The sequence below is a fragment of the Pseudomonas proteolytica genome, assembly GCF_007858275.1.
Taxonomy (GTDB): Bacteria; Pseudomonadota; Gammaproteobacteria; order Pseudomonadales; family Pseudomonadaceae; genus Aquipseudomonas; species Aquipseudomonas proteolytica.
The window spans coordinates 115,343-173,013 of record NZ_VFEV01000006.1 but is presented as its reverse complement, the minus strand read 5'-3'; the positions used below and the strand labels follow the sequence as shown (position 1 = coordinate 173,013).

The 57,671-nt window shown below is 61.3% G+C and carries 50 protein-coding genes (1 of these 50 cut by a window edge); 28 read left to right on the top strand and 22 right to left on the bottom strand.

Annotated features, from left to right (window positions below; genetic code table 11):
* Positions 1–117 precede the first annotated feature (117 nt).
* The 4 genes from FIV38_RS06685 to FIV38_RS06670 all read left to right on the top strand — a co-directional run bounded on the left by FIV38_RS06685 (position 118) and on the right by FIV38_RS06670 (position 4,989).
* Positions 118–987 carry a LysR family transcriptional regulator gene (locus FIV38_RS06685; RefSeq protein WP_092232738.1) on the top strand — a complete coding sequence of 290 codons (870 nt, stop codon included), beginning with the start codon at positions 118–120 and terminating at the stop codon, positions 985–987.
* 115 nt (positions 988–1,102) lie between these two features.
* On the top strand, positions 1,103–1,942 hold the full coding sequence (gene fdhD, locus FIV38_RS06680) for a formate dehydrogenase accessory sulfurtransferase FdhD (RefSeq protein ID WP_029299803.1): 840 nt from the start codon (positions 1,103–1,105) through the stop codon (positions 1,940–1,942).
* Positions 1,939–4,287, top strand: a complete 2,349-nt coding sequence (locus FIV38_RS06675) for an FdhF/YdeP family oxidoreductase (protein WP_070995020.1) — start codon at positions 1,939–1,941, stop codon at positions 4,285–4,287. The genes fdhD and FIV38_RS06675 overlap by 4 nt, the downstream gene beginning before the upstream one ends.
* Positions 4,288–4,509: 222 nt before the next feature.
* A complete protein-coding gene (locus FIV38_RS06670; protein ID WP_057437072.1) occupies positions 4,510–4,989 on the top strand; it encodes a glycine zipper domain-containing protein in 480 nt (159 codons plus the stop codon).
* Positions 4,990–5,130: 141 nt separating this feature from the next.
* Here FIV38_RS06670 and FIV38_RS06665 read toward each other — a convergent pair whose 3' ends face one another.
* From FIV38_RS06665 to FIV38_RS06655, 3 genes are all read right to left on the bottom strand, one after another.
* Complete coding sequence (locus tag FIV38_RS06665) at positions 5,131–5,562, bottom strand: acyl-CoA thioesterase (RefSeq protein ID WP_070995019.1); 432 nt, start codon at positions 5,560–5,562, stop codon at positions 5,131–5,133.
* Between the two features lie 23 nt (positions 5,563–5,585).
* Positions 5,586–7,523, bottom strand: coding sequence for a RecQ family ATP-dependent DNA helicase (locus FIV38_RS06660; RefSeq protein ID WP_092232735.1), 1,938 nt, complete (start codon positions 7,521–7,523; stop codon positions 5,586–5,588).
* A gap of 262 nt (positions 7,524–7,785) precedes the next feature.
* Complete coding sequence (locus FIV38_RS06655; protein ID WP_029299795.1) at positions 7,786–8,961, bottom strand: tetratricopeptide repeat protein; 1,176 nt, start codon at positions 8,959–8,961, stop codon at positions 7,786–7,788.
* A gap of 343 nt (positions 8,962–9,304) precedes the next feature.
* Between FIV38_RS06655 and FIV38_RS06650 the strand changes: the two genes are divergently transcribed.
* Positions 9,305–9,736, top strand: coding sequence for a hypothetical protein (locus FIV38_RS06650; RefSeq protein WP_186351788.1), 432 nt, complete (start codon positions 9,305–9,307; stop codon positions 9,734–9,736).
* Between the two features lie 274 nt (positions 9,737–10,010).
* A complete protein-coding gene (locus FIV38_RS30775) occupies positions 10,011–10,367 on the top strand; it encodes a DUF1493 family protein (protein ID WP_092237261.1) in 357 nt (118 codons plus the stop codon).
* Positions 10,368–10,572: 205 nt separating this feature from the next.
* Here FIV38_RS30775 and FIV38_RS06640 read toward each other — a convergent pair whose 3' ends face one another.
* Positions 10,573–12,114, bottom strand: a complete 1,542-nt coding sequence (locus FIV38_RS06640; protein WP_029299789.1) for a phosphoenolpyruvate carboxykinase — start codon at positions 12,112–12,114, stop codon at positions 10,573–10,575.
* Positions 12,115–12,293: 179 nt separating this feature from the next.
* On the bottom strand, positions 12,294–13,196 hold the full coding sequence (hslO, locus tag FIV38_RS06635) for an Hsp33 family molecular chaperone HslO (RefSeq protein ID WP_029299788.1): 903 nt from the start codon (positions 13,194–13,196) through the stop codon (positions 12,294–12,296).
* A 125-nt stretch (positions 13,197–13,321) separates the two neighbouring features.
* On the opposite strand from hslO, the gene FIV38_RS06630 reads away from it, so the two are divergent.
* A complete protein-coding gene (locus FIV38_RS06630) occupies positions 13,322–14,122 on the top strand; it encodes a phosphatase PAP2 family protein (protein WP_029299786.1) in 801 nt (266 codons plus the stop codon).
* A gap of 41 nt (positions 14,123–14,163) precedes the next feature.
* On the opposite strand, the gene FIV38_RS06625 is transcribed toward FIV38_RS06630, so the two are convergent.
* A complete protein-coding gene (locus FIV38_RS06625; protein WP_029299784.1) occupies positions 14,164–14,571 on the bottom strand; it encodes an RNA-binding S4 domain-containing protein in 408 nt (135 codons plus the stop codon).
* A 282-nt stretch (positions 14,572–14,853) separates the two neighbouring features.
* Between FIV38_RS06625 and rimB the strand changes: the two genes are divergently transcribed.
* Complete coding sequence (rimB, locus tag FIV38_RS06620) at positions 14,854–15,336, top strand: retropepsin-like aspartic endopeptidase RimB (RefSeq protein ID WP_029299782.1); 483 nt, start codon at positions 14,854–14,856, stop codon at positions 15,334–15,336.
* Positions 15,333–16,238, top strand: a complete 906-nt coding sequence (rimK, locus tag FIV38_RS06615; RefSeq protein WP_029299780.1) for a 30S ribosomal protein S6--L-glutamate ligase — start codon at positions 15,333–15,335, stop codon at positions 16,236–16,238. Before rimB ends, rimK begins: the two co-directional genes overlap by 4 nt.
* Before the next feature lie 114 nt (positions 16,239–16,352).
* Here rimK and FIV38_RS06610 read toward each other — a convergent pair whose 3' ends face one another.
* Complete coding sequence (locus FIV38_RS06610) at positions 16,353–17,666, bottom strand: ATP-binding protein (protein ID WP_029299778.1); 1,314 nt, start codon at positions 17,664–17,666, stop codon at positions 16,353–16,355.
* Positions 17,667–17,782: 116 nt separating this feature from the next.
* The gene (gene ompR / locus FIV38_RS06605; RefSeq protein WP_029299776.1) at positions 17,783–18,523 is read right to left on the bottom strand and encodes an osmolarity response regulator transcription factor OmpR; all 741 of its coding nucleotides are present in this window, start codon (positions 18,521–18,523) and stop codon (positions 17,783–17,785) included.
* Between the two features lie 334 nt (positions 18,524–18,857).
* Here ompR and FIV38_RS06600 point away from each other — a divergent pair, with 334 nt between their 5' ends.
* From FIV38_RS06600 to tauD, 7 genes are all read left to right on the top strand, one after another.
* On the top strand, positions 18,858–21,194 hold the full coding sequence (locus tag FIV38_RS06600; protein WP_092232732.1) for a Tex family protein: 2,337 nt from the start codon (positions 18,858–18,860) through the stop codon (positions 21,192–21,194).
* Positions 21,194–21,577, top strand: coding sequence for a PaaI family thioesterase (locus FIV38_RS06595; protein ID WP_092232729.1), 384 nt, complete (start codon positions 21,194–21,196; stop codon positions 21,575–21,577). The genes FIV38_RS06600 and FIV38_RS06595 overlap by 1 nt, the downstream gene beginning before the upstream one ends.
* A 215-nt stretch (positions 21,578–21,792) precedes the next feature.
* Positions 21,793–23,376 carry a glutamate--cysteine ligase gene (gene gshA / locus FIV38_RS06590; protein ID WP_070995015.1) on the top strand — a complete coding sequence of 528 codons (1,584 nt, stop codon included), beginning with the start codon at positions 21,793–21,795 and terminating at the stop codon, positions 23,374–23,376.
* Positions 23,377–23,609: 233 nt separating this feature from the next.
* Positions 23,610–24,587 (top strand): taurine ABC transporter substrate-binding protein, encoded by a 978-nt coding sequence (gene tauA / locus FIV38_RS06585; RefSeq protein WP_092232726.1) that lies wholly within the window; start codon positions 23,610–23,612, stop codon positions 24,585–24,587.
* A 16-nt stretch (positions 24,588–24,603) separates the two neighbouring features.
* A complete protein-coding gene (gene tauB / locus FIV38_RS06580) occupies positions 24,604–25,383 on the top strand; it encodes a taurine ABC transporter ATP-binding subunit (RefSeq protein ID WP_029299767.1) in 780 nt (259 codons plus the stop codon).
* Positions 25,380–26,207 carry a taurine ABC transporter permease TauC gene (tauC, locus tag FIV38_RS06575; protein WP_029299766.1) on the top strand — a complete coding sequence of 276 codons (828 nt, stop codon included), beginning with the start codon at positions 25,380–25,382 and terminating at the stop codon, positions 26,205–26,207. The genes tauB and tauC overlap by 4 nt, the downstream gene beginning before the upstream one ends.
* A gap of 56 nt (positions 26,208–26,263) precedes the next feature.
* Positions 26,264–27,100 (top strand): taurine dioxygenase, encoded by an 837-nt coding sequence (tauD, locus tag FIV38_RS06570; RefSeq protein WP_029299765.1) that lies wholly within the window; start codon positions 26,264–26,266, stop codon positions 27,098–27,100.
* A gap of 114 nt (positions 27,101–27,214) precedes the next feature.
* Here tauD and betT read toward each other — a convergent pair whose 3' ends face one another.
* Both betT and epsC read right to left on the bottom strand, forming a co-directional pair.
* Complete coding sequence (gene betT / locus FIV38_RS06565) at positions 27,215–29,176, bottom strand: choline transporter BetT (protein WP_166647830.1); 1,962 nt, start codon at positions 29,174–29,176, stop codon at positions 27,215–27,217.
* A 406-nt stretch (positions 29,177–29,582) separates the two neighbouring features.
* Entirely contained in the window at positions 29,583–30,509 is a 927-nt protein-coding gene (gene epsC, locus FIV38_RS06560) for a serine O-acetyltransferase EpsC (protein WP_092232723.1), read from the bottom strand.
* Between the two features lie 167 nt (positions 30,510–30,676).
* Between epsC and FIV38_RS06555 the strand changes: the two genes are divergently transcribed.
* From FIV38_RS06555 to FIV38_RS06500, 12 genes are all read left to right on the top strand, one after another.
* A complete protein-coding gene (locus FIV38_RS06555) occupies positions 30,677–31,669 on the top strand; it encodes a D-cysteine desulfhydrase (protein WP_092232720.1) in 993 nt (330 codons plus the stop codon).
* A gap of 282 nt (positions 31,670–31,951) precedes the next feature.
* A complete protein-coding gene (gene tcyJ, locus FIV38_RS06550) occupies positions 31,952–32,746 on the top strand; it encodes a cystine ABC transporter substrate-binding protein (protein WP_029299562.1) in 795 nt (264 codons plus the stop codon).
* The gene (tcyL, locus tag FIV38_RS06545; RefSeq protein WP_029299561.1) at positions 32,746–33,411 is read left to right on the top strand and encodes a cystine ABC transporter permease; all 666 of its coding nucleotides are present in this window, start codon (positions 32,746–32,748) and stop codon (positions 33,409–33,411) included. The genes tcyJ and tcyL overlap by 1 nt, the downstream gene beginning before the upstream one ends.
* A 3-nt stretch (positions 33,412–33,414) precedes the next feature.
* Positions 33,415–34,161 carry an L-cystine ABC transporter ATP-binding protein TcyN gene (gene tcyN / locus FIV38_RS06540; protein WP_029299559.1) on the top strand — a complete coding sequence of 249 codons (747 nt, stop codon included), beginning with the start codon at positions 33,415–33,417 and terminating at the stop codon, positions 34,159–34,161.
* Between the two features lie 362 nt (positions 34,162–34,523).
* Entirely contained in the window at positions 34,524–35,300 is a 777-nt protein-coding gene (locus tag FIV38_RS06535) for a hypothetical protein (protein WP_029299557.1), read from the top strand.
* Positions 35,301–35,484: 184 nt separating this feature from the next.
* Positions 35,485–36,726, top strand: a complete 1,242-nt coding sequence (locus FIV38_RS06530; protein ID WP_092232718.1) for an SfnB family sulfur acquisition oxidoreductase — start codon at positions 35,485–35,487, stop codon at positions 36,724–36,726.
* Between the two features lie 23 nt (positions 36,727–36,749).
* On the top strand, positions 36,750–37,943 hold the full coding sequence (locus tag FIV38_RS06525; protein WP_092232716.1) for an SfnB family sulfur acquisition oxidoreductase: 1,194 nt from the start codon (positions 36,750–36,752) through the stop codon (positions 37,941–37,943).
* Complete coding sequence (locus FIV38_RS06520) at positions 37,943–39,295, top strand: LLM class flavin-dependent oxidoreductase (protein ID WP_092232714.1); 1,353 nt, start codon at positions 37,943–37,945, stop codon at positions 39,293–39,295. Before FIV38_RS06525 ends, FIV38_RS06520 begins: the two co-directional genes overlap by 1 nt.
* A 146-nt stretch (positions 39,296–39,441) precedes the next feature.
* On the top strand, positions 39,442–40,251 hold the full coding sequence (locus FIV38_RS06515) for a MetQ/NlpA family ABC transporter substrate-binding protein (RefSeq protein ID WP_029299550.1): 810 nt from the start codon (positions 39,442–39,444) through the stop codon (positions 40,249–40,251).
* Between the two features lie 2 nt (positions 40,252–40,253).
* Positions 40,254–41,369, top strand: coding sequence for a methionine ABC transporter ATP-binding protein (locus FIV38_RS06510; protein WP_070995010.1), 1,116 nt, complete (start codon positions 40,254–40,256; stop codon positions 41,367–41,369).
* A complete protein-coding gene (locus FIV38_RS06505) occupies positions 41,359–42,003 on the top strand; it encodes a methionine ABC transporter permease (protein ID WP_029299545.1) in 645 nt (214 codons plus the stop codon). The genes FIV38_RS06510 and FIV38_RS06505 overlap by 11 nt, the downstream gene beginning before the upstream one ends.
* 40 nt (positions 42,004–42,043) lie before the next feature.
* Positions 42,044–42,679, top strand: a complete 636-nt coding sequence (locus FIV38_RS06500) for a class I SAM-dependent methyltransferase (protein ID WP_092232711.1) — start codon at positions 42,044–42,046, stop codon at positions 42,677–42,679.
* An 84-nt stretch (positions 42,680–42,763) separates the two neighbouring features.
* Here the strand turns inward: FIV38_RS06500 and FIV38_RS06495 are convergent, their stop codons facing one another.
* The 12 genes from FIV38_RS06495 to FIV38_RS06435 form a co-directional block, all read right to left on the bottom strand.
* The gene (locus FIV38_RS06495) at positions 42,764–44,989 is read right to left on the bottom strand and encodes a glycoside hydrolase (RefSeq protein WP_092232708.1); all 2,226 of its coding nucleotides are present in this window, start codon (positions 44,987–44,989) and stop codon (positions 42,764–42,766) included.
* 239 nt (positions 44,990–45,228) lie between these two features.
* Positions 45,229–48,279 (bottom strand): efflux RND transporter permease subunit, encoded by a 3,051-nt coding sequence (locus tag FIV38_RS06490; RefSeq protein ID WP_029299540.1) that lies wholly within the window; start codon positions 48,277–48,279, stop codon positions 45,229–45,231.
* Entirely contained in the window at positions 48,276–49,346 is a 1,071-nt protein-coding gene (locus tag FIV38_RS06485; protein WP_092232705.1) for an efflux RND transporter periplasmic adaptor subunit, read from the bottom strand. The genes FIV38_RS06490 and FIV38_RS06485 overlap by 4 nt, the downstream gene beginning before the upstream one ends.
* The gene (locus FIV38_RS06480; RefSeq protein WP_092232702.1) at positions 49,343–50,440 is read right to left on the bottom strand and encodes an efflux RND transporter periplasmic adaptor subunit; all 1,098 of its coding nucleotides are present in this window, start codon (positions 50,438–50,440) and stop codon (positions 49,343–49,345) included. The genes FIV38_RS06485 and FIV38_RS06480 overlap by 4 nt, the downstream gene beginning before the upstream one ends.
* Before the next feature lie 895 nt (positions 50,441–51,335).
* A complete protein-coding gene (locus FIV38_RS06475) occupies positions 51,336–52,202 on the bottom strand; it encodes a transporter substrate-binding domain-containing protein (RefSeq protein ID WP_029299533.1) in 867 nt (288 codons plus the stop codon).
* Entirely contained in the window at positions 52,199–52,975 is a 777-nt protein-coding gene (locus FIV38_RS06470) for an amino acid ABC transporter ATP-binding protein (protein WP_092232696.1), read from the bottom strand. Before FIV38_RS06470 ends, FIV38_RS06475 begins: the two co-directional genes overlap by 4 nt.
* Complete coding sequence (locus FIV38_RS06465) at positions 52,972–53,631, bottom strand: amino acid ABC transporter permease (RefSeq protein ID WP_029299529.1); 660 nt, start codon at positions 53,629–53,631, stop codon at positions 52,972–52,974. Before FIV38_RS06465 ends, FIV38_RS06470 begins: the two co-directional genes overlap by 4 nt.
* Positions 53,612–54,277: an amino acid ABC transporter permease gene (locus FIV38_RS06460; protein ID WP_029299527.1), complete on the bottom strand. Its 666-nt coding sequence runs from the start codon at positions 54,275–54,277 to the stop codon at positions 53,612–53,614. The genes FIV38_RS06465 and FIV38_RS06460 overlap by 20 nt, the downstream gene beginning before the upstream one ends.
* Positions 54,278–54,849: 572 nt before the next feature.
* Positions 54,850–55,632, bottom strand: coding sequence for a MetQ/NlpA family ABC transporter substrate-binding protein (locus FIV38_RS06450; RefSeq protein WP_029299526.1), 783 nt, complete (start codon positions 55,630–55,632; stop codon positions 54,850–54,852).
* Between the two features lie 149 nt (positions 55,633–55,781).
* On the bottom strand, positions 55,782–56,708 hold the full coding sequence (locus FIV38_RS06445) for a sigma 54-interacting transcriptional regulator (protein WP_029299525.1): 927 nt from the start codon (positions 56,706–56,708) through the stop codon (positions 55,782–55,784).
* 51 nt (positions 56,709–56,759) lie between these two features.
* Positions 56,760–57,341: an alpha/beta hydrolase gene (locus FIV38_RS06440; protein ID WP_029299524.1), complete on the bottom strand. Its 582-nt coding sequence runs from the start codon at positions 57,339–57,341 to the stop codon at positions 56,760–56,762.
* A gap of 311 nt (positions 57,342–57,652) precedes the next feature.
* A protein-coding gene (locus tag FIV38_RS06435) for an ExbD/TolR family protein (protein ID WP_029299521.1) crosses the window boundary here: on the bottom strand, positions 57,653–57,671 show its end. The gene runs 383 nt beyond the window's last position; only the last 19 of its 402 coding nucleotides appear in the window; its start codon lies off the right edge, out of view — the gene reads right to left on this strand; it ends in the stop codon at positions 57,653–57,655.

Sequence of the window (57,671 nt, the reverse complement as noted above, 5' to 3'; positions counted from 1 at the left end):
GATTGGGTTTCCAGATGCCAAAGACTAGACCAGTCTTACAGACCTTGGTTCCAGTCCGACCAATGACGCAAACGCGCTAGAATCCCCCCGCCATTGGAATAAGAGCCCGGAGCGAAGATGGACATCAAACAGCTGAAATTCCTCATCGCCCTCGACGAAACCCGTCACTTCGGCCAGGCGGCCGCGCGCTGCCACATTACCCAGCCGACCCTGTCGATGCGCCTGCGCAGCCTGGAAGAAGAACTGGAGCTACCGCTGGTCAATCGCGGCCAGCGTTTCGAGGGCTTCACCGCCCCTGGCGAGCGGGTGCTGGCCTGGGCGCGTACGGTACTGGCAGCCTATGACGGCCTGCAGGCCGAGGCGGCAGCCTGCCGCGGCAACCTGGTGGGGACATTGCGCCTGGGGGTGGTGCCGCTGTCGAGCTTCGATCCGCTGGCCTTGATGCAACAACTGCACAGGCAGCACCCCAGCCTGCGCTTTGAGCTATCGGCCCTGAGTTCCGAGCAGATCCTCGAACAACTGGCGAGCAATCGCCTGGATTTGGGCGTGTCCTACCTCGAGCGCCTGGACGCTGAGCGCTTTGACTCCCTGGCCCTGGACGAAACCCGCATGGGCCTGCTGTACGACCAACGGTTTTTCAGTTTTGGCGAAAAGCCCTTGAGCTGGGAGGCGCTGATCGAACTGCCCCTGGGCATGCTGACCAGCGGCATGCACTTTCGCCAGTCCATCGACCACAACTTCCACAGCCGCGGCCTGACCCCCCAACCCTTGCTGCAAACCGATGCCGTCCATCAGTTGCTGCAGGCCGTGAACGGTGGGCTATGTTGTGCGGTGATGCCCCTGGACGGCGGCCTTGATGCCCTGACCGAGCACCTGCGGCTGCAACCCATCGAAAACGCGCAAACCCTGGCCAAGCTGGGGCTGATCATGCGCCGCAGTGCGCCGCGTTCGGCGCTGGCCGAGGCGTGTTTTGCGCTTTATCAGTAATCGCCGCTGGAACCTTGATCGACGTCATCTATCGGCAGATCAGTACTGACGATTAGACGCGACCCTTTGTCGCGCCTAGTCTTCACTCTGAACACTTCGCCGGTGACTAGACTTCATGAACGCCCAGCGCCCAGCACGCGCGGCGCCCGCCCTGACAACGCCCGCGCCCGCCGCCAGCCAGAGTTATCAGTATTGCAACCTCGACCGCACGCAATCGGACAGCACCGCGCTGGCCGAGGAAGTCGCGTTGGCGATTGCCTATAACGACATCAGCCAGGCCGTGATGCTGGTGACGCCCACCGACCTTGAAGACTTTATCGTCGGTTTCAGCCTGGGCAGCGGCATCATCAGCGACATCAGCGATATCTACGACCTGCAACTGAGCGGCACAGGCTCGGCCCAGTACGCTCAGGTACAGATCTCCAGCCGTGCCTTCTGGAACCTCAAGCAACAGCGCCGGCAACTGGCTGGCACCAGCGGCTGCGGCCTGTGCGGAGTGGAAGCGCTGGAGCAAGCGCTGCCGGACCTCAAGGTGTTGCCGGGCGCACCATTGCCGCCTGCCGCGTGGCTGGAGGGCTTGCGCCAGCGCATCAGCGCCTTTCAGCCATTGGGCCAATACAGCGGCGCGGTGCATGCGGCGGTATTCATGAATAACCAGGGTGAACTGCTGCTGGGCCGCGAAGATATCGGCCGGCATAACGCCCTCGACAAACTGATCGGCGCCTTGGTCCGTCAGCACATCCCGACGGCAGGCGGCGTGGCAATTGTCACCAGCCGTTGCAGCCTCGAATTAATCCAGAAAGTCCTGCGCGCGGGCATCCAGACCCTGGTCAGCCTGTCGTCGCCCACCGGCCTGGCCCTGCAGTGGGCACGCCGGCACAACCTCAACCTTATCCACCTGCCGCAAAAAAGCGCGCCGCGGGTCTATAGCCCTGCGATGGAGTATCAGCCATGAGCAATCATCACCAAGCCGACCAAACCCCAACCCCGCGCTACAAGCCCTACAAAGGCCCGGCTGGCGGCTGGGGTGCGCTGATCAGCGTGGCGCAGGCGTGGCTGACCAGCGACAACGCGCTGAAGAATATCCGCATGATGCTCAAGACCAACCAGAACGGCGGCTTCGACTGCCCCGGCTGCGCCTGGGGTGACTCGCCGGAAAGCGGCATGGTCAAGTTCTGCGAGAACGGCGCCAAGGCAGTCAACTGGGAAGCCACCAAGCGCCGGGTGGACGCGGCGTTCTTCGCCAAACACAGCGTCAGCGCGCTGCTGGAACAAAGCGACTATTGGCTGGAATACCAGGGCCGCCTGACCGAGCCGATGAGCTACGACGCCGAGACCGACCGTTACAAGCCCATCAGCTGGGAGTCAGCCTTCGACTTGATCGGCCAGCACTTGCGCGCCCTGCCAAGCCCGGATATGGCCGAGTTCTATACCTCGGGCCGCGCCAGCAATGAGGCCGCATACCTCTATCAATTGTTCGTGCGCGCCTACGGCACCAACAACTTCCCGGATTGCTCGAACATGTGCCACGAAGCCAGCGGTGTGGCCCTGGCGCAGAGCGTGGGTGTGGGCAAAGGCACGGTGACGTTTGACGACTTTGAACACGCCGACGCGATTTTCGTCTGGGGCCAGAACCCCGGCACCAACCACCCGCGCATGCTCGAACCGCTGCGCGAAGCGGTGAAGCGCGGCGCCCAGGTGGTCTGTATCAACCCGCTCAAAGAGCGTGGCCTGGAACGTTTCCAGCACCCGCAACACCCGCTGGAAATGCTCACCAACGGCGACAAGCCAACCAACACTGCGTACTTCCGCCCAGCACTGGGTGGCGACATGGCCATCCTGCGCGGCATGGCCAAGTTCCTGCTGTTGTGGGAGCGCCAGGCCCAGGCCGAAGGCAAGGAGGCGGTGTTCGACCACGACTTCCTCAATGAGCACACGGTCAACGTGCTGGATTACCTGGCGAAGATCGACGACACCTCTTGGGATGAAATCGTCGAGCAGTCCGGCCTGAGCCTGGTGGAGATCGAGCAGGCGGCGCGCATGTACGCCAAAGGCAAGAACGTGATCATGTGCTGGGCGATGGGCATCACCCAGCATCGGCACTCGGTGCCGACCATCCAGGAAATCGCCAACCTGATGCTGCTGCGCGGCAACATCGGCCGCCCCGGCGCCGGCCTGTGCCCGGTACGCGGCCACAGCAACGTGCAGGGCGATCGCACCATGGGGATCAACGAACGGCCGCCCGTGGCCTTCCTCGATGCCCTGGAGCGCCGCTTCCAGTTCAAAGTACCCCGCGACAACGGGCATAACGTGGTCGAGGCAATCCACGCCATGCTCGAAGGCCGCGCCAAGGTGTTTATCGGCCTGGGCGGCAACTTCGCCCAAGCCACGCCCGACAGCCCGCGCACCTTCCAGGCCTTGAGCAACTGCGACCTGACGGTACAGATCAGCACCAAGCTCAATCGCAGCCACCTGGCCCACGGCAAACAGGCCTTGATCCTGCCGTGCCTGGGCCGTACCGACATCGATATTCAGGCCGATGGCCCGCAAGCGGTGACGGTAGAAGACTCGTTCAGCATGGTGCACGCCTCCAACGGCCAGCTGCAGCCACTGTCGAAGCTGATGAAATCGGAGCCGGCGATTCTCGCCGGCATCGCCGCTGCCACCCTGGGCAGCAAGCCGGTGGACTGGAACTGGTTGGTAGCCGACTACCGCCGCATCCGCGACTTGATCGCCGATACCATTCCCGGCTTCAAGGACTTCAATGAGCGCGTGCAACACCCAGGCGGTTTCTACCTGGGCAACAGCGCCGGCGCACGCCGCTGGAACACGCCGTCAGGGCGCGCCAATTTCCGCGCCAATATCCTGCCCAAGGACCTGGTGCATGAACGCACCCGCGCCACTGGCCAATTGCCCGACCTGATCATGCAGTCCATGCGTTCCCACGATCAGTACAACACCACCATCTACGGCCTGGATGACCGCTATCGCGGGGTCAAGGGCCAGCGCGACGTGCTGTTCGTCAACGAAGCCGACATCATCCGCCTGGGCTTCAAGCCAGGGCAGAAGGCCGATATCGTGTCGATCTGGGATGACGGCCGCGAGCGTCGGGTCAAGGGCTTTACCTTGCTGGCGTTCGATATTCCGGCGGGGCAAGCGGCAGCCTACTACCCTGAGGTCAACCCGCTGGTGCCACTGGAAAGCACTGGGGACGGTAGCCATACGCCTACTTCCAAGTTCGTGGCGATCCGCCTGGAAGCGGCCAGCGAGACTGGTTTGATAATGGCTAGAATCGCCTGATCGACTCCACGCCTGGGAACGATCTTACGGGCACAAAAAAGGCCGCTTTTGCATAAAAGCGGCCGTTCCGAAGTAGCTAAAGACCGGCAAAAACGACTTAAGTTCCCGAGTTAAAACAGTAACTTAGCTAATTGTATACAACCTGCACCACTGGTCGGAATTCGATTGTAAGAATATTCCGACAACCTCAGGATCGCGCCGTCATCCCCTTGAGGTTCACCTATGAAGTTCTCCTCGATTCTCTTGTTGTCCCTTGGCCTGGTCAGTGGCGCAGCCATGGCCGGTGGCACCACCGAAGCCGGTGTAGGCGGCGCATTGGGCGGGGTTCTAGGTTCAGTCGTCGGCCAGCAGATCGGCGGCAATACCGGTTCGGCCATTGGTGCGGCCCTGGGCGGCGCCGGCGGTAGCGCAGTGGGCGCAGACAAACGCAGCCGAGGCGAAGCAGCCATTGGCGGCGCACTGGGCGCAGCCGGCGGCAACGTGGTCGGTCGTAGTGTCGGCGGCAGCACCGGTAGCCTGATCGGTGCGGCAGCGGGCGGTGGTGCCGGCGGCGCGCTGGGCAACTACATGGGCAACAAGAGCGACGACGACGACCGTCGCTATCGCGGGCGCGATAACCGTCGCTACGACCGCGATGATCATCGTGGCCGTGGGCATGCCTATGGGCATCGCAAGAACAAGCATCACTACCGTCACCGGTAAATCCAAAGAACACTGCATACCCCGTGTGGGAGCGGGCTTGCCCGCGATTGCGGTGGGTCAGTTATTGGATACTTGACTGATCGACCGCCATCGCGGGCAAGCCCCCCCACATTTGCTTCGGTGGCGTTTATGCGTTCGGGGTCAGATCACCAACCGCTGCAAAGCCTCGCGCAACACCCCCGCAATCGCCACCGGCTGGTTTGTCGCCCGGTCGACAAACACATGCACAAACCGCCCCGCCGCGCAGGCTTCGTCTTCGCCAGCCTTGAACACCGCCAACTCGTACTGCACTGAACTGTTGCCCAACTTGCCCACCCGCAGGCCGATATCGATACGGTCGGGAAAGGCTATCGACGCGAAATAATCGCACGCCGAACTCACCACAAACCCCACCACCTTGCCGTCATGGATATCCAACCCACCCTGCTCGATCAGGTAGGTGTTCACTGCCGTATCGAAGAAGCTGTAATAGGTGACGTTATTCACATGGCCATACACGTCATTGTCGTGCCAGCGCGTAATGATCGGCTGGAAGTGGCGGTAATCGGCACGCTGCGGCATTGAGTCAGGCATGGGCAAGTCTCGTGAAAGTGAATTTACAGGTCGTTCAGATGGGCCCCGGCCCAATCCCGCACCTGGGCATACGGATACTCTTCCAGCGCGGCAAACCCTGGAATCCCGCGGGCCTTGAGTTTGGTAAACAATGGCACGCTGATCCCGCATAAAAACCGCGTCAACCGTTCAGCCCCCGGCAAGCTGCCGGTGTGCTGATGATGCCTGTGGATAAAATCCGCGCACAATGCCTGGAAGCTTTTATCCACAAGCGGCGCCAAGCCAGGGGGCGCTGGGAGATGGGCTATCTGGCCACGGCAAACCGAACAATGCCCGCACTGGCGGGGCGCATCCGCATCACCAAAATACTCGGCCAGCCGAAAGCCCAGGCAACGCTCGCTGGCGAACAGCGCCAGCATCCCATGGATCCGCGCCACTTCCGTGACTTCGTGCTGCTTGAAGCCTGTGTATAACTCGGCGCTCATGGCCTGGGGATCGAACCCGCTATCGAGCAGGCTGTAGACCTCGGTCATCTGCTTGCTCTCCAGCTCGATCAGCCCCTGCTCCTGGAAATAGTCCAGCGCCTTGACCACCCGCCCACGCTCGGCCTGGTGCAGTTGATAAAGCGCGTCGAAATCCACAGTGGCCCAGCTACGGGCCCGTTTGCATACCTGGATGATCGCGGCGACAAACTGCTGTCGCTCGCCGGAAAAACGCGCCAGCAACACATCCGGCTCCACCAGGTACTTGAAGCGATACTCGGCATAAAACGCATAGCGCGGTGCAATCACGCCCTTGAGCTCCAGTTGCACCAGCAAGGTCTTGAGCGGTAGCTCACGGATATTGCTCAGCTCTGCCAACGAGCGCAGCAGAAACTCCCATTGCCCGTCATCCCGGGCTGCCAGCAACTCCTCCAGCACCAGCCGGATGCCTTCCTGCTCGGGCGTATCGCCGTACACGAAGTTCTCCAGCACTGTGAGGCTGTCGCGATTGGCCAGCACCAGGCACTCGGAAGGCTGGCCATCACGACCGGCGCGCCCGATTTCCTGGCTGTAGTTCTCGATGGACTTGGGCAGGTCGAAGTGCACCACGTTGCGGATATCGCTCTTGTCGATGCCCATGCCGAAGGCAATGGTGGCGACGATGCAATTGGACTGCCCCCCCATAAACCGGCGCTGAATGCCCTCGCGTTGATCATGGGGCAGACCTGCGTGATAGGCCTCGGCCTGGATGCCGTGGCGGTTCAGGTGCTCGGCGATCTGCTCGGCGGTTTTCTGCAAAGTGACATAGACGATGCTCGGCTGGTTGGCCCGCTCACCCATCCACTCCACCAGGCGCCGGCGCTTGTCCACGCCGCTGACCGGCTCTACCCACAGGTTGAGGTTGGGCCGGTAGAAGCCCGTGGTAATCACATCCGCGGGGGCGATGGCGAACTTGGCCTGCATATCCGCAATCACCTTGGGCGTCGCGGTGGCCGTCAACAGCAGCGCCTGGGGAATCTTGAACTGGCGCTGGTAGTCGGGGAGCTTCAGGTAGTCCGGGCGGAATTTGTGGCCCCACTCGGAAATACAGTGCGCCTCGTCTACCACGAGTAACGAAATCGAAACGCTGTGCAAAAAGTTGCGAAAGCGCTCGTTCTTCAAGCGCTCCACGGAAATCATCAGGATTTTCAGCTCGCCGGAGCGGGCCCGGGCCATGACGTCATTGGCCTCCTCGCGACTTTGCGCCGAATCGATACTGCCGGCCGAAATACCATGACGCTGTAAAAAGCCCAACTGGTCCTGCATCAACGCCAACAGCGGCGACACCACCAGCGTCAGGTGCGGCAGCAATACGGCTGAGAGCTGATAACAGAGGGATTTGCCGGAACCGGTGGGAAAGATCGCCGCCGCCGACCGACCGGCCAGCACGGCGCTGACAGCGGCCTCCTGGCCTGGGCGAAACTGGGGATAACCAAAGACCTGCTGGAGGGTGTCGTGCATAAGCTGTCACTCCATTGACCGCTGAACAGACCTAAAACATAGCCCGGTATTTTCAGCGGTTCGAGAAAGGTCGCGAGGAAAAGAGAGACAGGATGATACACAGGCCAGGAGGCCCAGTCGGCAATCCGGCAAACACTCAAAAACCAATGTGGGAACGGGCTTGCTCGCGAATGCGGTGTATCAGATACACAGTCAGTGACTGACACTACGCATTCGCGGGCAAGCCCGCTCCCACATTTTTTACAGCATCGCTACAGCTCGATCAGCGGTTTTGCACACGCTCAATGGCTTTGTCATACACCGGGTTGGCCTTCTGCTCCTTGGCCAACTGGTAGTGGCGCAGCGCATCGGCAAACTGCCCGGCTGCTTCGTAGATCCGCGCGATGTTGTAGTAGGACCCGGCACGCACGGTAGCGGCGGTCGGGCCGCTGGCCAAAGCGATGGCCTTGCGGTTGGCCCAGATCGATTCTGCGGTGTTGCCGGCTTTCTGATAAGCCAGGCCGAGGTTGCCGTAGGCTTTGCCGAACGAGTTATCCAGTTCGATCGCCTGGCGGAAGTAGTCAATTGCCTGGTCCAGGTTACCGGCCTGGTAGGCAGCTTCGCCTTTGAGGTTCAGTTTTTTCGCATCACCCTGGACTGCAGAACTGACCACCACGGCATCAACCGCAACGCTGTCGTTGAGCAGCGGTTTGACTTCGTTGAGCACGTCCTTGGCTTCGACCAGCACGCCGGTGAAGGTATTGATGTCCTGGAAGTCGCCGCTGCCGGTCATGCGGAACACCGTCCACAAGTTGCCGGTACGATTGGTCGGCACGTAGTAGGTGCGCACCAGGGACTGGCCCATGTACACAAACACCTTGGCCTGGCTCTCGGACAGCGCCGTAGAGCCGGTGTTGGTGCGGTTGGAGAAGTCATGCACGGCGTACACATAGCTTTCGCCGTAGTGTTTTTTCTGCAGGGTGATGGTTTCCGGGCCGTAGCTGTCGGTGTCATCCACATCCAGCTCGGCGTCGGTGCCGGTCTTGCTGTTGAAGTAGATATTGTTGCCAGGGAAGATCATGTGGGAATCAAGGTCCGAAGGCGATTGCCCCCAGGTCAGCACCACACGCAGGCCGTCGAGGTTTTCCATCACCGGGCTGATGGCGTAGGTCATGCCTTTGCACGGGCATTTGACCACCAGGTTGGAGTAGCCAGGCTTCTTGATGATCAGCAGGTTGTCGGCGCCATCGGCCACTTCGCTGGTGAGGGTGACTTGACCCTGGGCGTTGGTGCGCCCCACCACGTTCTGCGCGCCGTTGCGTTGCAGCAAGACTTCGGCGTCGGCGATTTTCTGGTCCTTGACCACCGCACTGAGCACTTCAATCGGCAACTGCTCGGCCTGGACGGCAAACGCCAGCGCACACAAAGACATCGCCGAAGCGACACGAAGCAAACCCATGCTTAACTCCCTTTAAGTAGTGGGCGGAATCGCCCTACAAGATTTTGCGGTGAAACATACGCTGAATTCAGGCGGCTTGCCGGGATTTTATACAAAATGTGACGTGGTTTTTATCCCAACTATGGGTGGGCGCCTCTTAGCCCAACTTCAAGTATCGGAAGCCTCTGTAGGAAATCGCCAAGCAAGGCACCATACGCTTCCCAAACTACCTCCAGTGCAAACTCAACCCCCTACAGAATCAACCAAGCCTGATCGAAACTAGCGCCCTCTCAACCCTCTCGGCAAGAAATCCGTGGACCTTGAAAGGACTCAATACATTGGCCATTACGGGGTCACGTTCAGCGTGATTCGTTTCACCGTACGACCCAACAACAAGCAAGCACTTGCCAGTCTTTGCTTACTAGAAGCAAAGACCTCAGCGCAGGAAGTTCGCCTGCAACTACAAAATCTGTATGAGCGAATGCTCGCCCAAGACCTCCCTTGCCTCATGACAGTGGTCATTTCAAAACCGCTGACTAGAAAACAGGCAGATAGCTTGAACAACCGGAACAACGTCATCAAAGAAACTATATCGGGAGCGGTGGCAGCCCCAATTGGGCTCATGTCCAGCAAGGCAGAATCAATGGTCGAAAAAGCTACCAGCGATTTGATATCGCGCCAGCTACGCAACTTCCAGCATGCAGACATCATCATCGGCCTAGAGGCTCAGGTCAGCGGGGGAATTGGCCCGCAGCGCTCCAGCCTCTCACTACACGTGTACTCAAATGAGCCATAGTCAAATGCTCTATCTACAGGCGGCGATCTTCTTCGCCTTTTATCTGTTGCTGTATTACAAAATCACCGACTGCACACTCAGAAAACGTTTTGCTGTCACGTTTATAGCAAGCGGTTTGATCCTGACATTCTGGCTACCTTACGTAGCGATCATTCTTAGTATTCAACTGCTCCCCCTCGCTCTGTTCTTGATAGGCTTGGCACTGTTCTTCACCCGCAACAAGTACCGCTATCGCCATGACCAACCCCCTCACCCACTCCGGCGTGCCCCCACCATGAACCTGGCCCCGCACTTCCCAGAAGACCCCGTCATGCAGCAGCTCCTGCAATTGCTGCATGAAGAAATCGGCCTGCCCAAGCACAAGACCATCCGCCTTAAAACTTCGCTCAACTTCGACCTCGGGTGCGACGGCGCGGAGGCCAGGCAGTTTATGGAAGCGCTGGAGCAGGCATTTGATCTGGACCTGGGCGACTATGATGCCTACCGTTACTTCAACCCACCGGTGTTTGACGTGTTCCTCAAACATCGCGCCAAGGGCCGGGGCGAGAAGATGCCGCTCACCATCGGCATGCTTTACCTGGCCATCAAGACTCATAGCTGGGATACGCAGACGCTGGAAAATCTGAGCTAAAGAACACTGCGTCATTAATGTCTGTGGGCTCGTGATAGCGGTGGGTCAGTCAATGCATCCAGCGGTTGATACACCGCAATCGCGAGCAAGCCCGCTCCCACATTCGGATCTGCGCCTTTTTGCCGTCCTGCTCTACGTTCATAGAGATTTGCGCGCGCACAAAAAAGCCGCCCACTAGGGGCGGCTTTTTAACAGCTGGCGAATCTTACAACTTAGGACCCGCTGCCTTGATCGCGTCGCTCACTTCAAACTTCTTGAAGTTCTCGACGAACAGGCCGGCCAGAGCCTTCGCGGCTTCGTCGTAGGCTGCTTTGTCAGCCCAGGTGTTGCGTGGGTTCAACAGGCCAGTCTCAACGCCCGGTACGGCCAATGGCACGTCGAGGTTGATGGTGTCCAGGTGCTCGGTTTGCGCACCGATCAACGCGCCGCTCTGGATCGCTGCGATCACTGCACGGGTGGTCGGGATGTTGAAGCGCTTGCCAACACCGTAGCCGCCGCCGGTCCAGCCGGTGTTGACCAGGTAGACCTTGGAGCCGAAGCCGCGGATGCGCTTGATCAGCAGCTCTGCGTATTCGCCAGCCGGACGCGGGAAGAACGGCGCGCCGAAGCAGGTAGAGAACGTCGACTTGATGCCGCTGCCCGAGCCCATTTCAGTCGAGCCCACCAGTGCGGTGTAGCCGGACAGGAAGTGGTAGGCCGCTTGTTCTTCGTTGAGGATCGACACCGGTGGCAGCACGCCAGTCAGGTCGCAGGTCAGGAAGATCACTGCGTTCGGCTCGCCACCCAGGTTCTTCTCGGAACGCTTGGCAACGTGCTCCAGTGGGTACGCGGCGCGGCTGTTCTGGGTCAGGCTGACATCGGTGTAGTCGGCGTGCTTGGCATCGTTGATCACGACGTTTTCCAGGACTGCGCCGTGCTTGATGGCTTTCCAGATTACCGGCTCGTTCTTCTCGGACAGGTCGATGCACTTGGCATAGCAACCGCCTTCGATGTTGAACACCACGCCTTCGCCCCAACCGTGTTCGTCGTCACCAATCAGGTAACGGCTTTCGTCGGCAGACAGGGTGGTCTTGCCGGTGCCGGACAGGCCGAAGAACAGGGTCACGTCGCCGTCTTCACCGATGTTGGCAGCGCAGTGCATTGGCAGCACGTCAGCCGCCGGCAGCAGGAAGTTCTGCACCGAGAACATGGCTTTCTTCATCTCGCCGGCGTAACGCATGCCTGCGATCAGAACTTTCTTCTGGGCGAAGTTGAGGATCACGCAACCATCGGAGTTGGTGCCGTCACGCTCAGGTACGCATTCGAAGTTGGCAACGTTGAGCACTTGCCATTCTTCACGACCGGCCGGGTTGTACTGGGCCGGGTTGATGAACAGGCAACGACCGAACAGGTTCTGCCAGGCAGTCTGGGTGGTCATTTTCACGGCCAGGTAGTGGTCTTCGGCAGCACCAACGTGAACGTGGGAAACGAAATGCTCTTGCGCGTTGTTGAAAGCCTCGACGCGAGCCCACAGGGCATCGAACTTGTCGGCCGGGAACTTGCGGTTGATCGGGCCCCAGGCAATGGCGGCCTGGGTGGACGGCTCTTCAACGATGAAACGGTCGACTGGCGAACGCCCGGTACGGTGACCGGTTTCTACGACCAGCGCGCCGGTATCGGCAAGCACGCCTTCACCGCGCTGCAGGGCTTCTTTGACCAGATCGTCAACACTCAGATCGGTGTATACGGCGTTATTGGCTTGCGTCATGAGGTTCCCCGTCGGCCTATGGCCGAGTGCTCCAAACGTTTTGTAGTAGAAAGTTGCGCACTACTACCGCGAAAAAAGTGGGCCGGATTATGCCAGAAAAGCCCAAAAAAAGTAGGGCCCTCCCGTCAGAACACCTCTAATCCGGCGTTTGTCAGGTGATTTACCTGTGCTTAAACGTTTTAGTGGTGGGTGCCCGAAGGGGTGTCAACGCCAGCGCCAGCGAACAATTGGGCGATATCGGCAGCGTCGAACAGGTAGCGTTGATTGCAGAACTGGCAGTCGATTTCGATTCGGCCACCATGCTCCACAGCCAGGTTTTGCGCATCTTCCAGGCCCAGGCTCACCAGGGCATTGCCCGAACGCTCGCGGGAACAGCTGCAATGGAAACGCAGCGATTGCGCATCGAACAGACGCACCTCTTCTTCGTGGTACAGGCGGTGCAGGATGGTTTCGTTGTCCAGGCCCAGCAGCTCTTCGGCAGTCAGCGTACCGGCCAGGGCAGTGAGGCCGCGCCAGCTTTCTTCGCGCTCATCCTCATCCTTGATGCGGTCGGCCGGCAGCTGTTGCAACAGCAGGCCACGGGCGCGCTTGCCATCCGCATTGAGCCAGAAGCGGGTGCCCACTTGCTGGGACATGACGAAATAGTTGGTGAAGCAGTCGGACAGGGTTTCACCGTCCAGGTCGACAATGCCCTGGTAGCGCTGGCCAACGGTCGGGTCGATGGTCAACGCCAGTACGCCGTTGGGCATCAGGTCGGCGAGGGTCGCGTCCGCCGGGATCTGGTCCTCTTCATAACGGGCCAGGCCACGGATTTCGCGCTCGCTGGAGCACTCGATCATCAGCATGGGAACCGGGCCTTCGGAACGGGCCTGCAGAATCAGCAAGCCATCGAACTTCATGGTGCCGACCAGCAGCGACGCGGCGGCCATCAGTTCGCCGAGCAACTGTGCGACCGGCTCCGGATAGGGGTGCTTGGCAAGGACTTCGGCATAGCTGCGCTCCAGGGCAACCAGTTCGCCACGAGCGTCGTTGTCGTCAAAGAGGAAACGTTGGGTGAAGTCGGTATCCGGTAGATCAGTCATAGGTCTGGGTATCTGAATTGATGACAAAGTGATGACAATGTTTCTAAAATTATGCGCTTTAGCACCAATTTGGTGCGCTTTTCTTCCGATAGATGAAGAGTTTTAGAGCGAAGAGGAAACAGTTTATGAACAATCCGGGTTTGTTCCAAGCCAAGTGGAACCTCGGGCGATTGGCCCTGTGCAATTTACTCGCTCTGGGGCTGCTGTGTTTTTGGCTATGGCCCGCAGGCCAGATGCTTTGCGTGATATTCGACGAATGGCTGTTTCATCTACTCAACGACCCTCTGGCCAGCAACCCGACCTGGCTGCATGTCTGGGCGGTAGCGAGCCTGCGACCATTTGATGCGGTGGTCGGGGTAATCCTGCTGATGCTGCTGATTCGCGGCGAATGGGTGTTCAAGGCGATTGAGGTGCGCCAGGCGTTTTTTGGTTTCCTCGCGATCCTGCTGTTACTGCTGTTTATCCGCATGCTGTTTTCCAAGCTCGCGGCGCAGATGGGCTGGCAGCACAACAGCCCCTCTATGGTGATCAGCGGGGCGATCCACATGAGCGACTACTTCCCTGACCTGGAAAAAACCTGGGAGTTGAAGGACCGCTCCAGCCAGAGCTTCCCTGGGGACCACGCTTCGGTGCTGCTGATCTGGGGGATGTTCATGAGTGTATTTGCCAAGCGGATCGGGCAAGTCGTGCTGGTCTGGGGGCTGGCGCTGCTGTTCATGATGCCGCGCCTGGTGGCCGGTGCACACTGGGGGCAAGACGACTATATCGGTGGCGTGCTGCTGGCGCTGTTGGCACTGGGCTGGGGTTATTACACGCCGTTTACTGCGAAGGTCTCCGGTTGGCTGCTGCGCGTGACCGAACCGGTATTCGGGTTGTTGCAACGAGTACCTGTGATCAATCGCTTGAGCGTGATCCGCAACGCCTGAGCCCAGGTGCAGGAGCCTGGCCGGCTCCTGCACGTAAAGCCTCACTCATCATTGCCGCTGCCGCGAAACTTGAACAGGTCGCGGCGCTGTTTCTTGCTTGGCTTGCCGTCGGTGCTCATACCCAACGCTCCGGCCTTGCGCATGGCCGCCGCATTCTCGCGCTTGGCGATACTTGCCGGCGTCTCGGTATACAGCGCCTGCGCTTCGGGAGCGCCCCGGCGGACGATGGAAAGCGCCTGCACCACCACGGTCTTCTCTTCAAAGCCAACACGAATCTGCAACTCGTCGCCAATGTGCGGTTCCTTGCCCGGCTTGCAGCGTTCGCCACGGCAATGCACCTTGCCGCTCTCGATGGCGGCCTTGGCCAAGGCCCGGGTCTTGTAGAAACGCGCAGCCCACAACCACTTGTCCAAACGGACTTTTTCGTCATCTTCCTGCTTTTGAGCCACTTGAATTCCTCGCTCTGAAAAATGTCGCAACTTAACCGTCGAACCCCTTCGACGCACAAACGCCAAGGCTCACCTAAGATACGCCAGGTGTCAGGCGGTTTCCCTTCAGCCATGGTTTTTTATGGCGTGAAGATATCTGTCGCCATTTGGTGAATATTCTGCGTGAATACCGCGAATTCGGCTCCAAGCGCCCGTCAACGTTCCAGGGTTGTCATAATCTGTGAGCAGTTGGACGCTAGTGTCGTTTGACGTCGAAATATTTCTGATTGCCGGTTGTTCATATTGAAGACATTTGACCATTTGACCGTTGTCGGTCTGCGTGAATGGGTGGCGCTTCCCGATCTGGGAGTGGCGGGCCTGCGCGCGAAGATCGACACCGGGGCCAGTACCTCCAGCCTGCATGCCACCGAGATCGAGCCTTTTGAGCGTGACGGTGAAAAGTGGGTGCGTTTCACGGCGCACCTGGGCAGCGTGGTGCAACTGCGTCACCGGCGTTGCGAAGCGCCGCTGGTGGCGATGAAAACCATTAAAAGCTCCAACGGCCAGGCGCAGGTGCGCTACGTCATCAGCACCACCCTGGCCCTGGGTGATCGGGTATGGCGGGTGGAGTTCACCCTGGCTTGCCGCAAAACCATGCGTTACCGCCTGTTGCTAGGTTCCAAAGCCCTGATCGACGGCCAGTTGGTGGTCAACCCGGGGCTCAAGTACGTTCAAGACAAGCCGGTGTTCCCGGTCTCTACTATTGCTGCCACAGGTGTTGCATGAAGATCGCTGTGCTGTCGCGTAACCCGCGTCTGTATTCCACCCGTCGTCTGGTCGAGGCCGGCACCGAACGGGGCCATGAGATGGTGGTGATCGATACGTTGCGCGCCTATATGAACATTGCCAGTCATAAGCCGCAGATCCACTATCGGGGCAAACCACTGGAAGGCTTCGACGCGGTGATCCCGCGCATCGGCGCCTCGGTGACCTTCTACGGCTGCGCGGTACTGCGCCAGTTTGAAATGATGGGGGTGTTTCCGCTCAACGAATCGGTGGCCATTGCTCGCTCCCGGGACAAGCTGCGCTCCCTGCAGTTGCTGTCGCGCCGCGGTATCGGCTTGCCAGTGACCGGCTTTGCCCACTCCCCCGATGACATTCCCGACCTGATCGAGATGGTCAACGGCGCTCCCCTGGTGATCAAGGTGCTGGAAGGCACCCAAGGCATTGGCGTAGTGATGTGTGAAACCGCCACGGCGGCTGAGTCGGTGATCGAAGCGTTCATGGGCCTCAAGCAGAACATCATGGTCCAGGAATACATCAAGGAAGCCGGCGGCGCGGATATCCGTTGCTTCGTGGTGGGGGACAAGGTGATTGCGGCGATGAAACGCCAGGCCAAACCAGGGGAGTTTCGCTCCAACCTGCACCGGGGCGGCAGCGCCAGCCTGATCAAGATCACCCCGGAAGAACGCATGACCGCCCTGCGTGCGGCCAAGGTCATGGGCTTGAGTGTGGCGGGAGTGGATATCCTGCGCTCCAACCACGGGCCACTGGTGATGGAAGTGAACTCTTCACCGGGCCTGGAAGGGATCGAAACCACCACCAACAAGGATGTGGCGGGGATCATCATTCAGCATCTGGAGAAGAACAGCGGGCCGAACATGACTCGTACCAAAGGCAAGGGCTGAGAACCCTTGTAGGATCTGGCTTGCCAGCGATGACTGACTAACATTCAACATCAATGTCGACTGTTACATCTTCGCGCAGGCAAGCCAGCTCCCACATTTGATATTCGTAAGGGTTTAGACCGCATCTCGGGGCAACATCAGCCCCAACGGCAAGCGCACCCGCGCCTCCAACCCGCCATCGGCACGGTTGCGCAGTTCGACATTGCCGCCATGCATCGAAGCAATCCGCCGCACAATCGCCAACCCCAACCCGGTACCCTTGCCACCACGGGCACGGTCGCCACGGGTGAAGGGGTTGAAGATGCCCTCCAGTTCCGCCGGATCGATCCCTGCGCCACGGTCCATGACACTCAACACCACATAAGGCGCGTTGGTATCACCCGACACATAGGCGGCGACTTCCACCTCAGTCCCCGCGTGGTGCAGGGCATTACCGATCAGGTTGTTCAGCAGGCGCTTCATCGAGACCCGACGCAAGGCAAAGGGCTGGATCGGCTCCAGGCGCATGCGCACCTGCTCGCCGTTCTGGTTATAGGGCGCCACGACCTCGCGTACCAGGTCGGTCAGGTCGACTTCCTCTACCACCTCATCGCGACCATCGCGGATAAACGCCAGGAACTGGTCGAGAATCGCATCCATATCTTCGATGTCGCGGACCATGTCATCGGTAAGATCGGTGTGGTTGCCCATCAACTCCAGGGACAGGCGCAAACGTGTCAGCGGCGTGCGCAGGTCATGGGAAACCCCGGCCAGCATCAGCTCGCGTTCACGCCCGGCCTGTTCGACATCTTCGGCCATTTGATTGAACGCGCTGTACACCTCGGTCATTTCGCTGGGCGTGTCGCTGATTGGCAGGCGCACACTGCGACCTTGCCCCAGTTGCCTGGCAGCAAACACCAGGCGCTTGAGCGGCTGGTTGAGCTGGCGCACGAAAATCCAGGCCGACGCGGTGGAGAGCAGGCCAATGGCCAGGAACCAGCCGAGTACGTTCCAGATTTTCTGCCCCCGTAGCGGATGGGGATACAGTGGCACTTTCAGCCATCCATCCCCCAGGCTAGGGGCCCGGACCCACAACGCTGGCGAAACATGCATCCGTAGCCGCACCTCAGTGTCCTCGCCCAGTTCGGCCTGCATCTGGCGCTGGTAGATCTCGCTATAAGGCCAATGCTGCTCGCCCTCGGGAACACCCGCGCCCACCACGCGAGTCAAGGTCGCCGCCTTGGCGATTTTTTCACGGTTCTCCGGATCGGCAGCCCAATAGGCACGCAATGTCAGCGCCACACCGTGGCTGTACTGTCGATCCACCAGCACGTCTTCGTTCATCAGCAGGTAAACGAGGGTCAGGGCCTTGGAAAACAGAACGACGATCAGCACCAGCCAAAGGGTGCGGGAGAAGAAACTCTGGGGGAACCACAGCGGGGTTTTCATAGAAGACAGCTAGACACCTGGCAAGAGCGAGCACGGCTCGCAGAATTGCAGACGCCGGGCATCCGGCCGACCCATTGGGATCGAACTCCGGAGTACCCGCCTGTGCAAATCATCGGTTACTTGGTTGCTGTGCCATCCGGCACAAACACGTAACCCACGCCCCACACTGTCTGGATATAACGCGGCTTGGACGGATCCGGCTCGATCATCCGGCGCAGACGGGAAATCTGCACATCGATGGAGCGCTCCAGGGCATCCCACTCGCGCCCCCGGGCCAGGTTCATCAGCTTGTCACGGGTCAGCGGTTGGCGAGCGTTCATCACCAGCGCCTTGAGCACCGCGAATTCACCGGTGGTGAGCATATGGACTTCTTCGCCACGCTTGAGCTCACGGGTCGCCAGCGACAGTTCGTAGTCACCGAAGGTCACGCTTTCGTCTTCGCTGCCTGGAGCGCCCGGGACGGGAGCCGCCTGACGACGCAATACGGCCTTGACCCGAGCCATCAGCTCGTCGGGGTTGAACGGCTTGGCCAGGTAATCGTCGGCGCCCAGTTCCAGGCCCTTGATACGACTCAGCTCGTCGCCCTTGGCGGTCAGCATGATGATCGGGATCTGGTTGTTGCTACTGCGCAGGCGCTTGCAGGCCGTCAGGCCGTCTTCACCCGGCAACATCAGGTCGAGTACGACCAGATTGAAGACTTCACGCCCCAGCAGGCGGTCCATCTGCTCGGTGTTCGGCACCGCGCGGGCACGGTAGCCCTTGGAGGTGAAGAAACGCTCCAGCAGGCTGCTCAGCCCCGGATCGTCATCAACGATGAGAATTTTTTCGCCTTCAGCAGTTTGTGCAGTGCTGCTCATTGGATGCTCCTCTTATCTGGCGCGCATTATGGCTTAGCTGCCGTTATACGCACGGTACGCATTGTTAGCAGATTTTTCTCCAACCACCAGTGCACGTGCCCTTGGCGCAATCCCCCCAAGAAGGGAACGCTGGTTATAATGCCGCGCCTCAGTGCCCGGCCATGCCATGGCCGGCCTGGTGTTTTTTCATCTGTTTGTCGTGACTTTTTCGATTTCGAGGGTCAATAGGCTGCCTCTTGACCCAGGCAGCGGCGCCAGTCGGGCCGCTCAACCAGCCGCGCACGGCCTTGTTTTCCGGGCCTGCGCACTGCTTTCAAGAATTTCAGGTGGTTTTATGGACAGCATCAACAGCCGCATCGCCGAGGAACTCGGTGTACGCCCACAACAGGTCGAAGCGGCCGTCGCTCTACTGGATGAAGGCTCCACGGTGCCCTTCATCGCCCGTTACCGTAAAGAAGTGACCGGCAGCCTCGATGACATCCAGCTGCGGCATCTGGAAGAGCGCCTACGCTACCTGCGAGAACTCGACGAACGGCGTGTCAGCATCCTCGCCAGCATCCAGGAGCAGGGCAAGCTGACCCCGCAACTTGAACGCGATATCAAGCTCGCCGACACCAAGACCCGCCTCGAAGACCTGTACCTGCCGTACAAGCAGAAGCGCCGCACCAAGGGCCAGATCGCCCTGGAAGCCGGCCTCGGCGAGCTGGCCGACGGCCTGTTCAACGACCCGTCCCTGGCCCCGGAAGCCGAAGCTGCGCGCTTTGTCGATGCTGAAAAAGGCATCGCCGACGTCAAGGCTGCCCTCGAAGGCGCCAAGTACATCCTCATGGAGCGTTTCGCCGAGGATGCCAACCTGCTGGAAAAATTGCGTAACTACCTGAAACAGGAAGCCATCCTCAGCGCCCGCGTCATCGCCGGCAAAGAGGAAGAAGGCGCCAAGTTCCGCGATTACTTCGAACACGACGAACCGCTGAAAAGCATGCCGTCCCACCGCGCACTCGCCATTTTCCGTGGCCGCAACGAAGGCATTCTCAGCTCCGCATTGAAAGTCGGCGACGAACTGCCGGGCACCATGCACCCGTGCGAAGGCATGATCGGCCAACAATTCGGCATCCAGAATCAGAATCGTCCTGCGGACAAGTGGCTCAGTGAAGTCGTGCGCTGGACCTGGAAGGTCAAGCTCTACACCCACCTGGAAACCGACCTGCTGGGCGAATTGCGCGACGGCGCCGAAACCGAAGCGATCAACGTGTTCGCCCACAACCTGCACGACCTGCTGCTGGCAGCGCCAGCCGGCCCGCGCGCGACCCTGGGCCTGGACCCGGGCCTGCGCACCGGTTGCAAGGTCGCCGTGGTCGACGCCACCGGCAAGCTGCTGGACCACGCCACCGTGTACCCACACGTGCCCCACAACAAGTGGGACCAGACCATCGCCATCCTGGCCGCCCTGTGTGCCAAGCACGCGGTAGACCTGATCGCCATCGGCAACGGCACCGCCAGCCGCGAAACCGATAAGCTGGCCCTGGAGCTGATCAAAAAATACCCAGGCATGAAAATGACCAAGGTCATGGTCTCCGAGGCTGGCGCTTCGGTGTACTCGGCGTCGGAACTGGCCTCCAAGGAATTCCCCGACCTCGATGTGTCGATCCGTGGTGCCGTATCCATCGCCCGCCGCCTGCAGGATCCCCTGGCCGAGCTGGTGAAGATCGACCCCAAATCCATCGGCGTCGGCCAGTACCAGCACGATGTGTCGCAGCTCAAACTGGCGCGCGGCCTGGATGCGGTGGTGGAGGACTGCGTGAACAAGGTCGGCGTCGACGTAAACACCGCCTCGGTCGCCTTGCTCGCACGGATTTCCGGCCTCAACGCCACCCTGGCGCAGAATATCGTCAACCATCGTGACGAAAACGGCGCGTTCAAGACCCGTGCAGCGCTGAAAAAAGTCGCACGCCTTGGCGAAAAAACCTTCGAACAAGCCGCCGGTTTCCTGCGCGTCATGAATGGCGACAACCCGCTGGACTCCTCGGCCGTCCACCCGGAAGCCTATCCGCTGGTACAACGCATTGCCGCCGAGACCGACCGCGATATCCGTTCGCTGATCGGCGACGCCGCGTTCCTCAAGCGTCTGGATCCGAAGAAGTACACCGACGAAACCTTCGGCGTGCCGACCATCACCGACATCCTGCAAGAGCTTGAAAAACCAGGCCGCGACCCGCGTCCCGAGTTCAAGACCGCCGAGTTCCAGGAAGGCGTCGAAGACCTCAAGGACCTGCAACTGGGGATGATCCTCGAAGGCGTGGTGACCAACGTGACCAACTTCGGCGCATTTGTGGACATCGGCGTGCATCAAGACGGTTTGGTGCACATTTCTGCGCTTTCGGAGAAGTTCATCAAGGACCCGCGCGAGGCAGTGAAGGCCGGTGACGTGGTCAAGGTCAAGGTCATGGAAGTCGATATCCCACGCAAACGCGTGGGCCTGTCGATGCGCATGAGCGATACCCCCGGCGAGAAAATCGATGGCGCCCGTGGCGCACGTCCGGGTTCGGCACCGCGCCAGTCGCAGAACCGCTCGGAAAACAGCGCACCACCCAAGGAAACCGCCACCGCAGCCCCGGCAAACAATGCCATGGCTTCGCTGTTCGCCAACGCCAAGCAACTGAAGAAACGCTGATGGATCTGCCCGCCGGCCAGACCCACAGCGCCTTCAGCGAACTGCTCGGCTGCCGCCTGCAACGCCTGGACCAGGGCGTTGCCGAGGTGGCCCTGAGCCTGGAGCCACACCTGCGCAACCGCGCAGGCAAGCTCCATGGCGGGGCGATTTTCAGCCTGGTGGACATTGCCATGGGGCTGGCCTGCTCCAGCGCCCATGGTTTTGACCAACAAAGCGCGACCATCGAGTGCAAAATCAACTACATCCGCGCCGTGTCCGACGGCGACGTGCTGTGTACCGCCCGGGTCATCCACCCCGGCCGGCGCACGCTGGTGGTCGAGGCCGAGGTGTATCAGGAGCAAAAACTCGTCGCAAAAGCACAGGGCACCTTCGCTGTCCTATAGCTCCCTGTGATCAATTTGGGTTAATTTCGGCGCTGCGAAAACAGCGTCGGAATTTTCTTCCTGCGTAATAGCCTAATTCAGGGAATGAAGTCGGCACTTTCAGAGCAGGTTATTCCGGCTCGAAAACCAGGCGATAACGCCAGTTTTAACTTCACCCTTGTAGACCGTCTTGCCCACCCCCATATTGGGGCGACTGACGCGTGAAGGAATCCAACTTGAGCGAACTTCTCAACCGCCGCCTGGCTCTGCTCGGCAAGCGCGAACACCTCTCTTTGCTTGAGCACTGCCTGCACGGCATCGAGCGTGAATGCCTGCGTGTCACCGGCGAAGGTCGCCTGGCTCAAACGCCGCATCCAGAGGCCCTGGGCGCCGCATTGACCCATGAATCGATCACCACCGACTATTCCGAGTCGCTGCTGGAGTTCATCACGCCGGCACTGCCAAACCCGGCAGACACCCTGCGCAGCCTCGACCGAATTCACCGTTTTGCCTACAGCAAGCTCGGCAACGAGTACCTGTGGAGTCCATCGATGCCGTGCCCGTTGCCGGCCGAGGAAGATATTCCGATTGCCTACTACGGCACCTCCAACATCGGACAGCTCAAGTACGTGTATCGCAAGGGCCTGGCCCTGCGCTACGGCAAGACCATGCAGTGCATCGCCGGGATCCACTACAACTTCTCCCTGCCGGAAGAGCTGTGGCCGCTGCTCAAGGAAACCGAAGGCTTCGTGGGCACCGACCGTGACTACCAGTCCACGGCCTATATCGCCCTGATCCGTAACTTTCGCCGCTACAGCTGGCTGCTGATGTACCTGTTCGGTGCCTCGCCGGCCCTGGATGCAGGCTTTTTGCGCGGGCGCTCCCATCAGCTTGAACAGTTCGATGCCGACACCCTCTACCTGCCGTATGCCACCAGCCTGCGCATGAGCGACCTGGGCTACCAAAGCAACGCCCAGGCCGGCCTGACCCCTTGCTACAACGATCTGGCCAGCTACACCGACAGCCTGCGTGAAGCGGTGGCAACGCCCTACGCGCCTTACGTCGAAGTCGGCACCCATAAGGATGGTGAGTGGGTGCAACTCAACACCAACATCCTGCAGATCGAAAACGAGTACTACTCCAACATCCGCCCCAAGCGCGTGACCTACACCGGCGAACGGCCGATCCAGGCGCTGATGGCCCGTGGCATCCAGTACATCGAAGTGCGCTGCCTGGACATCAACCCGTTCCTGCCGATGGGTATCGATTTGCCAGAGTCGCGCTTCCTCGATGCGTTCCTGCTGTACTGCGCGCTGAATGACAGCCCGTTGTTCGAAAACAACGAGTGCGGGAATGCCACATCGAACTTCCTCAGCGTGGTCAAGGAAGGCCGGCGCCCGGGTCTGCAATTGCAGCGTCGCGGGCAACCCGTGGAAATGAAGGCATGGGCCGCCGAACTGCTGGAGAAAATCGCCCCGCTGGCCGCACTACTGGACCAGAGCCATGGCATCAATGAGCACAGCCAGGCGCTGGATGCCCAGTTGGCGAAGATTCAGGACCCGTCCCTGACCCCGTCGGCCCAGGTGTTGGCGGCGATGCAGGAGCGCAAGGAAAGCTTTGCGCAGTTCTCCCTGCGCCAGAGCGAAGTGCATGCCGAGTACTTCCGCAGCGAGCCGTTGCCGGCGGACGAACAAGCACGCTTTGAAGAGCTGGCCCGCAGTTCCCTGGCACAACAGGCGGAGCTTGAGCAGAACGAAGTGGGCGATTTCGATGTGTTTGTCGGGTCTTACCAGGCCAGCATCCTGGCGATCAGCAACTGACACCTGGCTCGGATCCCGTGTGGGAGCGGGCTTGCTCGCGAAAGCGGTGTATCAGTCAGCACTTATATTGACTGACACACCGCTTTCGCGAGCAAGCCCGCTCCCACATTTGTCCTAAGCGTCTTCAAAGTTCTCCTCATAAGCTAATTCGAAAATGTTATTTATTTTCGGATTCTTAGATCATTTAGTCTCCTCCCACGCCGACCCTCGGCCGCCTGATGAGGAGCTACACCATGAAACTGCCTTCCCCTTTGCGCCTCCTGGCGGCTGTATCCCTGGCCGGCGCGAGCCTGTTTGCCCAGGCGGCCGACGTGACCATCGCCTACCAGACCACCGTTGACCCGGCCAAAGTCGCCCAGGCCGACGGCGCTTATGAAAAAGCCACCAACGCCAAGATCGACTGGCGCAAATTCGACAATGGCGCCGATATCATCGCCGCCATCGCGTCCGGCGACGTGCAGATCGGCTATCTCGGTTCCAGCCCGCTGACCGCCGCCATCACCCGCAAAGTCCCGGTGCAGACCTTCCTCGTCGCGACCCAGATCGGTGGCGCCGAAGCCCTGGTGGCGCGCAACGGTTCCGGGATCAACAGCCCCCAGGACCTGATCGGCAAGAAAATCGCCGTGCCGTTCGTGTCCACCGGCCACTACAGCCTGCTGGCCGCGCTCAAACACTGGAACATCGATCCCGCGAAAGTCACCGTGCTCAACCTCGCCCCGCCGGCCATCATTGCGGCGTGGAAGCGTGGCGATATCGACGCTACTTATGTCTGGGACCCGGCCCTGGGCGTGGCCAAGGAAAGCGGCAAAGTGCTGATCACCTCCGGCGAACTGGCCAAGTTCGGCGCGCCGACCTTCGATGCCTGGATCGTGCGTAAGGACTTTGCCGAGAAGCACCCGGAAATCGTCAGCGCCTTCGCCAAAGTCACCCTCGATGCCTACGCCCAATACCGCAAAGACCCACAAGCCTGGCTGGCCGACAAGGGCAACGTCGACAAACTGGTGAAGCTCTCCGGCGCCAAGGCCAGCGACATTCCGTTGCTGCTGCAAGGCAACGTCTACCCGCTGGCCGCCGACCAAGTGACGCTGCTTGGCGCCCCCACCACCAAGGCTGTGACCGACACCGCCACGTTCCTCAAGGAACAAGGCAAGGTCGAGGCCGTGCTGCCGGACTACGCCCCTTACGTCAGCGCCAAGTTCATCACCAACTGATCGGGAGTTCACTGCGATGGCCTTGCTACAGCTGGAGCGCATCAGCGCACAGTACCCCGGCGCAACCACGCCCGTGCTGGCGGATATTTCCCTGACCCTTGGGCCCCAGCAATTGCTGGTAGCCCTCGGCCCTTCCGGCAGTGGCAAGACTTCGCTGTTGAACCTGATTGCCGGTTTCGTCGAACCCAGCGCCGGGCGCATCACCCTCGACGGCGTACCCGTCAAAGGCCCGAGTGCCGAACGTGGCGTGGTGTTCCAGGACGACGCACTGCTGCCCTGGCAGGATGTGCTGGCCAATGTCGGCTTCGGCCTGGAACTGGCCGGCGTGCCCAAGGCCCAACGGCAAGTCCGCGCCCGTGAAATGCTCGCGCTGGTGGACCTGGCGGGTTTTGACAGCCGGCGCATCTGGCAACTGTCCGGTGGGCAGAAACAACGCGTGGGCCTGGCCCGCGCCCTGGCCGCCGACCCGCGGGTATTGCTGATGGACGAACCCTTCGGCGCCCTCGATGCCTTCACCCGTGAACAGATGCAAGAGCTGCTGCTGCAAGTCTGGCGGCGCACGGCCAAGCCGGTGTTCCTGATCACCCACGACATCGAAGAAGCGGTATTTCTCGCCACCGACCTGATTCTGCTGGCCCCCAACCCCGGGCAAATCGTCGAGCGCCTGAGCCTGGATTTCGGCCAGCGTTACGCTGCCGGCGAATCGGCGCGCGCGATCAAGTCCGACCCACGGTTTATCGAAACCCGCGAGCACGTGCTGGGCAAAGTGTTCTCGCAACGGCAGGTGTACGCATGAGCAGTTATGAAATCCCGGCCACTGCCGTCAGCCAAGCCAGCCCACCGCTGCGTCGCACGTTGAGCACACGCTGGATCAGTGTGCTGACGCTGGTTGCGCTGCTGGCGCTGTGGTGGGCCGTGACCGCCAGCGGGCTGATCGAGCCGCTGTTCCTGCCGCCGCCGGCGGCCGTATTGCAAAAAGGCTGGCTGCTGGCAACCAGCGGCTACATGGACTCCACCCTCTGGCAGCATCTGGGCGCCAGCCTGGGTCGCATCGGCCTGGGCCTGGGCTTTGCGGTGCTGACCGCCGTGCCGGTCGGCATTGCCATCGGCGCCAACCGTATTGCCCGTGGCATTCTCGACCCGCTGATCGAGTTCTACCGCCCGATTCCACCGCTGGCCTACCTGCCGCTGATCGTGATCTGGTGCGGCATTGGCGAGCTGTCCAAAGTGTTGCTGATCTACCTGGCGATCTTCGCGCCAATTGCCATCGCTACCGCCACCGGCGTACGCACCGTAGACCCGGCCAAATTGCGCGCAGCGCAGTCCCTGGGCGCGACGCGGGCGCAGTTGATCCGCCATGTGATTCTGCCCAGCGCCCTGCCCGACATCCTCACCGGCGTGCGCATCGGCCTGGGCGTGGGCTGGTCGACCCTGGTCGCCGCCGAACTGATCGCCGCCACCAGCGGCCTGGGCTTCATGGTGCAGTCAGCGGCGCAGTTTTTGGTCACCGATGTGGTGGTGCTGGGCATCCTGGTCATCGCCCTGATTGCCTTCGCCATGGAAATGGGCCTGCGTGCCCTGCAGCGCAAGCTGGTGCCATGGCATGGCCAGGCCCACTGAATAACAACAGCACTGACTACGCCGGCATCTCGGCGCCCGACATTTGCGAGAAGAGCATGAGCCGCCTGACCGTTACCCCCTTAAGCAGCGCCCTGGGCGCCCAGATCAGTGGCGTCGATATTGCCCAGCCGCTGAACCTCGAACAGCGCGACGCCATCGAGCAGGCGCTGCTCCAGCATTCGGTACTGTTCTTTCGCGACCAGCCGATCACCCCGCAACAGCAAGCGCGCTTCGCGGCGAATTTCGGTGACCTGCACATTCACCCGATCTACCCCAACGTGCCGGAACAACCCGAAGTGCTGATCCTCGACACCGCCGTCACCGACGTGCGCGACAACGCCATCTGGCACACCGACGTGACCTTCCTGCCCACGCCAGCCATGGGCGCCGTGCTCAGCGCCAAGCTGCTGCCGGCCTTTGGCGGTGACACCTTGTGGGCCAGCGGCATCGCGGCCTTTGAGGCGTTATCGGAACCGATGAAGGGCTTTTTGACCGGCCTGACGGCGACCCACGACTTCACTCGCTCGTTCCCTCTGGAGCGTTACGGCAACACCGCCCAAGACCTGGCCCGCTGGGAAGAAGCACGCAGGAAAAACCCGCCACTGTCGCACCCGGTGATTCGCACGCACCCGGTCAGCGGGCGCAAATCGCTGTTTGTCAGCGACGGCTTCACCAGCAAGATCAACGAACTGGAACCGGCCGAAAGCGAGGTCATCCTCAAACTGCTGTTCGCCCACGCCACTCGCCCGGAATTCACTATCCGCTGGCGCTGGCAAGCCAACGACGTGGCCTTCTGGGACAACCGCGTCACCCAGCACTACGCCGTGGACGACTACCGGCCACAACGACGGGTGATGCATCGGGCAACAATCCTGGGTGACGTGCCCTTCTAACAGGCCCTTGTAGGGGCGAGCTTGCTCGCGAAAAACCCAAGGACGCTGCGGGGCATCAGATGCCCCGCGTTTTCGTTGGCGATCTTCACGAGCAAGCTCGCGCCTACAGTTTGTTCAGCGCACCAGATGCAGGAACTGCAGATGCCGCTCGTACTGGTCGAGGATGTCGTTGATGATCTGCTCCTTGGTGTAGCCCACCAAGTCGTAGTCCTGGCTACCCTCGCTCAGGTGTACTTCCGCGCGGTAGTAGCGACGGTTGTTCATCTCTTTGGAGCCCATGCCACCACGGGCAAAGGACGGCGTGAAGTAGCCACGCATCTGCACCTGGTAGACAAACGGATGCTCTTCGCCGTGGCCGATTTCCAGGCTGACGCTGTCGTTGGACGGGTCGGGCTGGGTGACGACGTTCAGGCCTTTCTCGACAAACACCGCAGTCACTTCCTCAATGGCCGGGCGTACTGTGGTTTCGAGGAAGCGGTAGACCTCGTCCCGTGAAGGGAAATGCACCGCCTGGCTCAAGCGCTGGCGCCAGCCGCCACGGCCCTTGCGGGATGCCGATACGGGGGCCAGGGAGTGCAGTTGGGCAATCTGCTTCTGGGATTCGAGGTAGAACGCCTTGTGCAGCCCCCACATCATCAACAGCAGGATCAACGAGAACGGCAGCGAGGTCAGCACGACTGCGGACTTGAGCGAGTCTATGCTGCCGGCAAACAGCAAGGCGCTGGTCACCAGCGCGGTCATCGCGCCCCAGAACACCCGCAGCCACTTGGGCCCGTCTTCATCGGCGTTGCCACCCTTGGACGACAGGGTCGACAGCACCACGGTGCCGGAGTCGGCCGAAGTGACAAAGAACACAAAGCTGATAAACACCGTGACCGCGATCACGGTCTTGCTCCACGGGTAGGTTTCCAGCAGCAGGTAGAGGCTCATCGAGGGGTCGTCGATGGCCGACTGACCCAGGGCGACCATGCCGTGGTTGAGCACCTGGTCAATGGCGCTGTTGCCGAAGATCGACATCCACGCCAGGGTGAAGCCCAGCGGGATCAGCAGCACGCCGAAGACGAACTCGCGGATGGTGCGGCCACGGGAAATCCGTGCGATGAACAGGCCCACGAACGGCGACCACGCGATCCACCAGGCCCAGTAGAACACGGTCCAACCGCCGAGCCAGTCGCTGGGCTTGTCGTAGGCGTACACATCAAAACTCTTGCTCGGCAATGCGCCGAGGTAGTCACCGATGTTCTGGATCAGGGTGTTGAGCAAATGCTGGGTGGGCCCGGCGAACAGCACAAACAGCAGCAGCGCACAGGCCAGCAGCATGTTGATGTCGGACATGACGCGCACACCCTTGTCGACACCGGCCACCGCGACCAGGATCGCCGCGCCCATCATCAGGGTGATCAGGCCGACCTGGATCCATTGGGTGTGGGCGATGCCGAACAGGTAGTCCAGTCCCGAGTTGAGGTGCAGCACCCCAAAGCCCATATCGGCCCCCAGGCCGAACACCGTGGCGATAATGCCAAAGCCATCCACTGCATAGCCAATAGGGCCGTTGATGCGCTTGCCGATCAGCGGGTACAGCGCCGAACGCAAGGCCAGCGGCAGGTTATGCCGGTAAGCGAAGTACGCCAGGGCCATGCCGACGAACGCAAATACGCCCCAGCCGTGCAGGCCCCAATGCAGGAACAGCACCTGCATGGCCTGGCGCGCCGCATCGGCGTTCAAGGCCTCGCCCTGGGGTGGTTGCACCAGGTGGGTCAAGGGCTCCGAGACGCAGAAGAAAAACAGCGTGATGCTGATCCCGGCGGCAAACAGCATGCCGGCCCAGGACAAATAACTGAATTCGGGCTCGTCGTGGTCGGCACCGAGTTTGATCTTGCCGTAGCCAGACAACGCGGTGACCACCACGAAGACCAGATACAGGGTCATCGCCAGCATGTAGTACCAGCCGACCGTATTGGCCGCCCAGTTTTGCGCGGCCAGCAACCAGGCGCCAGCCTGTTCGGGGATCGCGATGACGGTTAGGCCAAATAGCAGGATGAAGCTCGCGGCGAAGTAAAACACCGGCGCATTCATGCGCACCAGGCCGCTTGGAGGGGCAGACGAGGCACTCATGAACGGTGCACCTCGAGGGTGTTGGATGTGGCTGTATAAAACGGACTCAGCAAAGGTAAGCCTCCTGTTGTGAGCGGGCAGCGAACCACCGGTTTAACTTGAACGAACGTTCAAGTTAAACATGAATAGGCGGTCTGGGACTAATCGCAAGGCTGAGTGGTAGGTAATTCCTACACTAGCTCAAGGAAGGGTATGACGGGCGAGAAAGGCAAAACGTTCAGCGATTGCTGGTTGAATTTGGAATACAGGCAAAAAATGTGGGAGCGGGCTTGCTCGCGAATGCGGTGTGTCAGGCACAAAGTCAGTGGCTGACACACCGCATTCGCGAGCAAGCCCGCTCCCACATTAGATCGTCGCTACTTCAACACTACTTCTGCGTCCCATCATCATGCTGCAAATTCGCCTGCGTGATGTTCGCCCCCGTCGGCACGCTGCGGGTCAGCCACACATTGCCGCCAATGGTCGAGCCCTTGCCGATGGTGATCCGCCCCAGAATCGTCGCCCCGGCATAGATCACGACATCGTCCTCCACAATCGGGTGGCGCGGATGGCCCTTCTGCAACTGCCCATCCTCATCCGCCGGGAAACGCTTGGCGCCCAGGGTTACCGCCTGGTAGATACGCACCCGCTCGCCAATGATCGCCGTCTCGCCAATCACCACACCCGTACCGTGGTCGATAAAGAAGCTCGGGCCGATCTGCGCGCCAGGGTGGATATCGATGCCGGTGGCCGAGTGGGCGATTTCCGCGCTGATCCGCGCCAGCAGAGGCAGCCCGGCGCGATACAAATGGTGGGCCAGGCGATGGTGGATCACCGCCAGGATCCCCGGGTAGCACAGCAACACCTCATCCACACTGCGCGCGGCCGGGTCGCCGTGATAGGCGGCCAGCACATCGGTGTCCAACAGGCTGCGCAACGCCGGCAAGGCCAGGGCAAAGTCCTGGATCAGGCGAATGGCCAATGCATCGACTTCATTATCGGCATGGCCGCCTTGGCGCGCGGCATAGCGCAACTCCAGGCGGGCTTGGGCGAGCAAGGCATTGAGCGCCACATCGAGGGTATGGCCGACGTAAAAGTCTTCGCTCTCCTCGCGCAAATCCACCGGCCCCAGGCGCATGGGGAACAGTGCGCCACACAACGCCTCGAGAATCTGCGCCACCGCATCACGGGAAGGTAATTCGCGACCGCCCTGCTCGCCGCTGACCCGGCCGTTGCGCGTGCGCCACTGGTCCCGGGCGCCACGCAACTGGCTGACGATGGTCTGTAATTGCCAATGACTGGAACGCTCGCTCACGGTATTCACTCCTGACGTAATGGCCATCACTTTACGGTATGCAACCGGGCCGCCCTTAAGAACCAATGGTGCAATGCTAATAACCGCAGAGCATAAGCAACTGGCAGTTGCCCGCGCAAAAAGCCCTGCCTATAGTCCTTCCCATCTCCTCTTACCCGTGCGTGACCATGATCAAACAACAGCTCGACCGTTTTAATCGTCTGGAACTGCTGGGTGGCGCCACCGCCCTGGAAAAACTCGAACGACTGTCGACCTGGCTGGGCCGTGATATCTACATCAAGCGCGACGACACCACGCCGCTGGCCATGGGCGGCAACAAACTGCGCAAGCTCGAATACCTCGCCGCCGATGCCCTGGCCCAGGGCGCCGATACGCTGATCACCGCCGGTGCGATCCAGTCCAACCATGTGCGCCAGACCGCCGCCCTGGCGGCCAAGCTGGGCCTGGGCTGTGTCGCCCTGCTGGAAAACCCCACAGGCACCGACGACCCCAACTACCTGGGCAATGGCAACCGCTTGTTGGTAGAGCTGTTCGACGCCAAGGTCGAACTCGTCGAAAACCTGGACAACGCCGACGAGCAACTCCATGCCCTGGCCGAGCGCCTGCGCAGCAATGGCAAAAATCCCTATCTGGTGCCGATCGGCGGCTCCAACGCCCTGGGCGCCCTGGGCTATGTGCGCGCCGGGCTGGAACTGGCCGCGCAGATTGACGCCAGCGGCCTGCAATTCGCGGCGGTGGTCCTGGCATCCGGCAGCGCCGGCACCCACAGCGGCCTGGCCCTGGCATTGAGTGAAGTGCAGCCGGACTTGCCGGTGATTGGCGTCACCGTATCGCGCACCGACGAAGCGCAACGGCCCAAGGTCCAAGGCCTGGCCAAGCGCACGGCGCAGTTGCTGGGAGTGGAGGTACCCGACGCGTTCAAGGTGATCCTGTGGGACGAATACTTCGCCCCGCGCTACGGCGAACCCAACGCCGGCACCCTGGCGGCAATCAAGCTGCTGGCGAGCCAGGAAGGCCTGCTGCTCGACCCGGTCTACACCGGCAAGGCCATGGCCGGGTTGCTGGACGGCATCGGACGCGGGGCGTTCGAAGACGGGCCGATCATCTTCCTGCACACCGGCGGGGCGCCGGCGTTGTTTGCCTATGACTCATTGTTCTGACGGGAGGCATGCCTACTAAATGTGGGAGCGGGCTTGCTCGCGAACGCGGTGTATCAGTCAAACTATCCATCAATGACCCACCGCATTCGCGAGCAAGCCCGCTCCCACAATTGAATTTTCATCGCTCACATATTCCTTAATAGAATATAAAATTGAATTTATATTATTTTTAACGCTTTAAACCTCGCCCTATAGTCGCGCTCCCACACACCGCGTTTTTAGGGCAGGATACGACCACTGCGTCACCTGCTTCGCACACCACAAAAAACACAGGGGCTTGTCATGACTATTTCTGTATTGCGTCGAACGTTGCTGGTTGGCACATTGGGCCTGGCCCTTGGCGCCGGGTTGCTGGGCCAGGCGGTTGCCGGCGAGCAACTGGGCAAGATCAAGAAGGCCGGCGAGATCAAGATCGGCCTGGAAGGCACCTACCCACCGTTCAGCTTCGTCGATGAAAGCGGCAAGCTCAGCGGCTTTGAAGTCGAGCTGTCCGAAGCCCTGGCCAAGGAGCTGGGCGTCAAGGTCAAGCTGCAAGCCACACCGTGGGACGGCATCCTCGCCGCACTGGAATCCAAGCGCCTCGACGCCGTGGTCAACCAGGTGACGATCTCCGAAGAGCGCCAGAAAAAGTACGATTTCTCCAAGCCCTACACCGTCTCCGGGATCCAGGCCCTGACCCTGGCGAAAAACGTCGACACCATCAAGACCGCCGATGACCTGGCCGGCAAGAAAGTCGGGGTAGGCCTGGGCACCAACTACGAACAATGGCTCAAGGACAACCAACCCAAGGCCATCATCAAGACCTATAACGACGACCCGACCAAGTTCCAGGACCTGCGCATCGGCCGTATCGACGCGATTCTGATCGACCGCCTGGCGGCCCTGGAATATGCGAAAAAAGCCACGGACACCGCCGCTGCCGGTGAAGCCTTCTCCCGCCAGGAAGCCGGGATTGCCTTGCGCAAAGGCGAGCCTGAGCTGCTTGAAGCGGTCAACCAGGCCCTCGACAAACTGCGCGCCGACGGCACCTTGAAGAAGCTGTCCGAGAAATACTTCAACGCTGACGTCACTCAATAATGGAAGCAGGTTTCCAACTCGCGCTCGACTCCGCGCCCTTTCTGCTCAAGGGCGCGTACTACACGGTGATCCTCAGCCTCGGCGGGATGTTTTTCGGCTTGCTGCTGGGCTTCGGCCTGGCCTTGATGCGCCTGTCGCGCTTCAAGCTCTTGAGCTGGACCGCCCGGGTGTACGTCTCGTTCTTTCGCGGCACGCCGTTGCTGGTACAGCTGTTTTTGATCTACTACGGCTTGCCGCAAGTGGGGATCGAGCTGGATCCGATCCCGGCGGCGATGATCGGCTTTTCGCTGAACATGGCTGCCTACGCCTGTGAAATCCTGCGCGCCGCCATCGGCTCCATCGAACGTGGCCAGTGGGAAGCTGCCGCCAGTATCGGCATGACCCGCGCGCAAACCCTGCGCCGGGCCATCCTGCCGCAGGCCATGCGCACGGCCCTGCCGCCTTTGGGCAACAGCTTTATTTCGCTGGTCAAGGACACGGCGCTGGCCGCCACCATCCAGGTGCCCGAACTGTTCCGCCAGGCCCAACTGGTGTCTGCGCGCACCTTTGAAATTTTCACCATGTACCTGTCCGCGGCCCTGATCTACTGGGTCCTGGCAAGCATCCTGGCGCATTTTCAAAATCGCCTGGAAGACCGGGTCAACCGGCATGACCTGGAGTCTTGACGCATGATCGTGGTTGAAAAACTGACCAAACAATTCAAGGGCCAAGTGGTGCTCAACGGGATCGACCTGGAGGTCAAGGAAGGCGAAGTCGTCGCCATCATCGGCCCCAGCGGGTCTGGCAAGACCACCTTCCTGCGCTGCCTGAACTTCCTTGAAGAACCCACCAGCGGCCGGATCAAGGTCGGCGACATCCAGATCGACGGCAGCCGTCCGCTCAACCAGCAACAAAGCCTGGTGCGGCGCCTGCGCCAGCATGTGGGCTTTGTGTTCCAGAACTTCAACCTGTTCCCCCACCGCACCGCGCTGGAAAACGTCATCGAAGGGCCGCTGGTGGTCAAGAAGATGCCACGCGAAGCCGCCGATCGCCTCGGTCGCTCGCTACTGGCCAAGGTTGGCCTGGCGGGCAAGGAAGACGCCTACCCCCGGCGCCTGTCCGGTGGCCAGCAGCAACGGGTGGCCATTGCCCGGGCCTTGGCGATGGAACCGGAAGTCATCCTGTTCGATGAGCCGACCTCGGCCCTCGACCCAGAGTTGGTGGGCGAAGTACTGGCGACCATCCGCAGCCTGGCCGAAGAGAACCGCACCATGGTCATCGTCACCCACGAAATGAGTTTTGCCCGTGACGTGGCCAACCGGGTGATCTTTTTCGACAAGGGCGTGATCGTCGAGCAAGGCGAAGCCAAGGCGCTGTTTGCCAACCCCAGGGAAGAACGGACCCGGCAGTTCCTCAGCAAATTCCTCACCCACTAACCCCCCACTCACTGTAGGAGCGAGCTTGCTCGCGAAAAACCTCAACGATAACGCGCGAAATCAGATTAACCGTGTCGTCTGGGCGTTCTTCGCGAGCAAGCTCGCTCCTACAGGGATCGGCGCTCATCACATAGAAAAGCACCCTACCCAAACCCGCCTTTACACCCCCTCCCAGTCAGACCCATCTGAATAATCCCAAACCCGCCGTTTAGCCTTTTGCCGCCATTGACGCTCCCTGGTCAACCCTCTTATCTAAGGCCCAGAGGATTGGATCCCATCCTGGCTTTTCAAAAAATCGTTCCTTTCGAACCCCCCTCCGGGGCTCGGAACGATCGCTGCTGGCTGCATCAAGGAGATTATTTATGAAGCACCTTCCCCCCCTGGCCATGTTCGCCGCGCCGACAGTGCCCCAGGCCCTCAAACAAGGTATCAATGCGCACGCCGCCACCCATTTGCAGGTCGATATCGCCCCCTACCCAAACATGGGCAAGGGCGACCTGATCGAGCTGTTCTGGAATAACTGCTTTGCCGCCTCCAAGCGCGTAGGCGCCGCCGATATCGGCCAGCCCAGCAGCCTGCGGGTGCCCGAGAGTTTTGTGCAAAATGGCGCCGCACGGATTCATTACCGGGTCATGCAAGTGGGGCGCGGCCCGGCGCGCTCCCTGATCACCCGCGTGCAGGTCAAGACCGCGTGCCCTGGCGGCCAGCCATCGGTGCTGTGTGGTGAAGAAAACCAGAGCCTGGCCCCGGTCGGCCTGCCGGAAACCATTCGCCGCCATGGCGTCAACCCCAGCCAGATCCGCCGGGGCGTGCCGTTGATCATCGAACCCTACCTGAACATGGCCACCGGCGATGCAATCACCCTGCGCTGGGGCGACGCGCGCCTTGACCTGCCGCCCATCCAGGCCCACGAGGTGGGCCGGCCGGTGCATGTCTGGGTGCCTTCGGCGCTGATCCTCGACGCGGGCGACGATGCACGCCAGGAGGTCACCTACTGCGTGATCGACCGTGTGGGCAACAACTCCCGCTGGGCCCCGCCACGCACCGTGAGCATCGGCCAGGCCCAGGCCCATGGCCCGGCCGGCCATCCGTCGGTGTACCAGCCACGGCGTCCTGGCTCGCCTTGCGAGCCGGGGTGACAGACCTTCTATGCATATTCCTAAAAGTTAGTTTATTTAAAAAATAAACACGCTTAGGGTATATACACCGGACCACCGGACATTCCTGATTTTTAAGCTTTCCACGGATGTGAGGTAGGTATGGTCAAAATTACCCCGGTGCACAACGCCAGGGCATTACGTGTAGCCACGCAGGGGCGCACCGATGTCTAACTTGGCGCAATCGCCCCTCCAGAGCGATCTGGATATCGCCCCGCTGCTATTGCCCGCCAAGGTGCTGCGCAACGACAGTGAAGCCCTCGCCGCCGCCCACGAGCTTGCCCAGGCTGCCCGCCTGCAAGCCGGGTTGCGCGACCGCCAGCGCAAACTGCCCTGGGCCGAACTCGAACAGTTCACCCGCAGTGGCCTGGGCAGTATTTCCATCCCCCGCGAATACGGTGGCCCACAAGTGTCGTTCGTGACCCTGGCCGAGGTGTTCGCCATTATCAGCGCCGCCGACCCGGCCCTGGGGCAGATCCCGCAGAACCACTTCGGCATCTTGCACCTGCTGCAAGGTGCGGCCAGCCAAGAGCAGAAAAAACAGCTGTTCCAAAGCGTGCTGGATGGCTGGCGCATCGGCAACGGCGGCCCGGAACGCGGCACCAAAAACACCCTGGATTTGAAGGCGCGGATCAGCGCCGAGGGTGACGGCCTTGTCATCAACGGCCAGAAGTTCTACTCCACCGGCGCGCTGTTCGCCCATTGGGTCGCGGTCAAGGCCCTGGATGACGAAGGCCGCCAGGTCATGGCGTTTGTGCGACGGGGCACGCCGGGCCTGCGCATCGTCGATGACTGGTCGGGTTTTGGCCAACGCACCACCGCCAGCGGCACCGTGCTGCTCAACAATGTGCCGGTAGACGCCGACCTGGTGGTGCCGACCTGGCGCCTGGGGCAAACCCCGGGCATCCAGGGCGCGGTCTCGCAATTGATCCAGGCGGCCATCGACGCCGGCATCGCCCGCGGCGCCCTCGACGACACCATCAGTTTTGTGCGTGAGCGCGCACGACCCTGGATCGACGCCAAGGTCGAGCGGGCCAGTGATGACCTCTACGTGATTGCCGATATCGGCAAACTGAAAATCGAGCTGCACGCCGCCGAAGCCCTGTTGCGCAAGGCCGGCCAAGTGTTGGACCAGGTCAGCGCCGCGCCCATCACCGAGCACTCCGCCGCCCGGGCCTCGATTGCCGTGGCCCAAGCCAAGGTGCTGACCACCGAAGTCTCGTTGCTGGTCAGCGAGAAGCTCTTCGAACTGGCCGGCAGCCGCGCCACCCTCGCCGAATTCAACCTCGACCGCCACTGGCGCAATGCCCGGGTACACACCCTGCACGACCCGGTGCGCTGGAAATATCACGCGGTGGGCGCTTGGCACCTCAATGGAACATTGCCGGCCCGGCATTCCTGGATCTGACGACCAGACCTCTGGAGAAAAACATGACGCTTTCCCATCCCGTCGCGGTCATCACCAGCGATGAACAAGCCCTGATTGTCGCCAGCGACCTGGCCGAAGACTTTCGCCGTGACAGCGCCCTGCGCGACCGCGAACGCCGCCTGCCGCTCGCCGAACTGGAAGCCTTTTCCCGTTCCGGCCTGTGGGGCATCAGCGTGCCCAAGGCCTACGGCGGCGCTGGCGTATCCAACGTCACCCTGGCCAAGGTCATCGCCCTGATTGCCCAGGCCGATGCCTCATTGGGGCAGATCCCGCAGAACCATTTCTATGCCCTGGAAGTGCTGCGGGTAAATGGCAGCCCGGCGCAGCAACAGCGCCTGTACGCCGAAGTCCTGGCCGGCCAGCGCTTTGGCAATGCCCTGGCGGAACTGGGTACCAAGACCGCCCATGACCGGGTGACCGCGATTACCCGTGACGGCGACGGGTTTCGTATCAGTGGCCGTAAGTTCTACGCCACCGGCGCGATCTACGCCCAGCGCATTCCCACATCGGTGGTGGACGAGCACGGCGTGCAGCAACTGGCCTTTGTCCCGCACGACAGCCAGGGCCTGACGGTGATCGACGACTGGAGCGGCTTTGGCCAGCGCACCACCGGTAGCGGCTCGGTGGTGTTCGACAACGTTTGGGTCGCGGCCGCAGACGTGATCCCGTTCCAAAGCGCCTTCGAGCGCCCGACCACCGTGGGCCCGCTGGCCCAGATCCTCCACGCCGCCATCGACACCGGCATCGCCCGCGCGGCCTTTGAAGATGCCCTGCATTTTGTGCGCACCAAGACCCGGCCGTGGATCGACTCGGGCAACGACAAGGCCAGTGAAGACCCACTGACCCTCAAGAGCTTCGGCCACCTGAGCGTGCGCCTGCACGCCACCGAAGCCCTGCTGGAGCGGTCCGGCGAATTCCTCGACCGCGCCCAGGCCGACAGTACCGCGCAAACCGTCGCAGCGGCCTCGATTGCCGTGGCCGAAGTACGCGCCCTGAGCACCGAGATTTCCCTGGCCGCCGGCAGCACCCTGTTCGAACTCGCCGGCAGCCAGGCGACCCTCGCCGAACATGGCCTGGACCGCCACTGGCGCAACGCCCGGGTGCATACCCTGCACGACCCGGTGCGCTGGAAGTATCACGCGGTGGGCAATTACTACCTCAACGATGAAAACCCGCCACTGCGGGGGACCATCTGATGGCGAAGAAAAAGATCCTGCTCAATGCCTTCAACATGAACTGCATCGGGCATATCAACCACGGCCTGTGGACCCATCCACGGGACACCTCGACCCAATACAAAACCCTCGAATACTGGACTGAACTGGCGCAACTGCTGGAGCGCGGCCTGTTCGACGGTTTGTTTATCGCCGATATCGTTGGCGTGTACGACGTCTATCAAGGCTCGGTCGACGTGCCGCTCAAGGAGTCCATCCAACTGCCGGTCAACGACCCGCTGCTGCTGGTTTCGGCCATGGCCGCCGTGACCAGGAACCTGGGCTTCGGGCTGACCGCCAACCTGACCTATGAGCCGCCGTATCTGTTCGCCCGGCGCATGTCCACCCTGGATCACCTGAGCCGTGGGCGGGTGGGCTGGAACATCGTCACCGGCTACCTGGACAGCGCCGCCAAGGCCATGGGCCTCACCGAACAGGTCGAGCATGACCGGCGCTACGACCAGGCCGACGAGTACTTGGAGGTGCTGTACAAGCTCTGGGAAGGCAGTTGGGAAGACGACGCGGTACTCAACGACCCGCAACAACGCATCTATGCCCAGCCGGGCAAGGTGCACAAGGTCGAGCACCATGGCGAGTTCTACCAGGTGGAGGGTTATCACCTGTGCGAGCCCTCGCCGCAGCGCACGCCGGTGCTGTTCCAGGCCGGTAGCTCGGAGCGCGGCCTGCTGTTCGCCGGGCGCCATGCCGAGTGTGTATTTATCAGCGGGCAGAACAAGGCCGCGACCCAGGTGCAAGTGGACAAGGTGCGCGCCAGCGCGGTCGAGGCCGGGCGCAACCCGCACGACATCAAGGTGTTCATGGGGCTCAACGTGATTGTCGGCGCCACCGAGGAACTGGCCTGGGCCAAGCATGCCGAGTACCTGAGCTACGCCAGTGCCGAAGCCGGCGTGGCGCACTTCAGTGCGTCTACCGCCATCGACTTTTCGCAATACGAACTGGATGAACCGATCCAATACGTGAAGAGCAACGCCATCCAGTCAGCCACCAAGGCCTTGCAAAACAACGACTGGACCCGTCGCAAACTGCTGGAGCAGCACGCTTTGGGCGGGCGCTATATCACCCTGGTGGGTTCGCCTGCGCAGGTGGCCGATGAGCTGGAGTCCTGGATCGCCGAGACCGGCCTGGATGGCTTCAACCTCACACGCATTGTTACGCCGGAAAGCTATGTGGACTTCATTGATCTGGTGATTCCCGAGCTGCAAAAGCGTGGGTCGTACAAGACGGCTTATGAGACCGGGACACTGCGCGAAAAAGTGTTCCACCGCGATGCCCGCTTACCCGAACAACACACCGGCTCCACCTACCGCCACTAACCCAAAAATGTGGGAGCGGGCTTGCTCGCGAATGCGGTGTGCCAGTCACCGAATTTGCTAGCTGACACACCGCATTCGCGAGCAAGCCCGCTCCCACATTTAGATTTTTATTGCTCATACCCACACGTTACGACTGGAAATCGACCATGAAAAAAACACTGCTCTCCCACCCAGTCAAGGCACTGGCCCTGGCCCTCGGCCTGTTCAGCTCGGCGGTTTTTGCCGCCGATGCGCCGCTCAAAGTCGGCACCACCGCCGCCTTCGCCATTCCCCTGGAGGCCGCCGTCGAAGAGGCCGGCAAGCAGGGCCTGAAAGTCGAGCTGGTGGAGTTCACCGACTGGATCGCGCCCAACGTCAGCCTCGCCGCCGGCGATATCGACGTGAACTACTTCCAGCACATCCCGTTCCTGGAAAACGCCAAGGCCGCTGCCGGTTTTGACTTGGTGCCGTTCAAGCCCGGGATCATCAACAACGTGGGCCTGTACTCGAAAAAATACAAAAGCTTCGATGAGCTGCCCCAAGGCGCCAGCGTGGCCATCGCCAACGACCCGATCAACAGCGGGCGTGGCCTGCAACTGCTGGCCAAGGCAGGCTTGATCACCCTCAAGCCGGGCGTGGGCTACAAGGCCACCGAAGAAGACATCGTCGCCAACCCGAAAAAAATCAAGATCCTGCAAGTCGAAGCGGTACAGCTGGTGCGCGCCTATGACGATGCCGACCTGGTGCAGGGCTACCCGGCCTATATCCGCCTGTCCAAGACCTTCAATGCCGAGTCGGCGCTGCTGTTCGACGGCCTCGACCACCCGGAATACGTGATCCAGTTCGTGACCCAGCCCAAAGGCACCAGCGACCCACGGGTGATCAAGTTCGTCGAGATCTACCAGCACTCGCCGGTGGTCCGCGCAGCCCTGGATAAATCCCTGGGCAAGCTCTACCAAGTCGGCTGGGAAGGCTGAATATGAGCGCCGCCAACGCCCAACTGCGCGACCTCGGCACACCGCCCGCGGACGCCCGGCAGACAGAGCTGCATCCGGACTTGAACCACGCCCACGTGCGTTTTATCAACCTGGGCAAAACCTATGACGGTACGGTGCACGCGCTGCAAGGCATCGACCTGGCGATCCAGCGCGGCGAAGTGTTCGGCATCATCGGCCGCAGCGGCGCTGGCAAGTCGTCGCTGATCCGCACCATCAACCGCCTGGAACAACCCAGCAGCGGCCGGGTGTTGATCGACCAGGTGGATATCGGCGACTTCGACGAAGACCGCCTGGTGGCCCTGCGGCGGCGCATCGGCATGATCTTCCAGCACTTCAACCTGATGTCGGCCAAGACCGTGTGGCAGAACGTCGAACTGCCGCTGAAAGTGGCCGGTGTACCCAAGCCACAGCGCGAGCAAAAAGTGCGTGAGCTCCTGGAATTGGTGGGTTTGCAGGACAAGCACAAGGCGTACCCGGCGCAGTTGTCCGGCGGCCAGAAGCAACGGGTGGGCATCGCCCGCTCGCTGGTGCACGACCCGCAGATCCTGCTGTGCGACGAAGCCACCTCGGCCCTGGACCCGGAAACCACCCAGTCGATCCTCGGCCTGTTGCGCGAGATCAACCAGCGCCTGGGCCTGACCATCGTGCTGATCACCCATGAGATGGCCGTGATCCGCGAAATCTGCGACCGCGTGGTGGTGCTCGAACATGGGCGGATCGTCGAGCAAGGCCCGGTGTGGGAGGTATTTGGCAACCCTCGGCACGAGGTCAGCAAAACCCTGCTGGCGCCCCTGCAACACGGCTTGCCCGACGAGCTGCAAAAACGCCTGCAGGCCACGCCGCAGTCGGCGCATGCGGCGGTGGTGCTGCGCCTGCAGTTCACCGGCGCCAGTGCCGATGAACCGGACCTCGCCGCGCTGTTCAGCGCCCTGGGTGGGCGCGTGCGCCTGCTGCAAGGTGGGGTCGAACGCATCCAGGGCCACGCGCTGGGGCAATTGCTGCTGGCGGTGACGGGCTCAACCCTGGACGCCGACACATTACGCACCCGCGCCACGCGCTGGGCACAACAGGTCGAGGTGCTGGGTTATGTGGTTTGATCGTTTATTGCAGGGCGCCATCGACACCTTGTTGATGGTGGGTGTGTCATCGTTGATCGCGTTGCTGGTGGGGATCCCGCTGGCGGTGTTCCTGGTGACCAGCGACAAGGGCGGCATCTACCAGGCCCCGGCGTTGAACCGGGTGCTGGGGGCGTTCGTCAATCTGTTCCGCTCCATCCCGTTCCTGATTCTGATGGTGGCGCTGATCCCCTTCACCCGGCTGATCGTCGGCACCACCTATGGCGTGTGGGCAGCCGTGGTACCGCTGACCATCGCCGCCACGCCGTTCTTTGCGCGGATCGCCGAAGTCAGCCTGCGTGAAGTCGACCACGGCCTGATCGAAGCGGCGCAGGCCATGGGCTGCCGGCGCTGGCATATCGTCTGGCATGTGCTGTTGCCGGAAGCGCTGCCGGGGATTGTCGGCGGGTTCACCATTACCCTGGTGACCATGATCAACTCCTCGGCCATGGCCGGGGCGATTGGCGCCGGTGGCCTGGGGGACATCGCCTACCGCTACGGCTACCAACGCTTCGACAGCCAGATCATGCTCACGGTGATTGTGCTGCTGGTGATTCTGGTGGCGGTGATCCAACTGGGCGGCGATCGCCTGGCGCGCGGGCTCAACAAGCGCTGAGGTATAGTCGGCACCTCTCTTTGCCCTGGTGCCGACTGCCATGAAACTCGCCCCCGACGACCTCCACCAGATTACTTCCACCACCCTGGGCCACTACAACCAGGTGGCCGAGGATTTTCGCGAAGGCACCCGCGACCATGATGTGAGCCAGAACATCGACGCGTTGCTGCGGCATATCCAGGGTGATGCACCGTTTACCGTGCTGGATTTCGGCTGTGGGCCGGGGCGCGATTTGCAGACGTTTACCCGCCTGGGACATATCGCCGTCGGGCTCGACGGCGCCGAGCGGTTTGCACAGATGGCGCGCCAGGACAGCGGCTGCGAGGTACTGCACCAGGACTTCCTCAAACTGGACCTACCGGCCGGGCGGTTCGATGGGATCTTTGCCAATGCGGTGCTGTTTCATATTCCCAAGCAGGAATTGCCGCGCATTCTCAGGCAACTGCATGGGGCGTTGAAGCCGGGTGGCGTCTTGTTCAGCTCCAACCCCCGAGGGGAAAACCAGGAGGGCTGGAACGGGCCGCGGTATGGCTCGTACCACGACCTTGCGGCCTGGCAGGGGCTGCTGACGACGGCGGGGTTTGTGGAGCTGGAGCACTACTATCGCCCGGCAGGCCTGCCGCGCGAGCAGCAGCCTTGGTTGGCCAGTGTGTGGCGTAAGGTTGGGGTTGTCTGAGCGGACGCCATCGCGGGCAAGTCCACATTGGAATGCGTTCCCCCTGTAGGAGCGGGCTTGCCCGCGATGGACTCAACAACACCGCTAATCCACCTGATACACCACCGGCCCTGCCCCCACCACCAACGCCGTCACACTGCGCCCCGCATATTCTTCCCTTTGCTCCTGCGCAAAATTGGCCACCAACCGCGTGCCATCGGCAAAGGTCGTCTGCTGCAACAGCCGGTCGCTGCTCAGCCAGCGGAAATCCGTCAGTGCCTGGGTCGCGAGGCGCTCATGCAATGGGCGAAAGAACCCATCCTGGCGCTGGATCATTGGCAAGCGCTGCTTCAACGTAGCGGCACTCAGGTGATAGAGCGGCGGCACGTTGTAAAGCAGTTGGGTCAGCTCGTTCTGCGCCTGCACATTGCTCAGTTTCAGGCTGTCGAACAGCCAGTGATGGGTGGTGATGACCGAGCCATGGAAGACCGCCTGATACAACGGCAGGCGCATCGCCGGGGCGAAGTACACGGTGCGCAGCGGCTCTTTGAGTGGCACGCGCTTGAAGAATACCGCTGGCTGTTCCGGTGGGTACCAGGCCCCAACGTAGTAAGACGATTGTTTGTCCTGGGTCATCTCGCGGTCGCCCCAGCCCATGACCGGCGTCTGCATGCCATGGGCGAACAACACACCCCGGGCGGTGGTGGCGTTGCCGTCTTCGGAGCCCACCGGCACCTGGAGGTGGCTGCCGATCCAGCGTGCCGCATCGACATTGCCTTCAGCGTTCTGCGCCTGGGTCATACCCAGCACTGAGCGGTAGCTGTCAAACAGCATGCCGGTGGCGTAGGCATCGAGAAACCAGGCATTGAAACCGGCCGCGGCCTGCACCGCTGTCACCCGTGCCTGCAGCAACGGGCGCACGCAGCGCGGGTCGGTGTAGTGCCCGAATTTCTGGAAACCCGTCTTGAGCTGGCCGTTCTTGAGCATGATCGCGCAGTCTCGGTGGGCGCGGCTGCCCAGGTGCGCGGTGATCCAATCGGGGTTTTCGCTATCCGCCAGCGCGGTTTCATAAGAGTCATAGGGCGCCATCAAGTATCCGGCCTCGACCCCCTTGCGCACCGCCTCGGGGTGCCAGAGCCCGCCTTCCCAGCCCTCCCCCAGGGTCAACAGCAGGCGTTGCAGGCCGCTGTCCTGCAGGGTCTTTATCGTGGCTGTCGACAACGTGCTGCCCCAGGCTTGAGGGGCGGAGTTCAAGGCGCTGGCAAACGCCAACGCCAGTTCCTCACGGACTGCGCCGTAGCCGGCGACGAGTGCCTGCATATCGGGCTGCACCTGGGCCTGCCAGTTCAGCCGCGCCTTTTTGTTCAGCGCCGCGTTAAGCCCTCTGAGCAGCACGCCTTGCTGATAGCGATCCAGAAACGGCAGGGTGACTTGCACCACCTGCGCCGCTTGCGGGTCCAGCAGGCCATTGAGTTGCGCGCCCAGCCCGTCAGGGGCGCGCAGCAATGTGCGTAACTGCGCCCAATCGCGCACATCGCCCAGGCCCAGCAGGTCATTGCCCCACAGGTACACATGGCTGGCGCCCAACAGTTTTTTGCCGGCGGGGATCTGTTGCAGCTTGTCTGCCAAAGGCTCGTAGCGCCCCTGCTCTATCAGCCATTGGCGATAGCGTTTGGCGCCGGCCAGCAAGTCGGCCTCGCCCAGGTTCAGACGCAAGGTCATGGGCGCAGTGGGGTCCAGGGCGGTGAATTCATGGCGCAGCGACAAGCCCAGGCGCGAGCCCTCGGCCTGCCACTGCAAGCGATTGTTGTAGGGGTTGGTCAAAAGCCAGTTGAGGGTGAAGCGGCCATGGTCGACGCCCCATAACGGCAGGCTCAGGTCCTGGGTGCTGTTCACGTCGCCCTGCTCAAGCAGGAAGTCCTGCCAGAGACGATTGCCGGCAGGGATGTAATGCCCCTCGGCCAACGGCCAGATCAAGCCATTGCCCATGGCACTGGCGGGCTGGCGGATAAGCTCAAGCTCCGCGGCCTCGCGTGCGGTGACGGTGAGAATCAGGTCGCGCTGATCCAGTGTCGCGCTCAGGCGATAGGCGCCGTTGTCCCATTGCCAATTGGCCTGTTGCTTGGACTGTTTCAACCGGCTGACCTGATGGGCCGCCACGCCACTGGCCGCTTGCACTGGTTCGCCGCCCGCCGGGGTCACGCGCACGGCCAGGGTCGCCGCGTCGAGTTCGACGCGCCACTGGGGGTTTTCCAAAACGGTGCTGGCCACTGCCAGGGGCGAGAGCAGCAGCAGGCTGATGCACAGGACACGGCGCAGGTTACGGGTCATGACGTTGGCCTTCACAGGAGCGAAAGCCCGAGGGTAAAACAATTCGGGGATCGGAACTTTTCCAAAGCCCATTTAAAGATTTTTCCCACTGCCTGCCCCGGTGGGGAGGGGGCTTGTCCCGCTGGGTTGCGAAGCAGCCCCAGTAAGCCTCACCCAGGTCTATCAGATAGACCGAGATAGCAGGTTTTGGGGCTGCTTCGCAGCCCAACGGGGGACAAGCTCCCTCGCCACAGTTTGCGTTACGGCGCGGTCTTGGGCTCGCGGATTTTGTACCAGGCCACATACAGCGCCGGCAAAAACAGCAACGTCAGCAAGGTCGCGATGATAATGCCGCCGATCATCGCGTAAGCCATCGGCCCCCAGAACACCTCCCGCGCGATGGGGATCATGCCCAGGCTGGCCGCGGCTGCCGTCAGCAGGATCGGCCGACGCCGGTGTTCGGTGGCTTGCACCACCGCGTCCCACGGCGTGTAGCCATCGCGCTCATAGGCGTCGATCTGGGTCACCAGGATCACCGAGTTGCGGATGATGATGCCGATCAACGCCAGGATCCCCAGGATCGCCACAAAGCCCATGGGCGTGCCGGTGGGAATCAGCGCCAGCACCACGCCGATCAAGCCCAGCGGGGCCACACTGGCCACCAGGAACATTTTCTGCACGCTGTGCAACTGGATCATCAGGAAGGTCGCCATCAAGAACAGCATCAACGGCACCACGCTGGCGATCGGGCCCTGGGCCTTGCCGCTTTCTTCCACGGTACCGCCGGTTGCGACCTTGTAGCCCACCGGCAACGCGGCGCTGAACTTGTCGATTTCAGGCTTGAGCTGCTTGACCAGGTCGGTCGGCTGCATCTCGTCGCGCACGGCGGCCTTGATGGTGATGGTTGGCTTGCGATCGCGCCGCCACACCAGCGGCTGTTCCAACTCGTAGCGCACGGTGGCAAAGGCCAACAGCGGGATCGAGGTACCGCTCGGCGTGACAATCTGCAGGTTCTGCAAGGTTTCCGGGGTACCGCGTTCGGCGTCTTCGGCGCGGCCGACCACGTTGATCAAGTAGATATCGTCGTGCACCTGGGTCACGGCCGAGCCGCTGACCACGCTGTTCATCAACTGCGCCACATCTTCGGACGACAGCCCGAGCTGGCGCGCCTTGTCCTGGGCGATATCGACCCGCAGCACTTTGCCCGGCTCGTTCCAGTCGTAGATGATCTCGCCCAGGTGGCTGTTTTTATCCAGTAGTGTCGCCAGTTCGATGGCGTGTTTGCGCACCTGGTCGATGTCCTTGCCCGATACCCGGTACTGGATCGGGCGCCCGACCGGCGGGCCCATTTCCAGGGGTTGGACAAAACTGCCGACGCCCACGAAGTCATCACGCAAACGTTTTTGCAGGCGCTCGATCAACGCGCCGCGCTCTTCCAGGCCTTTGCTGACGATCACCAACTGCGCGTAGTACGGGTTCTCCAGTTGCTGGTCCAGGGGCAGGTAGAAACGGATCGCACCCTGGCCGATGTAGGTGCTCCAGCGTGCGATGTCCGGGTCGTCCTTGATGATCGCTTCAAGCCGGTCCACCGCCTTGCGGGTTTCATTGATCGAGGCATTTTGCGGCAGGTTGAGGTCGACGAGGATTTCCGGACGATCGGACGACGGGAAAAACTGGTTCTGCACAAACTGCATGGAAAACACCGACGCCACGAACAGCAGCACCGTGAGGCCGATCGCCCACCAGCGATTGCGCATGGCCCACAACATGCCGCCATTGAAGGCCCGGCCAATGCGCCCCGGCTCTTCATTGTGCGGTTTGACCTTGCTGCTGAGGATATGCACGCCAATCACCGGCGCAAACAACACGGCCACCACCCACGACACCAGCATCGCCACCGCAATCACCGCAAACAGGGTGAAGGTGTATTCGCCGGCCGAGCTGGCGTTGAGGCCAATAGGCACAAACCCGGCCACCGTCACCAGGGTGCCGGTGAGCATCGGGAACGCGGTGGAGGTGTAGGCGTAGGTCGCAGCCTGCTCCAGGGTCTCGCCTTTTTCCAGGCGGGTGATCATCATTTCCACGGTGATCATCGCGTCGTCTACCAGCAAACCAAGGGCGATGATCAACGCGCCCAGTGACACCCGCTGCATGGTGATGCCGCTGTACTCCATAAACACAAACACCAGCGCCAGCACCAGCGGGATCGAGCATGCCACCACCAACCCGGCACGCAGGCCGAGGCTGATAAAGCTCACCACCAGCACGATGATCACCGCTTCGAACAGCGCACTGGTGAAGCCGCCTACCGCCTCTTCCACCACTTCGGCCTGGTCCGATACCTTGTGCACGCCAATGCCCACCGGCAGGTCGGCCGTCAGCTCGTCCATGCGCTGGTGCAGCGCCTTGCCAAATTCCTGGATGTTGCCGCCCTTCTGCATGGCGATGGCCAGGCCGATGGCTTGCTGACCGTTGAAACGAAACATCGGTCGCGCCGGATCCACATAGCCACGGCTGATATCCGCGATATCCGCCAACCGATAGAAACGATCATTGAGCCGCAGATTGACGTCGGCAAGATCCTTTTCCGAGGCGAATTGCCCCGAGGTACGCACCGAAATCCGCTCCGGCCCGGCCTCGATCACCCCGGCCGGGGTCACCGCGTTCTGCGATTGCAGGCTCTGCACCACCTGGCGCTGGTCGATCCCCAGGGCGGCCAGTTTGCGCGTGGAAAAATTCAGGTAAATCACTTCGTCCTGCTGGCCGATCATCTCGACCTTGCCCAACCCCGGCACAGCCCGGATCTCGGCGCGCACCTGCTCGACGTAATCGCGCAACTGGCGCATCGACATGCCGTCGGCGGTAAAGGCATACACCGAGCCAAACACGTCACCGAACTCGTCGTTGAACGAAGGCCCCTGCAAGCCCTGGGGGAACGTGCCGCGGATGTCGTCGATCTTCTTGCGCACCTGGTACCAGATCTCGGGGATCGCCTTGGCGCTGGTGGTGTCCTTGAGGAACACGAAAACCGTGGACTCACCGGGCCGGGTGTAGCTTTTCACATAGTCCAGCGAGTCCAGTTCTTCGAGCTTTTTCTCGATGCGGTCGGTGACCTGCTTGAGGGTTTCTTCCTGGGTCGCGCCCGGCCAGCGGGTCTGGATCACCATGGTCTTGATGGTGAAGGACGGATCTTCCTCGCGCCCCAGGTTCATGTAGGAAAACACGCCCATCAGCAGCGCGACGAACATCAGGTACCAGACGAAGGACTGATGCTTGAGTGCCCAGTCGGATAAGTTGAAGCTCCCTTTCATCGCGGGCTGTCCTCGTCGGTTTTGACTTTTTGTCCGGGTTTGAGGCTGTTGACGCCGGCGCTGACCACACGCTCCCCAGGCTGCACTCCGCCGTTAAGCACGACACGGCTGGCATCGCGGCTGACCAGGGTTACATCACGGGGCTGCACGCTCTGCTGCTGCGTATCGATGACCCAGATACGGGCCTTGCCTTCGACATCCTGCACCGCGCTGGCGGGCAACTCGATACGCGGGGCGATGGCCGAGCTCAGGGTCACGCTGATCGCCGTGCCCAAGCGGAACGCCGGCGGCGTCTGGGCCAGGGTCAGGCGTGCGCGCCGGGTGCGGGTTGCACTCTGCGCCTGGGGCTCGATCTCGCGCACGGTGGCGGTGGTGTTGATGCCGGGGTCCAACTGGCTGGCCACCAGAAACACCACATCGCTCGGCAGGCGCTCGGCGAGGCCGGCGGGCAGGTCGATCACCGCTTCCTTGATATCCGGACGGGCCAGCGTCACCACTTGCTGACCGGCACTCACTACTTGGCCGGCCTCGGCATTCCAAGCGGTGACGATGCCGCCATGGTCGGTGCGCAACTCGGCGTAGTTGAGCTGATCCCTGGCCTGGTCCACCGCCGCCTTGGCCTGGTCGAGTGAGGCCTGGGTGGTTTTCAGGTCGGTCTGGGCAACGTCCAGTTGTGCCTGGGCGCCAACACCACGGTTGAACAACTCCTGCTGGCGACGGGCATTGGCCTGGGCATTGATAAATTGCGCCTGGATCCGCGCCAGGTCGCCCTGGGCGGCGCGCAGCTGGTTCTGCTGGTCAGTGGGGTCGAGCACCGCCAGCAGGGCGCCCTTGTCGACTTCGGCGCCCACATCGACCGCACGCCGCGCAATGCGCCCCGGCACCCGGAAGCCCAGGTTGCTTTCATAGCGCGCCTGGATACTGCCGGCGAAGCGCCCAAGGTGCTCCTGGTCTTCGGCTTTTACCTCGACCCAAAGCACCGGGCGCACCGGTTCCGGCGCCGGTTCTTCCTTGGAACAGGCGATCAGCAACAGGCTACTGGCGAGGATCAGCGTCTGGCGCTTCATGGCTGCACTCCCTGGGCCTGGTCCGGCGCCTGGGCGATCTCCACGAGCATGCCCGGATGCAGCAATTGCCCACCGGCCACCACGACGTTTTCGCCGCCCTTGAGGCCATCGCCGATAATCACCTTACCGGTCAGGTAGCGGGCGACGGTGACCTTGTGCAGTTGCGCCTTGCCGTCGCCATCCACCAGCCACACAGCGGGCTCGCTTAGATCCTTGGTCAACGCGGCCCAAGGCAGCTCGATGCTGGCCTTGGCTTGCCCGTTGGCGGTGGCACTGACCACCGAGCCCAGTTGCATGCCCGTGGGCAAGGCATCCAGGGCGATCTTCACCTGCACGGTGCCGCTGTTGGCCGCAACGGCCGGGGTCACTTCACGCACCCGGCCCACGGCCTTGATGCTCGGGTTATCCAACAGGCTGACGGTGATCGGTACATCCGGCGCAGGTTCGGCCAGCAGCGACTCGTAGACGTTGAACACCGCGTCGCGCTCGCCATCGCGGGCCAGGCTGAAGATCGGTACGGTGGCCTGCACCACCTGGCCCACTTCGGCCTGGCGCGCGGTAATCACCCCCCGCGCTTCGGCGATCAACGCCGTATAGCCCAACTGCTCGCGGGCATTGGCCAACTGCGCCTGCGCGGCAGCCAGGGCGCTTTGACTGCTGCGCAATGCAGCCTGGGCGGCATCGTATTCACTGCGGCTGGTGTAGCCCTTGGGCAGGAGTTTTTCCTGGCGCACAAAAGCCGCCGCCGTCTGTTTGACCCGCGCCTGTTCCGCCACCACCTGGGCCTGGGCGGAGTCGACATTGGTCTGCAAATCCTTGGGATCGAGCTTGGCCAGCACTTGCCGGGCCGTCACGCGGTCGCCGACATCGACCATGCGCTGGATAATCTTGCCGCCCACGCGAAATGACAAATCGGTCTGCACCCGCGCCTGGATATCCCCGGTGAGGGTCACCGCCGCTGCAAAATCGGTCGGCTGCACCGTTTGCACAAACACCCTGGAATGGGCCTTGGGCTCAGGTTTTTCCTGGCCGCAGCCGCTCAGCAGCACCAGCAGGGCAACGCTACAAATAACTGTTGAGGTGGGACCGCCCATGCAGACTCCTTTCGCGTGATACCGACGTGCCAGTGTGTATGCGACTGTGAGCTTAGTTCAGGGTTCCTTACCTGCACGCAGACGCCTGATAGTTTGCGCGCCGACCTACCCTGTTAGTTCTGACAGTAGACAGCCCTTTGCCCCCTTGTAGTCATTGAGTTCGGTCTTGCTGCGCGGGCATGCGCACGCGCTGCTGTGCAAGCACACAATGACCAACGTCGAGGTAGACGCTATGAGCAACCCAAGGCCAACAAAGCTCCCACCGCTAGTAATTGCCGAAGCCAAGCCCGTGTCGGCACCGTCCCATCAATATGAATGATCGTTAAAAGACGTCCCCAGCGACGGGGCAAACGCCAGCATTGAGCCTACCGATATAGGGACAAGCAAAGACCGCCTTCAGATCTACATCAATGGCAAGGTAGTAGTGGATGAGGAATTCAACAACAAACCGCCAAAGACCATTCATGCGCGCATTCCCAGGTCTGAACTGCTTAAGAGCACCTGGGTACATCGGCAATCCACTATATGATCCGAATCGGCCAGGGAAATGGCGAGATGGGTGAATCACAAACGTACCTGATTACCCATTGATCATGGCATTGCGCCAAAGTGCTGGGGAGGTTCGATTGTGCTGGATGAGCCGGCCTGGCACTGGCCGAGTCAGGCGGTGCCTACGCAGGCAGCACAGGCTTTCAGACATTGACGAAATCCCCTGTGGCGAGCGGGCTCGCCCCGCGCTGGGCTGCGAAGCAGCCCAAAAACCAGCCCCTGCGGTGTATCTGATACACCGCATTCGGCTCACTGGGGCCGCTTCGCAGCCCAGCGCGGGGCGAGCCCGCTCGCCACAACAGCCCTATCTGCCTGGTTTTAAAATGTGTAGATATTCAATACAAGATCAACCCTGCCACTTACCCCCTTCAACAATCACACTCTCAGGCTTGGTGTCATCGCTCAGTTCTTTACGCACGTACTGGTCATACAGCTTGAGCAAGAACTTCTCTTCACCCAACTTCGCCAACTCGGCATTCACCCAGTCGCGCAGTTCGATATTGCCCTTCTTCACCGCCGGCGCAATCGGCGCTTCATCACCCAGCTTCTCTTCAAGCACACGGTAGCCCGGGTTCTGCTTGGCCCAGCTGAACAGCACCAGGTTGTCTTGCGCATAGGCATCGCCACGCCCAGCCGACAGGGCTTGCAGCGACTCGGAGTTTTTCTCGAACTTGAGCAGTTTCCAATCCGGGTGGTTCTTGGTCAGCCAGATATCGGCGGTGGTGCCGGTGGTGACGATGGTGGTACGGGTCGCCAGGTCGTCGAGGCTTTTGACCACGCTGTCGTTAGGCACCAGGGCCTGGACCGCGACTTTCAGGTTGGGGTTGGTGAATTCCACCGCTTCCTTGCGCTCGGGGGTCACGGTCATGTTGGCCAGGATCAAGTCGACCTTGTCGCTCTGCAGGAACGGGATGCGGCTGGCCGGCTCCACGGCCACGAACTCGACCTTGTTTTCGTCGCCCAGCAGGTCCTTGGCAAACTGGCGGCCGATGTCGGTATCAAAACCCACGTAGCGCCCGGCTTCATCGACAAAGCCAAACGGCGGCTTATCGGTAAATACGCCGACGATCAGCTTGTCGCGAGCCTTGATCTTGTCGATATAGCTCACCGCCGCCGGCGCGGCAGCGGCGGGTTTGGCCGGTTCTTCGGTTTTGTTGCAGCCGGCCAGTAAGGCGAGGCCGAGCAGCGGCAGTAACAACTTGGCAGTTTTCATGACAGCTCCAGTTCCTTGATTTTCTTGGGCAGTGTTGAAACAAACGAGAATTTCTCGAGGAACTGCTGCGCGCGTGCGGTCTGCGGGTTCGTAAAGAAGGCCTCGGGGGTGTTGTGTTCGAGGATGCGGCCGGCCTCCATAAACACCACGCGGTCGGCGACGGCGCGGGCGAAGGCCATTTCATGGGTGACGATCAGCAGGGTCATGCCATCGCGCGCCAGGTCCTGGATCACCTCCAGCACTTCCTTGACCATTTCCGGGTCAAGGGCGGCGGTGACCTCATCAAACAGCATGACCTGGGGGTTCATGCACAACGAGCGGACGATGGCGATGCGTTGCTGCTGACCACCGGACAACTGGCGCGGGAACGCATCGCGCTTGTCGGCGAGCCTCACCCGCTCCAGCAGTTTTTCCGCCTGCTCACGGGCTTCGCGGGGTTCGCGTTTTTGCACTTTCAGCGGGCCCAGCAGGATGTTGTCGAGCACGCTCATATGGGGGAACAGGTGATAACTCTGGAACACCATGCCCACGTCCTGGCGCACCTGGCGCCAGTCGGTGTGTTTATCCAGCAGCTCTTTGCCGGCCAGCCGCAGGCTGCCGCTGTGGGCCACTTCCAGGCCGTTCAGGCACCGCAGCAAAGTGCTTTTGCCGCAGCCGCTGGGGCCGAGGATTACCACTACTTCGCCGCTTTGCACACTCAGGTCGATGCCGTTGAGCACCTGCTGTTCGCCGAAGAATTTATTGAAACCCTGGAACTCGATCAATGCGCTCATGCTTGGGCCCAGCGCCGTTCCAGCACCTTGGAGGCGGCCGACAACGGGTAGCAGATAAAGAAGAAAAACAGGAACAGCGCGCCGTAGATCAATACCGACTCATAAGTGCGCTCGATGATTTGCTGTCCGACCTTGATCACATCCACCACGCCGATCAGCACCGCCAGGGAGCTGGTCTTGATGATCCGCGTGTAGACGTTGATGGTCGGCGGCGTCATGCGTTTGAGCGCCTGGGGCAACAGCACATAGCCGTAGAGTTGCGGCGCCGACAAACCAATCGACAGCCCCGCCTCCCGCTGCCCACGTGGCAGCGAATGCAACGCGCCGCGCACCACTTCGCCCACTTCACTGGCGCCCCACAGCGACAGCACCAGCACTGCACACCAGAAACTGGGGATGCTCAGGCCGGTAAAAATCGGCAGGCCAAAGAACAGCAGATACAGCCACACCAGCACCGGAATCGCGCGGAACAACTCCAGGTAAATGCGCAGCAGCAGGTTGATCGCACGCACATTCAACGTGCGCAGCACCCCATATGCCACCCCGCCAAGGGTGCTGAAGGCGATGCTCAAAAACGAAATCGACAGGGTTTGCGCAGCGCCCTTGCCCAGTTGCGGCAACGACACCCACAACAACTCAAGACCCGAACTGGCCATGCTGGAGCCTCCTTTCCAGGCGGCTGAGCAGCAGCGACAGCGGCAAGAACAACAACACGCAGATCAGCGTGAGCACGGCGAGCATCTCGTAAGTCTTGTAGTAGAGGGCGATGTAGCTTTTGGTGGTGTAGAGAATCTCCGGCACCGCCACCGCCGAGACCACAGTGGTCTCCTTGAGCAGGAAAATGAAATTGGCGAACAACGCCGGCAGGCTGAGGATCCCGGCCTGGGGCAGGATCACATGGCGCAGCAGTTGCCAGTCGGACAGGCCGATGGACTTGCCCGACTCGATCTGCGCCAGTGGCACCGCCTCCACACCGGCGCGCAGCACTTCGGTGAGGTAGGCACCGCCCAAAAAGGTCATGGTGATAATCGCCGCCCAGAACCCGGAGATATTGAAACCCAGGGCCGGCAAGGCGAAGTACACGAAGAACAGCTGGATCAGCAGCGGCGTGTTACGCGCCAGCTCCACATACAACGCCACCAGGCGCGACAGGTAGGGCGTGCGGAACACCAGCAAGGCTGAGTTGATCAGCGCCACCAGCAGCGAGGTGCCGATGGCGATCAAGCCCACTTGCAGAGTCACCCCAACGGCCTTGAGAAACGCCGGCAGGGTGCTGAGGATAAACGCGTAGTCGAAAGTCATTTCAAGTCCTGGGCGCCGCAGGGGTAATGCGGCGTAAACGCAGTCCGGTCCAGCGTGGGTAACGCCGGGAAGCGCTGACTTTAAAGGTATAAAAACCAAAATTTAAATACCGAAATAGCATATTGATATCACCCAAAAAGCTAACCGGTGGATTCGCCGGGTTGGCAGGTGACAGCTAAGGTTCTTGGGCGTGTAGGAAGGGTCTTTTTTTCAGCGCTGAACGACAGGGATGGGCAGCGCGTGGCCAGACTGAGGGCCATTTAACCAGCGAGGGAATGACAGATGAGCGAAACCAAACCGATCGACCCGCAGGACTTGGTGAAGTGGTTGGTGGCGTTGCGCCGGGCGATCAATAGCCGGGATTAACAGGCATGACACCAACCCAATGTGGGAGCGGGCTTGTGTGGGAGCCGGGCTTGCCCGCGATAGCATCACCTCTGTGTCACTGACACACCGAGGTGCCTGCATCGCGGGCAAGCCCAGCTCCCACAATTTTGCCCATCATTGCCCAATAAAAAACGCCGACGCTGTATCAGCCGTCGGCGTTCAAACCTTGAAGGGGGTTTGGGCAATCAGAACGCTGGCACCACCGCGCCGCTGTATTTCTTCTCGATGAAGGCTTTGACTTCCGGGCTGGTCAGGGCCTTGGACAGTTTCTGGATCGCGACGCTGTCCTTGTTGTCTGGACGGGCCACCAGGAAGTTCACGTACGGCGAATCGGACGATTCAATGATCAGCGCATCCTTGGCCGGGTTCAGGCCGGCTTCCAGGGCGTAGTTAGTGTTGATCAAGTCCAGGTCAACCTGGTCGAGGACGCGGGGCAGCAGGGCCGATTCCAGTTCCTTGAACTTCAGGTTCTTCGGGTTGCTGGCGATGTCTTTTGGCGTGGCCAGGGCATTGGTCGGGTCTTTGAGAGTGATCACACCGGCCTTCTGCAGCAGCAACAGCGCGCGGCCGCTATTGGAGCCTTCGTTGGGAATGGCAACAGTGGCGCCATCTTTCAGGTCTTCGATTTTCTTGATCTTTTTCGAGTAGCCGCCAAACGGTTCAACGTGCACGCCAACGACGGTGACCAGGTTGGTGCCTTTACCCTTGTTGAAGTTTTCCAGGTACGGCAGGGTCTGGAAGTAGTTGGCATCCAGGCGCTTCTCGGCCACTTGCACGTTCGGTTGCACGTAGTCGGTGAAGACCTTGATTTCCAGGTCCACGCCTTCTTTGGCCAGGGTCGGCTTGATCAGCTCAAGGATCTCGGCGTGGGGCACTGGAGTGGCCGCGACCACCAGCTTTTCGTTGGCTTGAGCGATACCGGCAGTCAGGGCAGCCGCCAGGGCGGTGAACAACAGAACCTTTTTCATGCAGTGTCCTTAATCGAAAATCCGGGGCGTCGGTGACGACCACTTCTTATGGGGGTGCCAGCGATGTGCTATCGCGGCGTGGGATGGACAATACCGATATTTTTTATTCCCGAACAATACCTTTTATTCACTTTGATATTCCATTTTGCTCATACAGAGCCCAACCCCCCAAACAGACGCGTCAACGCTGCACGCTCGATTTCGCTGCCATTGCTCAGGATCTGTCGCACCTGATGCTCAATCTGCGCCACCGACACCACCGGCAGGTTCAAATGCTCCGGCAAGATCTCATCGCCGCTGCTGACCAGCAGCGCAAAGTGGATCACGTTCTCCAGCTCGCGGGTATTGCCCGGCCAACTGTGCTGCTCCAGCACCCGCTGCGCGTCCTCGCTGATCAATGGCACCGGCAGGTCCAGCCGCTGGCTGTAGATACCCAGGAAGTACTCGGCCAACGACAGGATGTCACCCACCCGCTCGCGCAGGGCCGGCAGTTCCAGTTGGCCTTCGCTGAGGTAATGGAACAGGCGCTCATGGAACTTACCCACGGCCACCGCCTGGGCCAGGTCGATGCTGGTAGCGGCGACCAGGCGCACGTCCACCGGGCTCGGCTGATGGGCGCCGACACGGGTGACTTCGTGGTTTTCCAGGGCGGCGAGCAGCTTGACCTGGATCGGCAACGGCAGGTCGCCGATCTCATCGAGGTACAAGGTGCCGCCGTTGGCCGAGCCGAACCAGCCAGCCCGGCTGCTGGCCGCGCCGCTGTGGCTGCCGGCGGCATAGCCGAACAATTCGGCATCGGCATAAGTAGGGCTGATCGCACCGCAGTTGACCGAAACAAACAGGCCGCTGCGGTCACTGCCGCGATGGATATGGCGCGCCAGCAATTCCTTGCCGCTACCGGTTTCACCACGAATCAACACCGGCAAGGCACGCGGGGCCAGGCTTTCGAGGTCTTCGCGCAGTTGCCTTGAACGAGGGTCGACAAACACCAGCGCCTTGGCGCGAATGCTCAGGGGGCTTTTTTCAGCGTCGGGGAAGGTCAGCAATGGCTGGCCAAAGGTTTCATGCAGGCTCATGGCAGGCTCCCGCCCCAATTCCACTCATAGGGACGGGGCGTTGAAAAAATATTAGGCGCGGCGCCGGGAGTGATGCTCCAGACGGTTTTGCAGACGATAGAGGTAGGCGAAACCCTGCTCCCAGCGCTGGTGGCCGGACTTCACGTTGATATGCCCGGCGCCTGCGAGAATCCCGGCTTCCGCCCCCCAGTTACGTGCCAGTTCCAGGGCCCGAGGGGCGCTGACTGCACTGTCGTTGTCGGAGCTGACGATCTGGCTGGGGAACGGCAACAGGTCGCGGGGGATCGGTGCAAAGTTGCGCAAGGCAGGCGCACACGCCGGGCGCTCGACATCCGCCGGGGCCACCAGCAACGCACCGCGCACCTGACGCAAGAACTGCAACGGCGCGCTGGCCGCCCAGTGCGCCACGGTGATGCAACCCAGGCTATGGGCGATAAGGATCACCGGAGTGCTGTCGGCCGCAATGGCTTCGGCCAAGGCCGCCACCCAGTCTTCACGGCGCGGGGTCAGCCAGTCGGCCTGCTCCACGCGAGCGCTGTTGGGCAGGCTGTTCTGCCAATGGGTTTGCCAATGATCTTCTGGCGATCCTTGCCAGCCCGGCACGATCAGGTAACGGATCAACTCGCTGTGCATGGGTGTGCCCTCCTGCAGCGTTTAACGTTGCTGACCAGTATAGGGACGGGGCATATATTCGTTAAGGAATAAGAAGCTATTTGTTAATAACCAAAAACACAGTCCCATCAATCAAATAATGTGGGAGCGGGCTTGCCCGCGATGGCGGTGGTTCAGGCAATGCACGGGCAGCTGACACACCGTCATCGCAGGCAAGCCAGCTCCCACATTTATTTTGTGGTGTATCCAACCGACAAGCCCGCTCGCCACAGGCAAAAAAAAGGCCGCACCCTGCCAAGGAGACGGCCAAAAAATTGTCGAGGCTTTTGACACTAACGCGCAGTAATCACC

Bases quoted from the DNA above. Each gene is read 5' to 3' on its own strand.
- tcyL (WP_029299561.1), top strand. From the start codon at position 32,746: ATGGAAGCAGGTTTCCAACTCGCGCTCGACTCCGCGCCCTTTCTGCTC.
- FIV38_RS06535 (WP_029299557.1), top strand. From the start codon at position 34,524: ATGAAGCACCTTCCCCCCCTGGCCATGTTCGCCGCGCCGACAGTGCCC.
- fdhD (WP_029299803.1), top strand. From the start codon at position 1,103: ATGAACGCCCAGCGCCCAGCACGCGCGGCGCCCGCCCTGACAACGCCC.
- FIV38_RS06480 (WP_092232702.1), bottom strand. From the start codon at position 50,440: ATGGGCGGTCCCACCTCAACAGTTATTTGTAGCGTTGCCCTGCTGGTG.
- tauB (WP_029299767.1), top strand. From the start codon at position 24,604: ATGGCCTTGCTACAGCTGGAGCGCATCAGCGCACAGTACCCCGGCGCA.
- FIV38_RS06640 (WP_029299789.1), bottom strand. From the start codon at position 12,114: ATGACGCAAGCCAATAACGCCGTATACACCGATCTGAGTGTTGACGAT.
- FIV38_RS06555 (WP_092232720.1), top strand. From the start codon at position 30,677: ATGATCAAACAACAGCTCGACCGTTTTAATCGTCTGGAACTGCTGGGT.
- FIV38_RS30775 (WP_092237261.1), top strand. From the start codon at position 10,011: ATGAACCTGGCCCCGCACTTCCCAGAAGACCCCGTCATGCAGCAGCTC.
- FIV38_RS06675 (WP_070995020.1), top strand. From the start codon at position 1,939: ATGAGCAATCATCACCAAGCCGACCAAACCCCAACCCCGCGCTACAAG.
- FIV38_RS06495 (WP_092232708.1), bottom strand. From the start codon at position 44,989: ATGACCCGTAACCTGCGCCGTGTCCTGTGCATCAGCCTGCTGCTGCTC.
- FIV38_RS06510 (WP_070995010.1), top strand. From the start codon at position 40,254: ATGAGCGCCGCCAACGCCCAACTGCGCGACCTCGGCACACCGCCCGCG.
- FIV38_RS06485 (WP_092232705.1), bottom strand. From the start codon at position 49,346: ATGAAGCGCCAGACGCTGATCCTCGCCAGTAGCCTGTTGCTGATCGCC.
- FIV38_RS06595 (WP_092232729.1), top strand. From the start codon at position 21,194: ATGGATCTGCCCGCCGGCCAGACCCACAGCGCCTTCAGCGAACTGCTC.
- FIV38_RS06655 (WP_029299795.1), bottom strand. From the start codon at position 8,961: ATGGGTTTGCTTCGTGTCGCTTCGGCGATGTCTTTGTGTGCGCTGGCG.
- tauD (WP_029299765.1), top strand. From the start codon at position 26,264: ATGAGCCGCCTGACCGTTACCCCCTTAAGCAGCGCCCTGGGCGCCCAG.
- FIV38_RS06490 (WP_029299540.1), bottom strand. From the start codon at position 48,279: ATGAAAGGGAGCTTCAACTTATCCGACTGGGCACTCAAGCATCAGTCC.
- FIV38_RS06525 (WP_092232716.1), top strand. From the start codon at position 36,750: ATGACGCTTTCCCATCCCGTCGCGGTCATCACCAGCGATGAACAAGCC.
- FIV38_RS06520 (WP_092232714.1), top strand. From the start codon at position 37,943: ATGGCGAAGAAAAAGATCCTGCTCAATGCCTTCAACATGAACTGCATC.
- FIV38_RS06475 (WP_029299533.1), bottom strand. From the start codon at position 52,202: ATGAAAACTGCCAAGTTGTTACTGCCGCTGCTCGGCCTCGCCTTACTG.
- FIV38_RS06460 (WP_029299527.1), bottom strand. From the start codon at position 54,277: ATGACTTTCGACTACGCGTTTATCCTCAGCACCCTGCCGGCGTTTCTC.
- FIV38_RS06465 (WP_029299529.1), bottom strand. From the start codon at position 53,631: ATGGCCAGTTCGGGTCTTGAGTTGTTGTGGGTGTCGTTGCCGCAACTG.
- tcyJ (WP_029299562.1), top strand. From the start codon at position 31,952: ATGACTATTTCTGTATTGCGTCGAACGTTGCTGGTTGGCACATTGGGC.
- rimK (WP_029299780.1), top strand. From the start codon at position 15,333: ATGAAGATCGCTGTGCTGTCGCGTAACCCGCGTCTGTATTCCACCCGT.
- FIV38_RS06445 (WP_029299525.1), bottom strand. From the start codon at position 56,708: ATGAGCCTGCATGAAACCTTTGGCCAGCCATTGCTGACCTTCCCCGAC.
- FIV38_RS06660 (WP_092232735.1), bottom strand. From the start codon at position 7,523: ATGCACGACACCCTCCAGCAGGTCTTTGGTTATCCCCAGTTTCGCCCA.
- betT (WP_166647830.1), bottom strand. From the start codon at position 29,176: ATGAATGCGCCGGTGTTTTACTTCGCCGCGAGCTTCATCCTGCTATTT.
- FIV38_RS06500 (WP_092232711.1), top strand. From the start codon at position 42,044: ATGAAACTCGCCCCCGACGACCTCCACCAGATTACTTCCACCACCCTG.
- ompR (WP_029299776.1), bottom strand. From the start codon at position 18,523: ATGAGCAGCACTGCACAAACTGCTGAAGGCGAAAAAATTCTCATCGTT.
- tauA (WP_092232726.1), top strand. From the start codon at position 23,610: ATGAAACTGCCTTCCCCTTTGCGCCTCCTGGCGGCTGTATCCCTGGCC.
- FIV38_RS06665 (WP_070995019.1), bottom strand. From the start codon at position 5,562: ATGCCTGACTCAATGCCGCAGCGTGCCGATTACCGCCACTTCCAGCCG.
- FIV38_RS06505 (WP_029299545.1), top strand. From the start codon at position 41,359: ATGTGGTTTGATCGTTTATTGCAGGGCGCCATCGACACCTTGTTGATG.
- FIV38_RS06670 (WP_057437072.1), top strand. From the start codon at position 4,510: ATGAAGTTCTCCTCGATTCTCTTGTTGTCCCTTGGCCTGGTCAGTGGC.
- FIV38_RS06470 (WP_092232696.1), bottom strand. From the start codon at position 52,975: ATGAGCGCATTGATCGAGTTCCAGGGTTTCAATAAATTCTTCGGCGAA.
- FIV38_RS06685 (WP_092232738.1), top strand. From the start codon at position 118: ATGGACATCAAACAGCTGAAATTCCTCATCGCCCTCGACGAAACCCGT.
- FIV38_RS06530 (WP_092232718.1), top strand. From the start codon at position 35,485: ATGTCTAACTTGGCGCAATCGCCCCTCCAGAGCGATCTGGATATCGCC.
- FIV38_RS06610 (WP_029299778.1), bottom strand. From the start codon at position 17,666: ATGAAAACCCCGCTGTGGTTCCCCCAGAGTTTCTTCTCCCGCACCCTT.
- FIV38_RS06600 (WP_092232732.1), top strand. From the start codon at position 18,858: ATGGACAGCATCAACAGCCGCATCGCCGAGGAACTCGGTGTACGCCCA.
- FIV38_RS06440 (WP_029299524.1), bottom strand. From the start codon at position 57,341: ATGCACAGCGAGTTGATCCGTTACCTGATCGTGCCGGGCTGGCAAGGA.
- FIV38_RS06515 (WP_029299550.1), top strand. From the start codon at position 39,442: ATGAAAAAAACACTGCTCTCCCACCCAGTCAAGGCACTGGCCCTGGCC.
- tauC (WP_029299766.1), top strand. From the start codon at position 25,380: ATGAGCAGTTATGAAATCCCGGCCACTGCCGTCAGCCAAGCCAGCCCA.
- FIV38_RS06630 (WP_029299786.1), top strand. From the start codon at position 13,322: ATGAACAATCCGGGTTTGTTCCAAGCCAAGTGGAACCTCGGGCGATTG.
- FIV38_RS06450 (WP_029299526.1), bottom strand. From the start codon at position 55,632: ATGAAAAAGGTTCTGTTGTTCACCGCCCTGGCGGCTGCCCTGACTGCC.
- tcyN (WP_029299559.1), top strand. From the start codon at position 33,415: ATGATCGTGGTTGAAAAACTGACCAAACAATTCAAGGGCCAAGTGGTG.
- hslO (WP_029299788.1), bottom strand. From the start codon at position 13,196: ATGACTGATCTACCGGATACCGACTTCACCCAACGTTTCCTCTTTGAC.